This is a genomic window from Streptomyces sp. NPDC002784 (genome assembly GCF_053592135.1).
The window spans coordinates 20430-78100 of sequence record NZ_JBSFVD010000007.1 but is presented as its reverse complement, the minus strand read 5'-3'; the positions used below and the strand labels follow the sequence as shown (position 1 = coordinate 78100).

Sequence of the window (57671 nt, the reverse complement as noted above, 5' to 3'; positions counted from 1 at the left end):
GCAGTGCGGCCTTGGGCCCGATGTTGCCGAGGCCGAGCACCGCGGAGCCGTCGGTGACGACCGCGACGGAGTTGCGCTTGATGGTGAGCCGGCGGGCGTCCTCGGGGTTCTCGGCGATGGCCATGCAGACCCGGGCCACACCCGGCGTGTAGACCATGGACAGGTCGTCACGGTTGCGGATGGGATGCTTGGACTGCATCTCGATCTTGCCGCCGAGGTGCATCAGGAACGTACGGTCCGAGACCTTGCCGAGGGTGACGCCCTCGATGCCCCGGAGCTCCTCGACGATCTCGTCGGCGTGCGCGGTGGACGACGCCGCGATGGTGACGTCGATACGGAGCTTCTCGTGCCCGGACGCGGTGACGTCGAGGCCGGTGACCGAGCCTCCGGAGGACTCCACGGCGGTGGTGAGCTGCGAGACGGCCGTTCCGCTCGCGGGCACCTCCAACCGGATGGTCATCGAGTAGGAGACGCTGGGCGCCGTTGCCATGGCCGACTTCCTCTGCTTTCACCGTGTCGCGAAGTTGTGCCGTCCGATCGTCGCACCTACCGCTGAGTACGTGGTAGCCGCCCTGGATTGCGGACTTTTTGTTCATCGGTGGACGACGAGTTCGGAAAACATCTTCCACGATACGAGAATCGATCAGCCAGCGATACGGCAACGAAAGAGGCCCACGTCACATCGGACGTGGGCCTCTCGAACGTTCAGTGACACCGACCCGCCATGCTCGCCTCGCGGCAAGTGGTCGCTCGTAGCGACGAAGGTTGGGCCCGGGGGCTTGGATCGGGCCGGTGCCACACCCAGGCTAACAAACCCGGCCCGTAAGACCATTCCCGTCCCGCGAGTCAGTCCCGCAGAAGGTCCGGCACCCCCGTCGCGTCCGGCTCGTCCCGCTCGCCCGAGACCACCGTCAGCTGCTGGGTCGCGCGGGTGAGGGCGACGTAGAGCACGCGCAGGCCGGCCGGGGACTCGTCGGCGATCTCCGCGGGCGAGACGACGACCGTCGCGTCGTACTCCAGGCCCTTGGCCTCCAGGCTGCCGAGGGCCACCACCCGGTCGCCGAGTCCGGATAGCCAGCGGGCGGCCTCCTCGCGGCGCTGCATGGCGACGACGACACCGACGGTGCCGTCGACCCGGTCGAGCAGCCGGGCGGCCTCCTCGCGGACGGTCCGGCCGAGCGACTCCCGCACGACGGCGAACCGCGGCTCGACCCCCGTCGAGCGGACGGCGGACGGCGACTCGGAGCCGGGCATGGCCAGCGCCAGCACCTTCGCAGCCAGCTCGGCGATCTCCGCGGGGTTGCGGTAGTTCACGGTGAGCCGGAAGCGGCGGCGCGGACGGCTGCCGAGGGCCTCGTCGCGGGCCTCGGCGGCCTCGTCCGGGTCGGACCAGGAGGACTGCGCCGGGTCGCCGACGACCGTCCAGGTGGCGTGCCGGCCGCGGCGGCCGACCATGCGCCACTGCATCGGGGTGAGGTCCTGGGCCTCGTCGACGATGACATGGGCGTACTCGACGCGCTCCTGCGCGAGACGCTCGGCGCGTTCGCGCTGGGTCTCCTCGCGGACCGGCATCAGCTCCTCCAGCCCGGTGAGCTGGTCGAGCGGGTCCAGTTCGCGCCGCTTCCTGGGGCGGGCCGAGGTGCCGAGGATCGCCTGGAGCTCGTCGAGCAGGGCGATGTCGTGCACGGACCAGCCGTCCCGGCGCAGGGAGCGGGCGACCCGGCGGATCTCGCCCGGGTTGAGGACGCGCCGGGCCCAGCGGCCGAGGCGCTTCTCGTCGGCCATCGCCGCGAGCACGGCCCTCGGGGTCAGCTCGGGCCACCAGGCGTCGAGGAACTCGATGAAGGAGTCCTCGCCGGTCACGTCCTCGTCGAAGGAGGAGCGCAGCTCGGCCGCGAGCTCGGGGTCGGTGTGCCGGCCGGCGCTCCCGGAGCGCGACCACAGGGCGTCCAGCAGGAGCTTGCGGGCGCGCGGGCGCAGCAGGTTCACCGGCGCGGTGCCGCCGAGGGCGGTGCGGCGGATCTCCGCCAGTTCCCCGGCCTCCAGCTCGATGCGGCGGCCGAAGGCGACCACGCGGAGCCGGTCCGGAGAATCGTTCAGCTCCAGCGCTCCGCGCGCGGCCTTCCGCACCACCTTGAGCATGCGGTACGAGCCCTTGGCGCGGGCCGTGGCCGGGGAGTCGTACAGCGTGGCCTCGGCGCCGTCGACCAGCGAGCCGATCGACCGGATCGCGACCTGGCCCTCCTCGCCCAGCGAGGGGAGCACGCCCTCGGTGTACGCCACCAGCAGCGGGGTCGGCGAGACGATCAGGATGCCGCCCGCATACCGGCGCCGGTCCTGGTAGAGCAGGTAGGCGGCGCGGTGCAGGGCGACGGCCGTCTTCCCGGTCCCCGGGCCGCCCTCGACGTAGGTGACGGAGGCGGCGGGGGCGCGGATGACCAGGTCCTGCTCGGCCTGGATGGAGGCGACGATGTCCCGCATGGTGTGGGTGCGGGCCTGCCCGAGGGCGGCCATCAGGGCGCCGTCGCCGATCACGGGCAGCTCGTCGCCGCCCAGGAACGCCGTCAGCTCGGGTCTCATCAGGTCGTCCTCGACGCCGAGGACCCGGCGGCCCTTGGAGCGGATGACCCGGCGCCTGACGACCCGGCCGGGGTCGACCGGCGTGGAGCGGTAGAAGGGGGCGGCGGCGGGCGCCCGCCAGTCGATGACCAGCGGGGCGTAGTCGGTGTCGAGGACCCCGATCCGCCCGATGTGCAGGGTCTCGGCGATGTCGGCGGTGTTGTCGGAGCGGACCGCGCCGTCGGCGGGCTCCACGGCGGTGTAGGCGCCGTCCGGGCCCTTCTTGCCGTCCTTGCCGAGCAGCAGGTCGATCCGGCCGAAGAGGAAGTCCTCGTACTCGTTGTTCAGCCGGTTGAGGTGGACGCCGGCCCGGAAGACCTGGGCGTCCCGCTCGGCGAGCGCGCCGGGGGTGCCGACCTGGCCGCGCCTGGCCGCGTCGTGCATGAGGAACTCGGCCTCATGGATCTTTTCCTCGAGGCGCCGGTACACCCGGTCCAGGTGTTCCTGTTCGACGCTGATCTCACGGTCCCGGACCGAATCCGGGACCGCACCGACCGCGGTTTCCTGCTGAGCCTGTGCGGCCACCGGGCCCCCTTCTGACGTGCTGGGCAGCCGTCAACCGTACGCGAAGGGGGGCCCTGGAAGCTATGCGTCCGCCCGGAGCGGCCTCACGCGTCCACCTCGACCAGCCGCTTGCCGTCGAAGGTCAGCACCTCGAAGCGCTCGATCTCCTCGGGCGTGAAGGCCGCCCCGCCGTGCACGTACAGCGGCTGGCGGGCCTGCTCGGTCCGGGCGTTCGGGATGCCGTAGCCCCACTTCGGGACGGACCAGGAGGTGATCGTCTCGCGTTCGCCGTTCTTTCCCACGGCGATCAGGGAGCACTTCTCCGGCCCGGTGACGTTCTTCAGCTCCAGCACGGCGTGGGTGCCCCAGGCCTTCGTCTCCATGGCGACGGTCGCGGAGACCTTGGTGGAGGCGTCCCGGCCGGAGACCCGGTCCGGCATGACGTCGAAGGCGGCCTTGGCGGGGCTGGTGGCGTGCGCCTCGGTGGACGTGCCGCCCTCGTCGCCGGTGGTGGCGATGGCGGCGACCGGGCCGCCGACGATCAGCGCGGCCGCGGCGGCCACCATGTAGAAGCTGCGGCGGCGGGTCAGCGCGCGGCGCTCGGCGACCTCGTCGACCAGGTTGTGCACCAGGCGCGGGCTGGGCTTGGCCGACAGCGACTCGCCGATGGCGGGTGTGCCGGCGCCGGGCAGGTCCGCGAGCGCGGCCAGCATCGGCTCCATCCCGGCGAGCTCGTCGAGCTGCTGGGCGCACCACTCGCAGGTCGCGAGGTGCATCTCGAAAGCGGTTGCCTCGGCGTCGTCGAGGATCCCGAGGGCGTAGGCGCCGACGGTCTCGTGCTCGTTCGCGCCCGAAGATCCCTGCATGGGGCCAGTCATACCCGGACCCCCTGCTCCGTATCCCCCGTAGGTGTTCATCACGCCGTCACCCCCCGCTCCTCCAGTGCCAGCTTCATCGACCGCAGGGCGTAGAACACCCGGGAACGGACGGTGCCGCTGGGTATGCCGAGCGTCTCGGCCGCCTCGTTCACGGTACGTCCCTTGAAGTACGTCTCGACGAGCACCTCCCGGTGGGCCGGGGTCAGGTCGTCGAGCGCGTCCGACAGCGTCATCAACCACAGCGCCTTGTCGATCTCGTCCTCCGCGGGGATGACCTCCAGCGGCGACGGATCGACCTCCTGCGGCCGGGCCTGCCGGCTGCGGTGGCCGTCGATGACGATGCGCCGGGCGACCGTCACCAGCCAGGGGCGTACCGATCCGGTCGCTCGATTGAGCTGGCCGGCGTTCTTCCAGGCACGGATGAGCGTCTCCTGCACGACGTCCTCGGCGCGCTGCCGGTCGCCGGCGACCAGCCGGAGCACATACGCGAGCAGGGGTCCGGCGTGCTCTCTGTACAGAGCACGCATCAGCTCCTCGTCAGGTTCGACCGAGGGCTGGGACATGCGATGTCGGGCCCTCGATCCACGTTCCTTGGCCACGGCCGCATCCTTGCGCACGCCCACCTCCGGTGTCCCCGTTTCATCTGGGCTCCCCCAGTCGGTCGCTCCACCACGGGTACGCAGCGAGGCCGTCGGGTGTTCAAAGTGGGGTGACAGTTTTCTGCGGGGTGACATGACGGAGGGGACACCGGGGCACATTCCCCCCGCGATGTCTTCACCTTTCCGCCACCGGCGGACGAGGGAGTCGTCGTCGAACGGCCTGGCGAAGGTAAAAGGCATGTAATCGAAATCACTTCGACAGCCGTGTCACAGAAAGGGCATAACGCTTCATCAGGCGCGGGCGAGTGCCGCCCGCCGCCGGTGCCGGGCGACCCGCTCCCGGTTCCCGCACACCTCGCTGCTGCACCAGCGCCTGCGCCGCCCGCGCGAGGTGTCGAGGTAGACGATCGGGCAGTTGTCCCCCTCGCACTGCCGCAGCCCCGCCCGCGCGAGCGGATCCGTCAGCAGCTCCACGGCATCCCGCGCCACGGCGGCGAGCAGCGCGTCCCGCTCCGGCGGGCCCTCCAACTCCCGTACCAGCGTGCCGTCCTGGGCACGGATCGCGCGCGGGGCGGGGGGCGGGGTGCGGGCGGTGTCGTTGACGCGGACGAGGGCATGGCCGTACGACGACCAGGACCTGACCTCGGCGGACAGGGCGCCGCGCACCAACTGGTCGACCCGGCCGCGCAGTTCGCGGAAGCCGGTGAGCCAGGCGGGGTCGGCGTGCCCGAGCGGGGTGCCGGCCGGGACGAGTCCGGACCCGGTGATCCACGCGCACAGCACCGGGACGGAGTCGAGCCGTTCCACCGGGTGGGTCGTGGAGAGGAGATCGAGGCAGATCCGTCCCGCGTCGAAGCGCAGCTCGTACGGGACCGTGGCCGTACCCAGTGCCATGTGCCTGTCACCGCCTAGGGGTCATCCCGGGTCCGGCCCCGGACGAACCGTTCCCTCTAACAGTGCCTTCCCGCTTACGCGGCTGGAACCCCTAGTGGACGCGCGCTTATGCGGCCGCGCGTCGGGGCCATGTCCGGGTCGGGGGCCGGTGACTTGACTGGTCACATGACGACAAGGACAGCCACGCTCACGGCGGCCACGCTCACCACGGGGCTGCTCGCCGGCACGTTCTACGCCTTCGGCTGCGCGGTGCTGCCGGGGCTGGCCCGGAGCGAGGACGAGGTGTACGTCGAGGTGATGCGGAACATCAACGAGGCGATCCAGAACCCGGTGTTCCTGCTGGCCTTCTTCGGCGCACCGGCCCTGACGGGCTGGGCGGCGTGGCACCTGCGGGGCGCCCCCTGCCACCGCTGGGTCTGGGCGGCCCTGGCCGCGAACGTGCTCGCGCTGGCGGTGACGGTGACGGCGAACATCCCCCTGAACGACGCCTTGGCGAAGCCGGGCGATCCGACGGCGCTACGGGCCGAGTTCGAGGACCGGTGGGTGGCCTGGAACGCGATACGAGCAGCACTGCTGACGGCAGGCACAGCCTGCCTGACCACAGCCCTGGGGCGGCGGAGCCGCCAATAGGGGCGCGGGGAACTGCGCGACCAGCCCCCACCCCGCCGCAGGCGACCGACAACCGACGGCCAACCCACCTACACGTCCGCGTACTTGGAATCCGCCGCCGGATCCAGCGCCAGCCGATACCCCCGCTTCACCACCGTCTGGATCAACTTCGGCGTGCCGAGAGCCGACCGGAGCCGAGCCATCGCCGTCTCCACCGCATGCTCATCCCGCCCCGTACCCGGCAGCGCCCGCAGCAGTTCCGCCCGCGCCACCACCCACCCCGGCCGCCGAGCCAGCGCCCGCAGCAGCGACATCCCGGCCGGCGGAACCGGCCGCAACGCCCCGTCCACCAGCACCGCATGCCCCCGGATCTCCACGCGATGACCCGCCACCGGCAACGCCCGTGCCCGGGAGGGCAGTTCCTGGCACAGCAGCTGGACCAGCGGCCCGAGCCGGAACCGCTCGGGCTGCACCGTGTCGATGCCCCGGGCCTGCAACGGCAGCGCGGTCACCGGCCCCACGCACGCGGGCAGCACATCGTGGTTCAACGCCGCCAGCACCTCCGCCAACAGCCCCCGCTCCTCCGCCCGGTTCAGCAGCGACGCCGCCGCCGGCGCACTGGTGAAGGTCAGCGCGTCGAGACCGCGCGACACCGTGGCGTCCAGCAACCGGTCCACCGGAGAGAGGTCCTCCGGCGGCATCCACCGGTACACCGGCACCCCGACCACCTCCCCGCCCGCGGCCCGCAGCGACTCGACGAACCCGGGCAACGGCTCCCCGTGCAGCTGTACGGCGATCCGCCGCCCGTCGACACCCTCCTCCAGCAGCCGGTCGAGCACCTCCGCCATGGACTCGGACGACGGCGACCAGTCCTCGGTGAGCCCGGCGGCCCGGATCGCGCCCTTCACCTTCGGCCCGCGCGCCAGCAGTTCCACCCCCCGCAGCCGGTCCAGCAGGTCCTCGCCGAGCCCCCAGCCGTCGGCCGCCTCGACCCACCCCCGGAATCCGATCGCGGTCGTGGCGACGACGACATCCGGCGCCTGGTCCACGATCTCCTTGGTGGCGGCGAGGAGTTCACCGTCGTCGGAGAGCGGCACGATGCGCAGGGCAGGGGCGTGCAGGACGGCGGCGCCGCGGCGCTGGAGCAGCGCCCCGAGCTCGTCGGCCCGACGCGCGGCGGTCACACCGACGGTGAACCCCGCGAGGGGCCCGTGTTGCCCGTGACCGGGCTTGTGCTGTTCGTCGTACATAACTCTCGTCCCGCACTCGAGTCGTCACATATCGGGTACACCCGCATGCCGATCGAGGCTGTCAATGGTGCGTGACAGGCTCGGTTCGGCTTGATGTCCACGGTGTTACGTCACACCCGTCTCACACCTCGGCATAGCTGAGCTGCGGCTTCGTCTCGGATGCGGCGGCCGTGGCCCGCTGCTGCGCGGCCGGGCGGCGAAGGTATACGGCCCAGGTGACCACGAAGCACGCGCCGTAGAAGGCGAGGAAGGCGACGAAGGCGCCGGTGCCGGAGCCCACCGAGAGGAAGGACTGGCGGAAGGCGAGGTTGATGCCGAGTCCGCCGAGCGCGCCGACCGCACCGATCAGGCCCATGGAGGCGCCGGACAGGCGGCGGCCGTAGGCGGCGGCCTCCTCACCGGTGAGCCCCTTGGCGAGGGCCTTCGCGTGGAAGATGCCCGGGATCATCTTGAAGGTCGAGCCGTTGCCGAGGCCGCTCAGCACGAACAGGGCGATGAACGCGGTGGTGAACAGCGGCAGCGACTCCCGCATCGAGGCCACGATGATCACGGAGGTGGCGGCCGCCATGGCGACGTAGTTCCACAGCGTGATCTTCGCCCCGCCGAACCGGTCGGCCAGGGCGCCGCCGACGGGCCGGATCAGGGAGCCGAGCAGCGGGCCGATGAAGGTGACGTAGGCGGCCTGGAGCGGCGTCCGGCCGAACTGCGTCTGCAGGACGAGGCCGAAGGCGAAGCTGTAGCCGATGAACGAGCCGAACGTCCCGATGTAGAGGAATGCCATGATCCAGGTGTGCCCCTCCTTGACCGCGTCCTTGGCGGCGCCGGTGTCGTTCTTCACGGACGAGATGCTGTCCATGTAGAGCGCGGCGAGGACCGCGGCCACGACGATCAGCGGGATGTAGATACCGAGCAGCACGCGCGGCCCGCCACTGGCGCCGATCACCGCGAGGCCGATGAGCTGCACGACGGGCACGCCGATGTTGCCGCCGCCGGCGTTCAGGCCGAGCGCCCAGCCCTTCTTGCGCAGGGGGAAGAAGGCGTTGATGTTGGTCATGCTGGAGGCGAAGTTGCCACCGCCGACGCCGGCGAGCATCGCGCACACCAGGAACGTGGTGAAGGACGTCCCCGGCTCCATCACGCTGAACGCGGCGATCGTCGGCAGCAGCAGCATGCCGGCCGAGATGATCGTCCAGTTCCGCCCGCCGAAGATCGCCACGGCGAAGGTGTACGGGACCCGGACGACGGCGCCGACCAGTGTCGCCATGGACACGATGGTGAACTTGTCCGCCGGAGTGAGCCCGTACTCCGGGCCCATGAAGAGGACCATGACGGACCACAGGGTCCAGATCGAGAAGCCGATGTGCTCGGAGAGGACGGAGAAGTACAGGTTCCGGCGGGCGATCTTCTCGCCCTTCTCGTTCCAGAAGGTCTCGTCCTCCGGATCCCAGTGATCGATCCAGCGGCCTCCCCTGCTCGCGGCGGGGGCAGTACTCGGGGCTGTCATGACGCCTCCACGGGGCTCCGGGCTCAGGTCGTACTCCAGTGGCTGATCCCGAAGGTAGGGAGGGCGCGTTTCCTGCCTGTGCCACCGGGTGACCGGAAAGGAACGTTGCTCTCACCTTTGACGGAGGCGGGATGAGAGGTTCCCGTGACGCCGCCGCCCGCCCAGGCGCCGCTATCCTCTAGCGGACCCCACCGGAAGGGGAGGATCCATGTCCGCCGATTCCCGGGCCGAGCGGCCGGAGACCCAGCGCCCCCAGCGCTCCCTTGCCGGAAACATCCTCTTCGCCGGGGCGGCGGTCCTCGTGCTGGCGACGACGGTGCTCGGGGCGTTCGCCGCCGGAGCGCTCCTTCTGTCGCCGCTGTCCGCCGCGGTGCCGGAGGACGGGGAGCACGCTGTGGCCGTCGGCTGCATCGGCCTCGGCGGGATCACCGGACTGGTGCTGCCGCTGATCCTGTTCGGCATGGTGCGCGGCGACCAGGACACCCCGCGGCTGGGTGCGGGCGCGGCCTCGCGCAAGATCCTGGCGCTGCTGGTCTTCGCCGGCTACCTGCTGGCCGTGGCGGTCGTCGTCGCCCAGCTCGGACATCTCCTCCCCCGGGACATCACCACCACCGTCGCCGTCTTCGCCGTCGGTTTCGGCTGGATGCCGCTCGCGATGGTGCCCCGGGAGAAGCTGGGCCTGGGCGATGTGCTGCCCGCCTCGCGCAAGACCTCACGCAAGCCGGACTGAGTCCGCCGGCTCGTCGGCCACCTTCACCAGTTCCTCGCCGAGTCCGGGCGACGTCCACAGCAGCCGGCACCCCAGCGCCGTGGGGTGCTCGGTGGGCAGGGCGTAGTGGGCGACGCCCTCGACGACCACACCCCGGTCGGCTGCGGGGGCCGTGGGCTCCTGCCGGTGGATCCGCAGCGCCGGGCCCAGCGGCAGCGCGACCTCCGACAGACCCCGGACGCCACCGAAGTACGGCCCCTCCGCCCGCTCCGCCTCCGCGCGGAAGGCCGCCAGGCTCAAGGACTCCGGCGGGACCCGCAGTTCGCGGACCGTGCAGCTCGCGATGATCGCGTCACCGCGGGGGGCCAGCACCGCCGCGCACAGCGCGCCCTGCCGTACGGCCGCGCCCCCGTACCAGAGCAGGTCCTCGGCGAAGGCCGTACGCAGCCGGTCGTCGGCGTCGTCGCCGAGGTGCTGTCCGGCGAGGGCGAGCGCCCAGGGCTCGGGGTCGTCGGTGCGCAGGTCCAGCACCAGCCAGTTGTGCGCGGCGGGGAGGTCGACCCGGCACTCCCGCCAGGGTGTCAGGGAGGTCATGCCGGGGCTCACGCTCCGGCCGGCGACGCGTCGGAGCCGGTGACGTCGATCTCGGGGTCGCCGCCGAACAGACCGACGAAGCTCTTGGTGTCGGAGGCGGCGCCCGTTCCGGTGCCGCCGAGGCCGAGCGTGTTGTAGGCGACGGCCTGCTTGAAGGCGTCCGGCGTGCCGATGAAGCTCAGGTCGGCGGGGTCGATGTTCTTGATGCGGGTCAGCTCGTCCACCATGCCCGGGCCCGCGTACATGCTGGCGAGGCCGCGCGGGCCGGCGGCCCGGTAGGCGTCGCGGGCCGGAAGTTGTCGCCGACCTTGAAGAGGTCCCGCCAGGTGCCGCGGATGGTGCCGAGGTCGTCGACGAAGGAGGTGGGCAGGCCCCGGAAGGCCGCCGCCAACGACACATCGGGCAGCGCGACGCCGGGCCTCGCCCCGGCCCGGGCGCCGACCATGGACTCGACGAGTGCGCGGCGGGCGGCCGAGTTCATGTTCGGGTTCCAGCCGCGGACGTACTGCGTGGCCGCCGTCCAGCGGTCATCCCGCGGCGGAGCGCCTGCGGGATCCCCCGCGGCGCACACCGTTCGGCCACAGCCGCGGCCGCCGCTTCGCGGCGATGTCCTCGATCCAGCCCACCGCCGCGATCGTCAGCCCGATCAGCGGCCAGACCAGGAAGAACATCCAGATCAGATACGTCGAGTCCAGGGCCGCCACCGCTCGCTCCCCCTGCATGAAGGGGAGGTCGTAGAGGTGGTCCAGGATCGGGACGGTGGCCATGATCAGCATGTTGTGCCAGAGGTAGATCGTGACCGCGCGGTTGTTGGAGAGGGTGACCAGCCTGTCCCACTTCGCCAGGCGTCCGGGCAGCTCCTGCCAGGACGGGGAGTAGATCAGCAGGATCACCACGAAGCCGAAGGACCAGGTCGCCTGGGCGAGCGGGATGTCGTTCAGGTCCCAGCCGTCGGCGCCCAGGTGGCCCGAGGCCCACCACAGGCCGAAGGCCATCAGCAGCGAGGACCCGGACACGGCCACATAGCGCGGGATCTTCTTCAGCAGGCCCTCGTGATGGGCGAAGCCCAGCACCCAGCAGCCGCCGTAGACCGCGAAGTCGGTGACCGCGTTGCCGGTCTCGCCGGGGATCGTGACCACTCCGGTGCCGACCACCGCCGTCAGCGCCAGCGGTGCCAGCAGCGTCGGCCAGGGGGCGCGGCGGAACGCCCACAGCAGCAGCGGGGAGGCGACGACGAACCACAGGTAGGCGCGCAGGTACCACAGCGGTCCCGCCGCCTGCACCGCCCAGGTGTCCTCCAGCAGGCCCGTCTTGGAGCCGATGTGCCAGGGGAACGGCGGGGCGCCGATCGGCACGATGTAGTTGATCAGCTCCAGGAGAGCCCAGGTGGGGCTGTCCTCCGTGTTCTTCGTCGGGTTCCAGCCGCCCGCGAACATCAGCGCCAGCACCACCGCGCTGAACGCCCACAGCGGGGGCAGCAGCCGGCGCACCCTGCCCTTGATCACACCCCACGCGGGGCGGTTCAGCGACCGTGCCATCAGCGAGCCCGCCAGCGCGAACATCACGCCCATGGAGGGGAACAGCACGGTCAGCCAGGCCCAGCCGAAGAGGTGGTACACCACGACCCGGACCAGCGCGATCGAGCGCAGCAGGTCCAGGTAGCGGTCCCGGCCCGGCTTCTTCGGCTCGGGTGCGGGTGCGGGTGCCGGTACGGGCTCGTACTCGGGAGCGGCAGGAGCCTGCTGCTCCGGGATGCCGTACGGCTCGTAGCCGTACGACTGCTGCGGTATGCCCTGCGTCATCCGACCGGCCTCCGATCGCTCGCGTCGGCCGCCCGCTGTCGCGGGACCGGACCTCCCGGCGCCTCCACCACGCCCGTGCGGCGCAGCTTCTGCCAGCGCAGCCGGCCGCCGGTGAGGGCGGTGATCCAGGACTGGAGGAGGACCACGTACATGAGCTGGCGGTAGAGGATCTGTTGCAGGGGCAGCGAGATGAGGTGGGTCATGCGTTCCCGGTCGAGACGGAAGGCGTACGCGGCGCAGACGGCCTGGATGGCGAGGACGCCCAGCCAGGCGATGATCGTCTTCTGGGTGGGGCCGAAGATCAGGCCGTACAGGAGGAAGACGTCGATCAGGGGGGCCAGCAGCGGGGCCAGCACCATGAACAGGGAGACCAGCGGCAGTCCGACGCGGCCGAAGCGGCCCGAGGGACCGCTCTCCACCAGCGCCCTGCGGTGCTTCCAGATCGCCTGCATGGTGCCGTAGGACCAGCGGTAGCGCTGGGACCACAGCTGCTGGACCGTCTCCGGTGCCTCGGTCCAGGCGCGGGCCTTCTCGGCGTAGACGACCCGCCAGCCGTCCCGGTGCATCGCCATGGTGATGTCGGTGTCCTCGGCGAGCGTGTCCTCGCTCATGCCGCCGACCCGTTCGAGCGCCGTCCGGCGGAAGGCTCCCACCGCGCCGGGGATCGTCGGCATGCAGCGCAGCATGTCGTACATCCGGCGGTCCAGGTTGAAGCCCATCACGTACTCGATGTGCTGCCAGGCGCCGATGAGGGAGTCCCGGTTGCCGACCTTGGCGTTGCCCGCGACGGCGCCCACGCGCGGGTCGCCGAAGGGCTGCACCAGTTCACGGACCGTGGCCGGTTCGAAGACGGTGTCGCCGTCCATCATCACGACGATGTCGTACCGGGCGTTGGCCAGACCCCGGTTGAGCGCGGCGGGCTTGCCCGCGTTGAGCTGGCGGATCACCCGCACGTTCGGCAGGCCCATCGCCTCCACGATCCGCGCGGTGCCGTCGGTCGAGCCGTCGTCGATGACGAGGATCTCGATGGGATGCTCGCTCGCCATCAGGGACCGGACGGTGTTCTCGATGCACTTGGCCTCGTTGTACGCGGGCACCAGCACCGACACCGGTTCGGTCACCGGCGGGCCCCAGCTGAAGCCCTTCTTGCGCACCCGGCGGGCGTGCGCGGCGGACAGCACGAGCATCAGCACGAACCGGCTGATGACCAGGAACCCGATGATCGCGAGCCCGACCACCAGGACGGCGGTGATGTTGTCGGAGGCCTGGACCAGGAAGACCCACGCCTTGCCCTTCCACAGGTCGACGCCGGTGACCCGGCTGTGCGCGCTGGGGGCGTCGAGGGCCTCGGTGAGGTTGTCGAACTCGTAGCCCCGCTCCTGCATCTGCGGCAGGAAGCGGTCCAGCGCCTCGACGGTCTGGTGGCGGTCGCCGCCGGAGTCGTGCATCAGGACGATCGCGCCCTCGCGGCCCTTGGGAGTGGCCTTGCGGATGATCTCCTCGACGCCGGGCTTGCGCCAGTCCTCGCTGTCGTTGTTGTTGACGACCGTGATGTAGCCGCGGGAGCCGATGTACTCGGTCACCGGCCAGGACTCGTTGTCCATGGCGGCGGCGAAGGAGGAGTACGGCGGGCGGAAGAGGGAGGTGCGGATGCCGGCCGCGCCGGAGATCGCCAGCTGGTTCTGCGACAGCTCCCAGTCGATGCGCTTCTTCGACTGGTAGGACAGGTCGGGGTGGTTGAAGGTGTGCAGGCCGACCTCGTGGCCCTCCTCGACCATGCGCCGGACCAGGTCCGGGTGGCGCGAGGTCATGGTGCCGGTGACGAAGAAGACGGCGTGCGCGTCGTACTTCTTCAGTACGTCCAGGACCTTGGGCGTCCACTCGGGGTCGGGGCCGTCGTCGAAGGTGAGGACGAGCCGCTGGTCCGGCAGGTCCAGGCTCTGGGTACGGCCGCTGCGGGCGTCGATGACCGGCCCGCCCTTGAGGATCTGCTCCGGGACCTGGTCGGAGGCGGCGGCGGGGCGGACGCGGTGGTCGGCCAGGATCTCGCTGTGCACGTACCCGCGCAGCATCAGCATCGCCATCAGCGCGGCGAGGACGAGCGTGGGCAGGAGCAGGCGCATGGGCAGGCGGCGGCGCCGGGGACCGTCGGGGGCCTGGGGCACGGCGCCCCGACGGTTGGTGCGGGAAGCCATCAGAGGGTGTACTCCGGGGACGGGTCGTACGGGCTTGCGGGAGCGGCCGGTTCCGCGACGGGGCCCTGGGTGACCGGGCCGAGGTCGGCCGGAGGAGCGGCGACCGTGTCGGTTCCGGTGCCGGTGGTGTCGCCGGGGTCCTCGGTCGGAGTCGGGTCGGGCGTGGGTTCGCCGGTGTCCGTGTCGGTGGGCTCGGGGTCGGGCGTGGGAGCCGTGTCGGTGGGGTCCGGGTCCGGCGTCGGGTCGGCGCCCGGGCGCGTCGTCGGCTTGGTCGCCGTCGGCTCGGGGTCGGTGCTGGCGCCCGGCTCCTCGGTGCTGCCGGCGTCGTCCGGAGCGGTGGCGTCGGCGCCCGGGGAGGGCGTGACGCCGTCACTGACGGAGGGGGAGGCGCCCGGGGTGACGCCTTCGGGGCCGGCGGGCGGCGCCGACTCGGCGGGCACCGGCGAGGTGTCGACCTGGCCGGCCGGGGTGTCCTTCTTCGGGTCCTGGACCGGCAGCCAGGGGGCGTTGGAGTTGCCGGACAGCACGGTGGCGACGATGACGACGGCGTAGACCGCGCAGGCGATGGCGACCAGCATGCCCAGGCGCCGGAAGCGGCGGCTGCGGCGGCCGGATTCGTCGACGAAGACCGGGCCGTCGGAGCTCTCGGCACCGCCGCCGGGGGCGGCCTTGGCCGCCCGCAGCGAGCCGTCGAGCTGGAGGCCGATGCCGTCGAGCTGGATGGTGACCTCGTGCGGGTCATGGGTGTGGCCGGATTGCACCGGTTCGTCCCACGGGTCGTGCAGGGCGCCGCCTCGCGGAGCCCCGGGACTCGGGCCCGGAGCCGCAGCCGGTACCGACGCCGAAGCGGAGGCCGATGCCTGTTGCGGAATCGAAGGGGAGGCCGATGCCTGCTGCGGAATCGAAGCCGGAGCCGCAGCCTGGGCCGGAATCGAAGGCGAGGCCGATGCCTGCTGCGGAATCGAACCGGAGGCCACCGGAGTCTCGCGGACCCCGCCGACCCCTCCGCCGACCGGCGGGAACGGTTCCCGGGGCGCGGCGCCCGCGGCAGGCGTACGCACACCCCCGCGCGGGGTGAACACCTCGCCCCCGCTCCGCGCCCTGCGCGGCGTCTCCGTCGAGGTCGCGCCACCCGCTCCCGGAGGGGCATCCGGCCGGTCGAACCGGTCGAACGCCGAGAGCAGCTCGGTCAGATCCGCGCGGCCCGCCGCGCCGGAGCCGTCGGCGGGCGCGGCCTGCGGCAGCACCGTCGTCTCGTCGGCGTCCGTCGGGGCCACCCGCTGAGCGGCGGTCTCCGCGAACGCCTGGGTGTCACCCTCGGCAGCCGGAGTCGCTTTGGTCGCGGACGCCGCCTCCGGCCACTCCGGTTGGGCGTCTTCTCGCCAGTTCTTCACGCGCACACATCCCCCCAGGGACAGTTCCGGGTGCGCGCACGACACCGAGCACCCGTCGATCGAAACCAGGCCCCCACCTGGTTCGAGCGCCCCCTTTATCACACTGTGCTCAGGCGAAGAATGTAGCGCACGAGTGACTCCGGTGTTCGCGCTGTCTCAGTTGTGGAGCCGCATCGTGACTTTGTCACTGGCCGGAATCCATCCATCAGGGGGTGACCGAAGCCACTCCTCCCGCCCCGCCAGCTCGGCCGCGGCCCGCCGCAGCGCGACCAGTCCGGGGTGCACCAGCCCCTTGCGCCACACCAGCGACACCGGTGACAGGGGCACGGGGTCGATCAAGGGCCGCAGCACCGAGCCGGGCATGGCCGGAAAGTCCACCACGACGAGCACCGGCGTCCGCGTCTTGCTCATGATCCGCTGGAACTCCTCGTGCCCGACGGCGAGCGGCGCGGGCGCGGCGACCTCGATGCCGCGTCCCTCGAACAGCTGGTGCGCGAGGTCGGTCCACTCCGGGGTGCGCGGATTTCCCGCACCCGCGTACACGGTCTCCCCCGCCAGCGCGGCGCGCGGCACCTGCCGCAGACCGGTCAGCGGATGCTCCTCGGGCAGCAGGACCGCCATCGGCTCCAACCGCACGGGCTGCTGCTCCAGACCCGCCCGCAGCGCCGGGTCGAGACCGGCGAACCGCCCGAAGGAGGCGTCGAGCCGCCCGGCGAGCAGCTCGGCCGCCGCTCCGGTCAGCCCGCTCTCGTAGCGGGCCATCAGCTCATGGTCGGGGGCGAGTTCGCGGGCCCGCCCCAGCACCCGCCGCCCGGTGCCGAGCCCGGGTGAGTTCACATCGACCAGCAGGGGCCTGGCCTGCCCGAACGCGGGCGAGCAGGTCGTCCTGCGCGGCCAGTGCCCGCCGGGCGTGCGGCACCAGCCGCTCGCCGTCCGCGGTCAGCGTCACCTGCCGGGTGGTCCGTACGAACAGTTCGGCGCCCAGCTCCCGCTCCAGCCGCCGTACGTCCCGGCTGAGCGCCTGCTGGGCGACGTAGAGCCGGGCGGCGGCGCGGGTGAAGTGCAGTTCCTCGGCGACGGCGAGGAAGGCACGCAACAGACGGGGGTCGGGCATGACCGGAATTTACAACGTGGGTGCGTGAATCGGTACGGAGAAGGTGTTGGACCCCTTGATCGGCTCCGGGCGAGGGTTGCCCCATGCCGCAACCGACCTCCGGATACCGCAGACCGGCCTCCGGATACCGCAGCTTGTTCGTCATACCCGGCGCCCGCGCCTTCACCGCCGGGAACCTCCTGGCCCGCCTCCCCATGGGCATGTTCAGCGTGAGCGCGGTCATCATGATCGCCGGGACGCGGGACTCGTACGCCCTGGCCGGTGCCGTGGTCGCGACCGGCCTGGCCGCCACCGCGCTGGTCGCCCCCTGGATCGCGCGGCTGGTCGACCGGTACGGCCAGGCCCGGGTCGCCCTGCCCGCCACCCTCGTCGCGGCCCTCGGAGGGCTCGCGCTCGTGCTGTGCGTGCGCACCGGCGCCCCCGGCTGGACCCTCTTCGCCGCGTACGCCGCCACCGCGACCACCCCCAACACCGGCGGCATGGCCCGGGCCCGCTGGGCGTATCTGCTCAAGGGCGACCAGGCGGCGCTGCACCGCGCGAACTCCTTCGAGCAGGCGGCGGACGAGCTCTGCTTCATGCTGGGCCCGGTCCTCGCGGCCGTCCTGTGCGGGAGTCTCTTCCGGGAGGCGGGCACGCTGGTGGGGGTGCTGCTCCTGGTGGCGGGCATGGCGCTGTTCACCGCCCAGCGCTCGACCGAGCCGCCGCTCCGGCCTCCGGCGACCGCCACGCAACCGCCGTACCGCGCCCCGGGCATGCCCTCCCTGCTCGCCGTCTGCCTGGCGATGGGGGCCGTGTTCGGCGCCCTGGAGGTCGTCACGATCGCCTTCGCGGACGAACAGGGGCACGGCACGGCGGCCGGTGTGATCCTCGCGCTCCAGGCGGGCGGCTCCTGTGCGGCGGGACTGCTGTACGGGGCGCTGCAGCCGGGCGGTTCCGCCGAGCGCCGCTATCCGTGGTGCCTCGCCGCGATGGCCGCGCTGCTGACGCTGCCCCTGCTCGCCGCGTCGCTCACCGGCTCCCTCGTGGTCCTGGCGGGCGCCCTGCTGGTGTCCGGGATGGCCACCGCCCCCACGATGATCACCAACATGACGCTGGTCCAGCGGCGCACCCCCGAGGACCGCCTCAACGAGGGCATGACCCTCGCCGTGACCGGCCTGCTCGGCGGCATCGCCCTCGGCAGCGCGGCCGGCGGCTGGACCGCGGAACACGTGTCGCCGACGGCGGGGTACGGCGTGCCGGTGGCGGCGGCCGTCCTGGCGCTGACGCTCGCGGTCGCCCGAGGGGCGGGAGCCGGCGTGGGCAGGCGGGGGTTCGGCCGGGCGAACCGTAACCTCCAATCCCGTCCCACCCATTGACCCACCCCCGTCCCTCGCCTACCTTCCCCCGTCGAAGCGCTTCGACGTGTCGTCACGTGAGGGTGCCCGATGGTGAAGATCACTGATGTGGCCCGGCGCGCCGGGGTGTCCCCCAGTACGGTCAGCTACGCCCTCAGCGGCAAGCGCCCGATCTCCGCGGAGACCCGGCAACGCGTCGCCCGCGCGATCCGCGAACTCGGCTACCGCCCGCACGCCGGCGCCCGCGCCCTGGCGAGCGCCCGCTCGAAGGTCCTGGCGCTGGTGGTGCCCCTGCGGCCCGGCATGCACGTCCCGGTGGTGATGCAGTGCGCGGCGTCGGTGGTGACGGCGGCGCGACGCTACGACCATGACGTGCTGCTGCTGACCCAGGAGGAGGGCGTGCAGGGCCTGCGCCGCGTCGCCGACACGGCCCTGGCGGACGCGCTGATCGTGATGGACGTACAGCTGCACGACCCGCGCCTGCCGCTGCTCCGGGCCCTGGACCTGCCGTCGGTGATGATCGGCCTGCCCGCCGCCGCTCCGGGTCTGACCTGCGTAGACCTGGACTTCCGGGCGGCGGGCGAGGTCTGCGTGGACCATCTGGCGCGGCGCGGCCACCGGGTGGTGGCCCTGATCGGCTCCCCGCCGGAGGTGTACGCGCGCGGGACGGCGTTCGCCGAGCGGGTGGCGGAGGGCTTCACCACGGCGGCGGACCGCTCCGGCCTGACCTCCTCGGTCCACCCCTGCGAGCCGACCCCCGCGGCGGCCGGAGCGCTGGCGGAACGGCTGCTGCGGGAGCAGCCGGCCCTGACGGCCGTGGTGGTCCACAACGAACCCGTGCTGAATCCGCTGCTGGCGGCCTTCGAGCACCTCGGGTTGCGCGTCCCGGCCGACCTCTCGGTCACGGCCATCTGTCCGGCCGAAACGGCCACCGCGCTCCGGGTACCGATCACCTCCGTCGCCCTTCCCACCGCCGAACTGGGCGAGCGCGCGGTGCAGTTGCTGATGCGGAAGCTGACGGGCGCGGCCGTACCCGGGGCGACCCTGCTGCCGCCCCGGCTGACGGAACGGCAGAGCGTGGCGCCGCGCGGCTAACCGCCGAGCCCCCACACCTGCCCGAGCCGGTGCGCGGCACACAGGTCGACGTCGAGGAAGTAGGCACCGGCCGACCCGCACTGCGCGCTCCCGGTGCCGGGGTCGACGGGCTGGCCGTGGCCCATGCCGGTGATGCTGTACGTCTCGACGACGGGGTCGCCCGCGGGGCCCCGGAAGACCTGGTGGGGGTAGCCGGCGACGGTGTCTTGGACGTCGGCCGACTGGTCGGCGCCGTGCACGTCGGTCCACTGCTCCACCAGGTCCGTCATGTTGACGGGCTTCACCGTGTAGTCAGCGGTGCCGTGGAGGACGGTGAGGGTGGGCCAGGGCCCGGCGTATCCCGGCCGGGCGGCCCGCACCCGGTCGCCCCACTGGCGCGGGGTCTGGGTGGCACCGACGTACATGCACACGTACGGCGACCCGGCGGCCTGGGCGCACCCGTGCGGCAGCCCGGCGACGACACCGCCGGCCCGGAACTTCTCCGGGTACGCCGCCATCATCACGGCGGTCATGCCGCCCCCGGCGGAGAGCCCCGTGACGTACACCCGCGAGGCGTCCCCGCCGGCATCGGCGAGCTGCCGGTCCACCATCTGCGCGAGGGAGGCGGCCTCGCCCTGGCCGCGCTGGATGTCGCCGCTCTGGAACCAGTTGAAGCAGCCGGAGGCGTTGTTGACGCTCTGCTGCTGCGGCAGGACGACGGAGAAGCCCCAGCGGTCGGCGAGCCGGAGCCAGCCGGTGCCGGTGGCGTACCCGGAGGCGCTCTGGGTGCACCCGTGCACGGCGAGGACCACGGGCCGCCCGGCGGGGAGCCCGTCGGGGACGTACCGGAACATCCGCAGGGCTCCGGGGTTGCTCCCGAACCCGGTGACCTCCTGGAGGGAGGCGGCGGACGCGGGCGCCGGGGTGATCAGGACGGCGAGAAGGGCCGTCAGGACGGTGAGAAGGGTCGCGGCTCTGGTGTGCGTCATGGGGAGGGACCGTAGAACCGTGAACCACCCGCCGGTATGGCGCCGGACAACACAACGAGGGCCCGGCGGGTGTGTGGCCGCCGGGCCCTCGTGTACATGGGAATTGTGGAGATGGCGGGAATCGAACCCGCGTCCAACGGTGCAGAATCAGGGCTTCTCCGTGTGCAGTCTGGTACGAGTTTCTCAGCCCTCCGGATCACCCAGACAAGTCCGGAACGGGCTCAGTCACTGTTTGATTTCCCTCTTCACCCCGTGACCGGGATCAAGGTTTAGTTCCCTAGCTGATGCCAGGATCCGGGTCGGGAACAGCCCCGGGCTGACACTTCGCAAGTCGCTACTTAGGCAGCGAGGGCGAAGGAATCGCGCTTGGTGTTGGCGATTATTGTTTGCGACATATGGTTTACGAGATCATTGCCGCTTCCTCGACACGCTTCCCCTGCTTCGACATCCGCTGTCGAAACCGATCATCCCCATGTTGATTTTTCAAACCGCGCACCCTCGGTGAGGTGCAGGTGCCATCGTACGTGACCAACGCACCGGCGTGCCACCGTATTCCTACTGGCCCCGCTGCCTCCGCTTCGCCGCCGCGATCGCCCGGTCCGACTCCCGCCGGTCCTGCTTCTCCCGCAGGGTCTGGCGCTTGTCGTACTCCTTCTTGCCCCGCGCGAGCGCGATCTCGGCCTTCGCCCGGCCGTCCTTGAAGTACAGCGCGAGCGGCACGATCGTGTGGCCCGTCTCGTCGGCCTTGACCGCCAGCTTGTCGATCTCCTCGCGGTGCAGCAGCAGCTTGCGCTTGCGGCGCGCGGAGTGGTTGGTCCAGGTGCCCTGGGCGTACTCCGGGATGTGGGCGTTGTGCAGCCACGCCTCACCGCCGTCGATGTGGACGAACCCGTCGACCAGCGACGCCCGGCCCTGGCGCAGCGACTTCACCTCGGTACCGCTGAGCACCAGCCCGGCCTCGTAGGTGTCGATGATCGCGTAGTCGTGCCGGGCCTTCTTGTTCTGCGCGACGATCTTGCGCTTGCCGCCCTTCTCGCCGTCCCTGGCCTTGGCGGCCGCCCCGCCCTGCTTGGGCTGGGCCTCCTTCGGTACGTACATTCCCTTGCTCATAGTGCCGCCATTTTCGCACTAGAGAGGGGGCCCGGTACCAGTGCTTATCGGCGGGGGGCGCGGACTACCGGTCGCCCGGCCCGCCGAGCACGGTCCGCGCCCGCTCCAGGGCCTGATCGTCGGTCTCCAGGTCGGGCGTGATGCCCCGCCCGTCGACCTCCCGCCCGGACGGCGTCCGGTAATGCCCCACGGTCAGCTCGGCGACCGACCCGTCCGGCAGCCGGCTGGGCATCTGCACCGAGCCCTTGCCGAAGGTGCGGGAGCCCACCACGACCGCCCTGCCGCGGTCCTGGAGGGCGCCGGTGAGCAGCTCGGCCGCGCTCATCGTGCCGCCGTCGACCAGCGTGACCAGGGGGCGGGTGGTGTCGCCGCCGGGCTCGGCGTGCAGGGCGCGCTGCTCGCCGTCCACGTCGTAGGTGGCGACCAGGCCGCCGTCGAGGACGGCGGAGGCGGCGGTGACGGCCTCGGTGACCAGGCCGCCGGAGTTCCCGCGCAGGTCGAGGATGATCCCGCCGCCGCCCGGGGCCTGCCGTACGGCGGTGCGCACCGCGGTGCCGGAGCCCTTGGTGAAGGAGTCGATGCGGATGACCGTGACGCCGCCGGCGATCCGGCGGGCGGTGACGGAGTCCGTGGACAGCTCCGCGCGGCGCACGGTGAGGCTCCACGCGCGCGTGCCGCGCTCCATGCCGAGCCGGACCGTCGTACCGGCGGGGGCGTCGGTGGCGTCGCCGCGCAGTAAGGAGACGACCTCGGTGACGGGGCGCCCGTCGACCTTCTCGCCGTCGACGCTGCGCAGCCGGTCACCGGCCCGGATCCCGGCGGTGGCGGCGGGCGACCCGGCGCGCACCTTGGTCACTTCGATACGGCCGTCCCGCTCGCGCCGCGCCCGCAGCCCGACGCCGGTGTAGCGGCCGTCGAGGGCTTCCTCGAACTCCTCGTACTCGCCCGGGGAGTACACGGCGGCCCAGCGGTCCCCGCTGCGGCTGACGGCGCGCTCGGCGGCCTCCATGGGCGACTTGCCGTCGGCCATGGCCTCGGCGGCGGCCTCGGCGACCTGCTCGTGGCGGGCCGCGGTGGTCGAACGGGCCGCTGCGGGGGCCGACTTCCGGTCGGGTCCGGGCAGCGATCCGGTGGCCGCTCCGGCGACCAGCACGCTGGTGAACACCAATGTCAGGGCGGCCCCGCGGCGCATGCGGCGGGGCTGACAGAACAGGTCACGGCCTGACATGCCGGTGAGTCTAGGACAACGCAAGGGGCCGTACGGCCGGTTGACCGGACGGCCCCTCTTGGCAAGAGTCACACCTTCAGGTACTTGCGCAACGCGAAGAACGCGGCCAACGCCGGCATCACGAAGCTCGTCGCGAGGATGAGCGGCAGGTACTTCAGCACCGCGTCCCAGCCGATGAAGTTGATCAGATTCAGCTTCTCGGAGAGCGCGAGTCCGTGATCGATGATGAAGTACCGCGCCACCACCAGGAATCCGCAGGCGACCGCGCCACCGATCAGCCCGGCGACCGCGGCCTCCATGATGAACGGCGCCTGGATGTAGAAGCCCGAGGCACCGACCAGGCGCATGATCCCGGTCTCGCGCCGCCGGCTGAACGCCGAGACGCGCACGGTGTTGACGATCAGCATCAGCGCGACCACCAGCATCAACGCCATCACCGCGCGGGCGGCCCAGTTCATGCCGTTGAGCAGTTCGAAGAGGTTGTCGAGGATCCCCTTCTGGTCCTGCACCGACTGCACCCCGTCGCGCCCGTCGAAGGCGGTGGCGATGACCTGGTACTTCTCCGGGTCGGTGAGCTTGATCCGGTACGACTCCTGCATCTGGTCCGGCGTGAGGGAGCTGGCCAGCGGGGAGTCGCCGAACTGCTCCTTGTAGTGCTTGTACGCCTGGTCCTGGGACTCGTACGTCACCGTGTCGACGACCGTCATCTTCTTCAGGTCGGCGAGGATCTCCTTCTTCTGGTCCGAGGTCACCGCGCCCTTGGCGCAGTTGGGGTCGGACTCGGCGTCGCTCTTGTTGCAGAGGAAGACCGAGACGTTGACCTTGTCGTACCAGTAGCCCTTCATGGTGCTGACCTGGTCGCTCATCAGGAGCGACCCGCCGAACAGGGCGAGCGACAGGGCGACGGAGACGATGACGGCGAACGTCATCGTCAGATTGCGGCGGAGACCGACACCGATCTCGGACAGTACGAACTGGGCGCGCATGGCGTCTGCTTCAAGCCTTTCCGTGGAACTCGCTGCGGTCTCAGTGCTGGTAGCCGTAGACGCCGCGGGCCTGGTCGCGGACGAGGCGGCCCTTCTCCAGCTCGATGACGCGCTTGCGCATCTGGTCCACGATGTTCTGGTCGTGCGTCGCCATCACCACGGTCGTGCCGGTCCGGTTGATCCGGTCCAGCAGCTTCATGATGCCGACGGAGGTCTGCGGGTCGAGGTTGCCGGTGGGCTCGTCGGCGATCAGCAGCTTGGGCCGGTTGACGAAGGCCCGCGCGATGGCGACGCGCTGCTGCTCACCGCCGGACAGCTCGCCCGGCATGCGCTCCTCCTTGCCGCCGAGCCCGACGAGGTCGAGCACCTGCGGCACGGACTTGCGGATCTCCCCGCGTGACTTGCCGATCACCTCCTGCGCGAAGGCGACGTTCTCGGCGACCGTCTTGTTGGGCAGCAGCCGGAAGTCCTGGAACACCGTGCCCAGCTGGCGCCGCATCTGCGGGACCTTCCAGTTGGACAGGCGCGCGAGGTCCTTGCCGAGAACGTGCACCTGGCCGTGGCTGCACCGCTCCTCGCGGAGGACCAGCCGCAGGAAGGTGGACTTTCCGGAGCCGGAGGACCCCACGAGGAACACGAACTCGCCCTTCTCCACTTCCAGGGAGACATCCCTGAGTGCGGGGCGGGTCTGCTTGGGGTAGACCTTGGATACGTTGTCGAATCGGATCACGGATGCACCACGGGTCGCCGGGGGTAGATGAGCGTGACCATACGCGAGTCGGGTGCGGGGGCGCAGGCGCCGGTCGGGGTTGCACCACGGATGTGCGTATTTGTACCGGGCTCCGGCCGCCCCCTTTCCCGGCGCCCAGGCAGCCTCCGGAGGAACCTGGCACAGTAGGTGGGGGAACGTTCTGCGCCCCTGAGACGTTCTCCCCCTGGAACCACTCACAAGAAGGGCGAGGCGCATGACGTACGACCGGCTGGTGTGCGCGAACTGCGCGGCGCCCGTGAACGAGGGCCGCTGCCCGGTCTGCCGGGCGAACCGCGAACGGCTGCAGCAGGAGAACCCGCTCGGGAACCTGACCCCGATGACGCTGATCGCACTGCTGGCGGTGCTGATCGCGGCGCTGGCGCTGCTGGCGCACCAGACCGCGTAGAGCGGCCTCGCGAGACCTGCGCGAAGACATACGAAGGGCCCGGAGCGTCACTGCGCTCCGGGCCCTTCGTCACACACGGTGTGCGCGGGCGGCTACCGTCAGGCAGCCGCACCGCCCCGGCCGCCCACCAGGCGCGGAAGCACCCGGAAGCCGACGCCACCGGCGATCATCGTGGCGGCGCCGATGATCAGGAAGGTGGTCTGCGCGGCACCGGTCTCGGCCAGCTCCTCACCGCTGCCCTGGGCGGAGGTGTCGGAGGCGGTCTCCTCACCGGTGTCGGTCAGGGAGGAGGAGCCCTCCTGCTGGGCGGAGTCACCGGAGCCGCCGTCGGGGTCGGTGTTGTCGCCGCCGCCGTTGCCGCCGCCGTTTCCGTTGCCCGGGTCTTCGGTCGGCTCGTCGGTGGGCTCCGGGTCCTCGGTGGGCTCCGGGTCCTCGGTCGGCTCCGTCGGCTCCACGGTGGGCTCCGGCGGGTCGGTCGGCTCCGGCTCCCCGGTGGGCTCGGTCGGGATGACGGTCGGCTCGGTCGGCTCCGGCTCCGGCTCCTCGGTGGTGGGCTCCGGGTCCGGCTCCGGCGTGACACAGATGCCGAGCAGGCCGCAGTCCTCGCCCGTGTCTGCGGCAGCGACGCCGGCGGCAGTGAGCGAAGCGCCGGCCGCGATCACGGCACCGGCCGCGATCCGCGCGACACGGATCCGCGTCTTCTTGGTCATGTGGTTGCTACCCCCAGTAGCTCATCGTCAGTGAGGCGGCGCTCGGGGGCGGTGATCGACGAAGGAGCTGAACTCGAGCCCCCCGGTTCACATGCGCCCCGGAGATACGCATGCCACGCTGCACCCTTCCGATTTTTCAAAGCAACGTCAAGGCCGTTGCGTACGCGATGTCCTGGTACGGGTTCTTTGCCGGAGGAGAACGCCTGTGAGTGTGATGTAAAACCCAGACATCGGGCGCAGAAAAGGCAACTGCCGCCCCGAAGGCGGCAGTTGCCTTGTCGACAAAGCGCTCCGCTTACTTCTCCTGCTGCTTGCGCCAGCGAATTCCGGCCTCCAGGAAGCCGTCGATCTCACCGTCGAGCACGGCCTGCGGGTTGCCGACCTCGAACTCCGTCCGCAGGTCCTTGACCATCTGGTACGGGTGCAGGACGTACGAACGCATCTGGTTGCCCCAGGAGTTGCCGCCGTCGCCCTTGAGGGCGTTCATCTTGGCCTGTTCCTCCTGGCGGCGCCGCTCCAGCAGCTTGGCCTGGAGGACGTTCATGGCGGTGGCCTTGTTCTGGATCTGCGACCGCTCGTTCTGGCAGGAGACGACGATGCCGGTGGGGAGGTGGGTGAGGCGCACCGCGGAGTCGGTGGTGTTCACGCCCTGGCCGCCGGGACCGGACGAGCGGTACACGTCGATGCGCAGCTCGGACTCGTCGATCTCGATGTGGTCGGTCTGCTCGACCACGGGAAGCACCTCGACGCCCGCGAAGGAGGTCTGGCGGCGGCCCTGGTTGTCGAAGGGCGAGATCCGCACGAGGCGGTGCGTGCCCTGCTCGACGGAGAGCGTGCCGTAGGCGTACGGCACCTGCACGGAGAAGGTGGTCGACTTGATGCCGGCCTCTTCCGCGTACGAGGTCTCGATCAGCTCGGTCTTGTAGCCGTGCCGCTCCGCCCAGCGCAGGTACATGCGCTGCAGCTGCTCGGCGAAGTCGGCGGCGTCGACGCCACCGGCCTCGGCGCGGATGTTCACCAGCGCCTCGCGGGAGTCGTACTCCCCGCTGAGCAGGGTCCGGACCTCCATCTCGTCCAGCGCCTTCTTGACGGAGGTCAGCTCGGACTCGGCCTCGGCGCGGGTGTCCGGGTCGTCCTCCTCCTCGGCCATCTCGAAGAGCACGGCGAGATCGTCGATGCGACCGCGCAGGGTCTCGGCCTTCCGCACCTCGGCCTGGAGGTGGGAGAGCTTGCTGGTGATCTTCTGCGCCTCGTCCGGGTTGTCCCACAGGGACGGCGCGGCCGCCTGCTCCTCGAGCACGGCGATGTCTGCCCTCAGCTTGTCGAGGTCCAGAACGGCCTCGATCGACTCCATGGTCGAGGAGAGGGACTTGAGCTCTTCGGATACATCGACGACTGCCACGCTCCCAGCGTAACGGCTCCGTCGAGCGCCGAGGGCCGGTGGCCGCCCGGCGCCCGTGCGACCGGCTCCCACGGGCCGCCGCGGGCCGCCGCCTCGCGGCCAGAAAGCCTCCGATGCCGCGCTCCCACGGGCCGTCGCCTCGCGGTCAAGAAGTCCCGGGCGCCGAATGCCCGCGAGCCACCGCAGGCCGTCGCCTCGCGGTCAAGAAGTCTCCGGTGCCGAGTTCCCGCAGGCCGTCGCCTCGCGGTCAGGGAGTCTCCGGTGCCGAGTTCTCCATGTCGTCGCGCGGAGTGGCCCCCGAGTCGTCCCCCGACGTCGCCAGCCAGGTACCGGCGCCCGCCGCGGCCACCAGGGCCACCGCCGCCGCCCCCAGGGCCAGCCGGCGCCGCCGGGTGGCCGCGCGGTGCCGGGCCGAGCCCGGGCGGGGGGCGCCCGCGGCGCGGGGCACCCGGGCCGTGCCGCGGGCGCCGCCCGCCAGCTCGTCCGGGCCCGGCACCCTCATCGACGTATGGGTGTCGCGGTTGGAGTCGGCCGGCTTCGCGCCCGGCACCAGGGGCACCGCGCCCCGGCGTACCGGAGCCGAGGGCACCGGGGCCTCCGGGGCCGTCTCCGCCTCGACCGGCTCGGTGTCCGGCTCGTCCACGTCCAGCGGCGGCATGCCCGTCAGCATCGGCAGCAGCTCGCGCAGCCGCGCCCCCAGCTCCGAAGCGCGCAGCCGGGAGGCCGGCGCCTTCGCCAGGCACTGCACGATCAGCTGCCACAGCTCGTCCGGGATGCCGGGCAGCGGGGCGACCGTCTCCGTCACATGGCGGCGCAGCACCGCCCCGGGGTGGCCGCCGCCGAACGGCGTGAAGCCCGCCAGCAGCTCGTACAGCACCGTGGCCAGGGCGTAGATGTCCACCGACGCCCGCGGCGGCAGCCCCTCCACGATCTCCGGCGCCAGGTAGTCCGGCGTACCGATGATCTTCGTGGCCCGGGTCCGCTTCGGGGAGTCGATCAGCTTCGCGACGCCGAAGTCGGTCAGCAGCGCGGGGTGCGCGCCGCCGGGGCCCAGCGGGCCCTGCATGTCCAGCAGGACGTTCTCCGGCTTCACGTCGCGGTGCACGACCCCGGCCGCGTGCGCCGCCGCGAGACCGTCCGCCACGTCCGCCACGATCGCCACCGCGGCCTCCGGCGCGAGCCGCTTGTCCCGGTCCAGGCGGGTGCGCAGATCGGTGCCCCGGACCAGGTCCATGACCAGCGCGAGGTCGTTGCCGTCGACGACCAGGTCACGCACGGAGACGACCCGCGGGTGCTCGAGACCGAGCAGCGCCGTGCGCTCCTGCACGAAGCGTCCGACGAGTTCCTGGTCGGACGCGAGATCCTCGCGCAGCAGCTTGATGGCGACGGGACCCTCGGGTCCCTCGCCCAGCCACACCGTGCCGGCGCTGCCCCGGCCCAGGATCTGGTGGGCGGTGTACCGGCTGCCGATCTTCCGTGCCAAGGCTGCTCCTACAGACGCGTGTTGCCGACAAAACTACGCGTCCGGAGAGCCGGCCTTCACCGCGGAGGCGGAAATCACCCGCCGGGTGTCGACAAATCCACAGAGTCGCTACCGACCTCGCTACTGACCGGAGGATCCGCCGCTCAGGTCGCCGATCCATCCCGTCACCGTGGTGAACCAGTCCGTGAGCTGCTCCCAGTACCCCTTGCCCGTACCGATCCAGTCCTGCAGCGGGCTCAGCTCCCACACCAGCCATCCGGCCACGAACAGGATGACGAACGTGAACAGGCAGCCCTTGAGGCAGCCGAGACCGGGGATCCGCATCGGGTTGGCGCTGCGCTGGCGCGGCTGACGCGGCTCCCGCTGCGGCCGCTGGGGCTCGGGGGCGGGCGGTGGCGCGTACCGCTGCGGCTGCTGGGGGCGGGGCTGCTGCTGGGGCCGGCGCTGTGGCTGCTGCTGCGGGGCGTACTGCTGCGGCTGTTGCCCCTGCTGCGGATAGCCGTAACCGGGCTGCTGCTGCTGAGGACGGCGCTGCGGCGGCTGCTGCGGGCGCGCGACCTGGCGCTGGGGGCGGCGGCGCAGCGGGTCCTGGCCGGGGTCGAGGTACTGGACCTGCGTCTGCTCGTTACGGTCGCGCGCGGCCCGCAGCTGGTTCTGCCAGGGGTGCGGCTCCTCGGGCGAGGCTCCCCCGGGCCCGTTCTGCGGCACGGGCGGCAGGACGGCGGTGGGGTCGGCGGCGCCGGACGGTCCCCCGGTGTGCGGCAGGACGCTGGTGGCGGCGTTCGGGTCGTAGCCCCCGGCGCCGTGCGGCAGCACCTGGGTGGGGTCGGCCGAGCCCGGGACCGGGGCGGGCGCCGGGTCGGGCGCGAGCAGCGCGGCGACACCGTCGGCGGCGGCGATCTGCGCGGAGTTCGCGTGCACCCCGATGCCCTCGGCGACCACGCGCAGGCCGCGTGCGAGGTTCTCGGCGCTGGGGCGCCGGTCGGGGTCCTTGGACAGACAGCGCTCGATCACCGTCCACAGCGGGTCGGGGACCGTGGAGGGGCGGCGCGGCTCGGCGCTCAGGTGCTGGTGCAGGACTTCCAGGGCCGAGCCGCCGGAGAACGGGGGCCGGCCGGTGACCAGCTCGTACAGCAGGATGCCGGCGCCGTAGATGTCGACGGCGGAGGTCTGCGGGCGGCCCTCGGCGGACTCGGGCGCGACGTACGCGGGCGTGCCGACGAACTCGTGGGTGCGGGTCAGGCCCGGGGAGTCGGCGAGGCGGGCGATGCCGAAGTCGGTGAGCATCGGGTGCATCTGGCCGCCGTCCTGCTTCAGCAGGACGTTCGCCGGCTTCAGGTCGCGGTGCACTACGCCGTCGGCGTGGCTCGCGGCGAGGGCGTCGGCGATCTGGGCGGTGAGCAGGGCGGCGGCGACCGGGCTGAAGGGGCCGTTCTCGCGCAGGTAGCGGTGCAGGTCGGGGCCGTCGACGAGGTCCATGACCAGCGCCAGCAGCTCGCCCTCGACGACCAGGTCACGGACCCGGACGATGTTCGGGTGGGTCAGCCGGAGCAGGACGGACCGCTCCCGGAGGAAACGCATGACGATGTCCGCGTCGCTGGCCAGCTCCTCCTTGAGGACCTTGATCGCGACGGTCTCCCCGGGCTGGCCCGGCACGGCCGCCTCGGCGCCCGCGGTCTCACGCTGGCGGGCTCGCCAGACGGTGCCCGTGGCGCCGCGTCCGAGCGGCTCCTCGAGCAGGTACTTGCTGCCGACTGGCCGCACGTCACGCGCTCCCTGCTGATTGCCTGAAAGTGTTGCGATGTTCCGACCCACTGTAGTGCCGGGCGGATCGAAGCAAAGGTTCGCAGGAAAGACGCTCGGGCCGTTCTGTTTGGTTGCCCGAGCCGTGCGTGACCGATCTCAAGTGATCGTGAGCGCGTCAGGTATCAGGCATTTTTACGGGCAGAGCCGACCAATCAAGATCACTTGTCAGCGGGCGGCGGGCGCGTTGTCAGTGGCAGGTGCGAGGATGCCTTCCGTACTGGCCGATGTGCTCGTGTGGCGGTGGGGGAAGTCCGCGGTGGGGGACCGCGGGGCGTCGTCCCCGTTCGCGGGTGCCCGCGCAGAAGGGACCGCTGACGGCGATGCAGATCCGGCTGACCGTCGTAGACCCGCTGGGCCCGCCCCCCGCCGCCGCGCGGGGCCGCGCCGCGAGCTGCGACGTGCTGGTCACGGCGCCCGCCGGCACCGCCCTGGCCGCGGTGGCGTCGGCGCTCGCCTCGGCGGTCTCGGCGGGCGAGGGCCCCGTGGTGGTGTACGCGGGCGCGGAGCGGCTCGACAGCGCGCGCAGCACCCTGGGCGAGCCCCCGCTGATCGACGGCGCGGTCCTCTCCCTGGGCGCCCCCGCCGAGCCCGAGGCCCATCCCGAGTTCGACGACGCCCCGACCCAGCTCCATGTGGTGGCGGGCCCCGACGCGGGCGGCGTCCACCTCCTGCACGGCGGCCGGATCGAGGTCGGCCGCTCCGCCGACGCCGACGTCCCTCTCGACGATCCGGACGTCTCCCGGCTGCACTGCGCGGTCACGGTCGCCGCCGACGGCCACGTCTCGGTCGCCGACCTCGGCTCCACCAACGGCACCACCCTGGACGGCGCCCGCGTGGGCACCCGCCCGGTCCGCCTCGCGCCGGGCGCGCTGCTGCGCATCGGCGAGTCGGCCCTGCGGCTCGCCCCGGCGGGCGGACCGGGGGCCCGGGTGGCGACGGTGCCGGACGGCGAGGGGCACATCCGCCTGTCCGGCGCCCACCTGGGCGGGGAGTCGGCGCCGGGCGCCTCCGAACCCACCGGGGAAACCCGGCACGGCTACGGCTCGGCCGCCTGGGGGGCGTCCTCGGCCACGCCGGGGGCGCAGCAACACGGTCCGGTCGTGCCCGCGCAGGGCGGCACGGCCGGGCAGGGCAGCGCGGCGGCCGGGCAGGGCAGCACGCACGGGCAGGGCGGCGCGGCCGGACAGGGCAGCGCGCATGGGCAGGGCAGCACGCATGGGCAAGGCCGCACGCATGGGCAGGGCAGCACGCATGGGCAGGGCAGCGCGGCCGGACAGGGCAGCACGCACGGGCAGGGCAGCGCGCCCCGCACCGAGGACCGCGGGTCACGTGTCCCGGCTCCGCGCGGGGGCGACACCCACGGTGCCGGCTTCCCGGCGGGCGGGGCGCCTCGCGGGGGCACTCCGGCGGACGCGCGGCCTCGCGTAGGCGCTCCGGCGGACGGTCACCCTCGCGGGGGCGCTCCAGCTGACGGTCACGCTCACGGGGGCACTCCGGCGGACCGTCACCCTCGCGGGGGCACTCCGGCGGACAGGCAGCCGCGCGGGGGCGCTCCGGCCCCGGGTGGCCGTCCGGCGGGCGGGCCCGGGCTCGGGGGGACGTACGCGTCCGGCGGCCGTACCTCCGCGGACAGCCACCGCGTGGGCCGCGAGGCATCCGGCTCCGCGTACAGCGACCGCGCGGGCCTTCCGGCGGACGGCCACCCGCGCGGGGGCTCTCCGGCGGACGCCCGCGGCGAGACGTACGCACCCGGCAGCCGCACCTCCGCAGACAGCCACCGCGCAGGCCGCGAGACCTCCGGCTCCGCGCACAGCGACCGCGCGGGCCTTCCGGCAGACAGCCACCCCCGCGAGGCCCCCGGGGACGCGCTCGGCGGGACCTACACATCCGGCGGCCGTACCTCCCCGGACAGCCACCGCCCGGGCCTCCCCGCGGACGGCCACCCGCGCGGGGGCTCTCCGGCGGACGCGCGCGGCGAGACGTACGCACCCGGCAGCCGCACCTCCGCAGACAGCCGCCGCCCGGGCCTCCCCGCCGATGCCCACCCGCGCGGGAGCGCTCCGGCGGACGCGCGCGGCGAGACGTACGCACCCGGCAGCCGCACCTCCCCGGACAGCCACCGCGCAGGCCGCGAGACCTCCGGCTCCGCGTACAACGACCGCGCGGGCCTCCCCGCCGACGGCCACCCCCGCGGGGGCGCTCCGGCGGACGCGCCCGACGGCCGTGGCCCCGCGGACAGCCACCGCGCGGGGCTCCCGGCCGACACCGACGCGCTCGGAAGCCGTACCTCCGCGGACAGCGACCACGCGGACCGTCGGGGCGGTGGCCGGAAAGGCAGTCCGGCGCGCGGCACCGAGGGCCCGCAGGGCGGGCGCAGGCGCGGCGGTCTCGGCGCCTGGGCCCGACGGCTGACCGGCGGACGCGGCGAACCGGCCCCGCCCGAAGCGGAGTCCTACGACGATCAGGGCCCCGAAGCGACCGAGCACCCCTCCGTCGCCGCCGCCCGGCTCCCGGAGACCTGGCCGGACCCCGCCGCCCTGCTGCTCACCGCCCTCGGCCCCGGCCCCCGCCTGTGGGAGCGCGGGCCGGACCACCCCGAGGCGCTCACCGTCCGCCTCGGCACCGCCGACCGCCCGGCCCCCGACGGCCCCGGACTGCTGCCCGCCGTACCGGTGACCGCCGATCTGCGCGAGACCGGCGCCCTGGGCCTGGCCGGCCCGCGCGCCCGGCTCACCGGGCTGGCCCGCGCGGTGGTGGCCCAGCTCGCCGCGCTGCACTCGCCGGACGCCCTGGAGATCGTGCTGATCAGCGCGGACCGCTCCCGCCCGCTGGAGGAGCGCGCCGCCGACTGGTCCTGGCTGGGCTGGCTCCCGCATCTGCGCCCGTCCCACGGCCAGGACTGCCGCCTGCTGCTGGCCCACGACCGCGAACAGGCCACGGCCCGCACGGACGAGTTGCTGCGCCGGCTCGACGACCACCTGAACCACGGCGAGCGGCCCTCCGCGCGCCCCGCGCACCGGCCCTCCTGGGCCCAGGACGACCCGGCCGCCCCCTTCCCCGGCCCGTACACCGTGGTCGTGGTGGACGGAGACCCCGGCGCCGCCGACGTCCGGGACGCCGTCGCCCGGCTGGCGTCGGACGGCCCGCGGGCCGGGATCCATGTGGTGTGCCTCTCTGAGACACCCCCCGCCTCGCCCGCCTCTCCGGTCACCGAGACCTACCGGGCGGCCTGCGCGGTGGCACCGGCGTTCCGGGAGTGCGGCGCGGTCGCCCTGCTGAGCGGCGACGTGGCGACCGCGCTGCGGCTGATGCGGGTCGCCCGCGCAGCCGGGGCGGACGGCCACGCCGACCCGGCCCCCGTCGCCCCCGGCACCGTGGCCACCGTGGACGCCGTCTCGCTCGCCTGGGCCGAGCGGTTCGCCCGGGCCCTGGCACCGCTGCGGCCGGACGGCACCGTGGGAGAGCGGCAGCCGCGGGTCTCCGCACCGTTGCCCCAAGCAGCGCGGCTGCTGGACGAGTTGGGCCTGGCCCGGGCCACCCCGGCCTCCCTGATGGCCCGTTGGGCGGACGCGGCCGACGACACCGAGGCGCTCGGCGGACGCGCGTGCGCCGTGCTGGGCGCCGGTCCGCGCGGCCCGGTCTCCGCGGACCTCGCGGCCGACGGACCGCACCTGCTGATCGAGGGCCCCGCGGGCAGCGGCCGTACGGAGCTGCTGCGGGCGCTCATCGCCTCGCTCGCCGCCGCCGAGCGGCCCGACCGGCTCACCATGGTCCTGATGGACGGCCGGGACAGCGCGGGCGGCAGCGGCGCCGACGGACTGCGCGTGTGCACCGACGTCCCGCATGTCACCACCCACCTCGCCGCCAACGACCCGGTCCGGATGCGGGAGTTCGCCCAGTCCCTGAGCGCCGAGCTGAAGCGGCGGGCCGAGCTGCTGGGCCGTTCCCACTTCACGGAGTGGCACGCGGGCCGGATGGTCTCGGGCCGGATGGTCGCCCAGCGCACGGGCACCGGCGCCGGCGGAGCCGCCGACCTGGACTCCCCGCCCAGTTCCACCCTGCGGCTGCGCCCGGCGGCGGCCCGCCGGCAGACGGAGGCGGCACCGCCGCTGCCCCGCCTGGTCGTGGTCGTGGACGACCTCGACGCCCTGGTCTCCCCGGCCCTCGGCTCCCCCGGCCGGCCCGCCGCGGGCTCGGTCGTGCGCGCCCTGGAGGCGGTGGCCCGGGAGGGCGAGCGGCTCGGCGTCCACCTGCTGGCCGCGACGGGCGCGGACGGCCGTACGGCCGAGTCGGAGCCGGCGCGCCGGGCCACCCTGCGGGTCACCCTCGACGCCCCGGCCACCGGTCCGGACGAACCGGCGCCCGGCCGCGGCCGGTTGGCCTGGGCGGACGGTCGTGTGACCGCCTTCCAGGGCGGCCGGGTCACCGGCCGCATCCCCCGCACCGCGACCCTGCGCCCCACCGTCGTCCCCCTGGAGTGGCACCGCATGGGCGACCCCCCGGCCCGCCGCCCGGTCCGCGAACTGGGCAACGGCCCGACCGACCTCGCCCTTCTGGCCAGCGCGCTGGAGCGAGCGGCGAAGGAGGTCTCGGCCGCCGAGGTGCCGTCGCTGCTCTAGGAGGAGTGGAGCCTCAGTCACGACGCGGTCACGATCGCCTGCTTGACACCGCAGGCACTCTTGCCGACCTCCGGGACCCGGCGTAGACCAAACGAGAACAAGACAGCGCTCGAACGTGCGACGAGGCAACGAGGCACGAAGAACGGGGCAGTGATGCGCACGAATCGCACCATCCGGATCGCCATGGCCACCGTCGGCGCGCTCGCGCTGGCCCTCACCGGCTGCGGCGGAGACGACGACAACGGCGACGGAGGCGGCGGCGGCGGAAAGGAGACCGGCGCCGGTTCCACCGTCCGACTCCCCAAGCTCGACGGACAGACGCTCGAGGTCGCGGCCGTCTGGACCGGCCCCGAGCAGGACAACTTCACCAAGGTGCTGGACGAGTTCGAGAAGCGCACCGGCGCCACGGTGAACTTCGTGCCCACCGGCAACAACACCTCCACCTTCCTCGGTACCAAGATCCAGGGCGGCCAGCCACCGGACGTGGCGTTCCTGCCACAGGTCGGCGTGTTGCACCAGTTCGCCCAGAAGGGCTGGGCCAAGCCCCTCGGCAGCGAGACCCAGGCCCAGCTGGACAAGAACTTCTCCACGGGCTGGAAGGAGCTGGGGGCCTACGAGGGCAAGCAGTACGGCGTCTACATGAAGGCCGCCAACAAGTCCCTCATCTGGTACAACACCGCCGCCTTCGAGGCCGCCGGCATCACCGAGGAGCCGAAGACCTGGAAGGACTTCCTGGCCACCGCCCAGACGCTCTCCGACGCCGGCTCCCCCGCCGTGTCCATCGGCGGCGCGGACGGCTGGACGCTGACCGACTGGTTCGAGAACATCTATCTCTCGCAGGCCGGCCCGGACAAGTACGACCAGCTGGCCAAGCACGAGATCAAGTGGACCGACCCCTCGGTCAAGGAGGCCCTGACCACGCTCGCCGAGCTGTGGGGCAAGGACGAGCTGATCGCGGGCGGCCGCTCGGGCGCGCTGCAGACGGAGTTCCCGAAGTCGGTCACCCAGACGTTCTCCGGTGACACCCCGGCCGCGATGGTCTTCGAGGGTGACTTCGTCGCCGCGACCATCAACGCCGACACCGACGCGAAGATCGGCACGGACGCCAAGGTGTTCCCGTTCCCGGCGGTCGGCGACGAGTCGCCGGTGGTCAGCGGCGGTGACGTGGCCGTGGCGCTGAAGGACGGCAAGGGCGCGCAGGCGCTGATGACGTTCCTGGCCTCGACCGACGCGGCCGAGATCTGGGCGGCGCAGGGCGGCTTCATCTCGCCCAACAAGGAGATGGACCAGGGGGCGTACAAGGACGACGTCACCCGGGACATCGCCAAGGCGCTGACCGCGGCGGGCGACGACTTCCGCTTCGACATGTCCGACCAGGCGCCGGCGGCGTTCGGCGGCACCCAGGGCATCGGCGAGTGGAAGCGGCTGCAGGACTTCCTGAAGAACCCCGGCGATGTGGCGGGCGCCCAGCAAAAGCTGGAGGCGGACGCCGCCAAGGCGTACAAGACCGGCTGACGGATGTCGGCCGTCGCGAACGGGAGTGCCGGCACCGCGCCGGCACCGCGCAAGGGCGTGACGGGCACCAAGGTGTGGGTGGCGGTGCTGTTCCTGCTGCCCGCCCTGGTGCTGCTCGGCGCGCTCGTGGTCTACCCGATCGGGTACTCGGTCTGGCGCAGCCTGTACGACGCGGGCGGGGACGGCTTCGTCGGCCTGGACAACTACGTCGACGTCTTCACGGACGACGCGACCTTGACCGCCGTACGCAACACGGCGATCTGGATGGCGGTCGCGCCCGCCGTGGTCACCGTGCTGGGACTGATCTTCGCCGTGCTCACCGAACGGGTGCGCTGGGGCACGGCGTTCAAGCTGATCATCTTCATGCCGATGGCGATCTCCATGCTCGCGGCCGGCATCATCTTCCGGCTGGTGTACCAGGCGGACCCGGACCAGGGCGTGGCGAACGCGATCGTGACCTCGGTGCACGACACCTTCGCCGACTCCTCCGTCTATCCGAAGGCCCGCCCGAACGCCCAGGTGAGCGATCTGAAGCCGTCCGGCGGCGGTGCGTTCACCACGACGGGCACGGTCGAGGCGGGCACCCCGGCGCTGCTCCCCCTCGTCGGTATCGCGCCGAACAAGGTGCCGGGCTCCCCCGAGGACGCCAGGGCGGCGACCGGTGACGGCGTCACCGGCACGGTCTGGCTGGACTTCAAGCTGGGTGGCGGCGGCGAGAAGGGCCAGGTCGACGCGGGCGAGAAGGCGCTGGAGGGCGTGAAGGTCGAAGCCGTCAAGGACGGCGAGGTGGTGGCCTCGGCGACCAGCGGCGCGGACGGCACCTTCACCCTGCCCGACTCCGCCGACGGCGCCCAACTACGCCTGCCGGGTTCGAACTTCGCGGCGGCCTACAACGGCGTCGACTGGCTCGGCCCGGCCCTGGTGACCCCGGCGATCATCGGGGCGTACGTCTGGATGTGGGCGGGCTTCGCGATGGTGCTCATCGCGGCGGGGCTCGCCGGAGTCGACCGCAACCTGCTGGAGGCGGCGCGGGTCGACGGCGCCAACGAGTGGCAGGTGTTCCGCAGGATCACGGTGCCGATGCTGGCACCGGTCCTGGTCGTCGTCCTGATCACGCTGATGATCAACGTGATGAAGATCTTCGACCTGGTCTACATCATCGTCCCGCAGCCCACCCAGGACGAGGCCAACGTGCTGGCGCTGCAGCTGTTCCTGTCGTCGTTCGGCGGCGGGGGCAACTACGGCATGGGCAGCGCGATCGGCATCATCCTGCTGCTGCTCGTGATCCCGGTGATGATCGTCAACATCCGCCGGCTCAGGAAGGAGCGCGAGCGGTGACCGCACTCGATTCCCCCGTGCGCGGCAAGCGGTCGTGGGCCTCCCGGGTGGCGAGCGGCGCCGCCGGCGGGGCGCTGCGCGCGTTCCTGCTGCTGGTGGCGCTGTTCTGGCTGGTGCCGACCTTCGGGCTGCTGGTGTCCTCGTTCCGGGAGCCGACCGACATCGCCTCCTCGGGCTGGTGGCGGGTCTTCACGGCACCGGCCGAGCTCACCGCCGAGAGCTACAGCACCCTGCTGGAGAACGACGACATCACCAGCGCGCTGTTCAACACCGTGTGGATCACCGTCCCGGCGACCCTGCTCGTGGTGATCATCGGCGCGATGGCCGGGTACGCCTTCGCGTGGATGGACTTCAAGGGCCGCGACTGGTGGTTCATGGTGGTGATCGCGCTGCTGGTGGTGCCGGTGCAGGTGGCGCTGATCCCGCTGTCCGAACTCTTCGGCGAGCTGGGGATCTTCGGCTCGATCACCGGTGTGGTGCTGTTCCACGTGGCGTTCGGACTCCCGTTCGCGATCTTCCTGTTGCGCAACTTCTTCGCGGAGATCCCCAAGGAGCTGCTGGAGGCGGCGCGGCTGGACGGCGCCGGTGAGGCCCGGCTGTTCACGACGGTGGTGCTGCCGCTGGGTGCCCCGGCCATCGCGTCGCTGGGCATCTTCCAGTTCCTGTGGGTGTGGAACGACATGCTGGTGGCGCTGGTGTTCTCCGACTCCGGCTCCCAGCCGCTGACGGTCGCGCTGCAGCAGCAGGTACGGCAGTTCGGCAGCAATATCGAGGTGCTGGCGCCCGGCGCGTTCATCTCGATGGTGATCCCGCTGGCGGTGTTCTTCGCGTTCCAGCGGCAGTTCGTGTCCGGGGTCATGGCGGGCGCGGTGAAGTAGCCCGCGGCACAGGCGGATTTGAGGGGCCGGCCGGGATGCACCGGGCGGCCCCTTCCCGTGCGGCCGGGCGTCCCCCGTATGCCGCAACGCCGCGTAACCAACTCACTCCATCGGCCGTTCCCGGGCCAGGCGTCGCGGGGCAGGCGGGAACGGTCAGGCAGGCCCTGGGGCCCACCCCCCTCACCGCCCGCACCGACCGATGGATGTCCCCCGTGCCCAGGTTCAGTGTCATCGTCCCCGCGTACAAGGTTCAGGCGCATCTCCACGCGTGCCTGGAATCGGTGCTCTCCCAGTCGTGTGCCGATCTGGAGCTGATCGCGGTGGACGACGCCTCGCCGGACGCCTGCGGTGCGATCATCGGGGAGTTCGCCGCCCGTGATCCCCGGGTGCGGCCGGTGCGCCTGGCCCGCCGTCAGGGCCCGGGCCCCGCCCGCAACGCCGGGATGAGCGAGGCGACCGGCGACTACCTGCTGTTCCTCGACGGCGCCGACACCCTGACCCCCGGCGCCCTCCAGGCCGTCGCCGACCGCCTGAAGGAGACCGGCGAACCGGACGTCCTGGTCCACGACCACGCCCGCGTCCTGCGGACCGGCGAGACGGTCCGCGACGCGGCCTGGGTCCAGCTCACCGAGCAGGGCCCGGCGCCCTTCCGGCTCGAGGACCGCCCGAGCCTGCTGCGCCTGCCGGCGGTCGCCTGGAACAAGGTGTGCCGCCGGGAGTTCGTCGAGCGCGAGGGCCTGTCCTTCCCGCCCGGCTCCCACGAGGGCACCCCCTGGGCGTACCCGGTGCTGATGACGGCGGAGTCGGTCGCGACCCTCGACCGGGTGTGCGTGCACCACCGCCGGCGCCGCGAGGACGGCGCGAGCCGCCGCCCCTTCGACGTGTTCGAGCAGTACGACCGGCTCTTCGCGTTCCTCGACGGCAGGCCCCGGCTCGCCCGGTGGCGGCCGGTGCTGTTCCGCGGCATGGTCGACCACCTGGCCGCCGTGTCCGCCCGCGTCGGCCGCCTCCCGCGCGGCAGCCGCGCCGAGTTCCTGCGGCTGGCCCGCGCCCACTGCCGCCGCCACCGCGCCCCGGGCGCCCCCGTCCCGCTGCGCGACCGCCCGCGGCACGCCCTGGTCCGGCTGGGCCTGCACCGCACCTTCCGCCTCCTGCGCCTGGCCGCCGCCGGGCACCACCGGGCGGTCAAGTTCACCGCGAAGACCGCGGGCGCCCTGCGCTCCGCCGCCCTGCGCCTGCACTACCGCGTCCAGCTCCGCCTGCCCCTGCGCCGGGACCGGGCCGTGTTCTGCGCGTACGGCGGCCAGGGCCACGGCTGCAACCCGGGCGCCCTGGAGCGGGCGTTCCGCACCCACGCCCCGCACATCCGCACGGCCTGGATCGCGCACCCCGCGCACCACCACACCGTCCCGGCCGCCACCCGCCGGATCACTCCCGGCACGGCCGCCTACTGGACGGCGCTGGCCCGCTCCGCGTACCTGATCGACAACGTCGGCCTCGACCACCGGCTGGTCAAACGCCCCGGCCAGACCGTCGTCCAGACCCAGCACGGCACCCCGCTCAAGCACCTGGGCCTGGATCTGCGCGAACGCCCCGCGGCCGGTGCCGGCACGGACTTCGGTGCCCTCCTCGACACCGTGGACACCTGGGACTACGTCGTCTCCGCCAACCGCCACTCCACCCTCGTCCAGGAACGCGTCCACCCCGGCGCGTACAAGACGCTGGAGTACGGCCAGCCGCGCAACGACGTGTTCCAGCAGGCCACTTCGGCGGACGTGACCCGGCTGCGCGAGTCGCTCGGCGTCCCCGAGAACGCGGTGGCGGTCCTGTACGCCCCGACGCACCGCGACTACCGCCGCACCCAGCGCGCCCCGTTGGACCTGGACCGGCTCGCGAGCCGCCTCGGCCCGCGCTTCGTGATCCTGGCCCGCGGCCACCGCCGCCACGGCGGCCCGCTCGCCCCCGAGGCGACCTCGCCGCGGGTCATCGACGTCACCGCCCACCCGAGCGTGGAGTCCCTCTGCCTCGCCTCGGACGCCCTGCTCACCGACTACTCGTCGATCATGTTCGACTACGCCGGCCTGGACCGCCCGATCGTCCTGCACACCGAGGATCTGGAGGCGTACGAGGCCGCCCGCGGCACCTACTTCGACCTGCGCTCCTTCCCCCCGGGCGCCCTCGCGCGCAGCGAGGACGAGCTGATCGACATCTTCACCACCGGCCACTGGCGCGGCTCCCGCTCCGCCCAGCTGCGCGCGGCGTTCCGCAGGCGTTTCTGCCCCTACGACGACGGCCGCGCCGCCGAGCGGGTCGTACGGCATGTGGTGTTCGGCGAGAAGGGCCTGCCGCCGGTCGTGCCGCTGGACGAGCGGCATCCGGTGCCGTCGGCGGCCGCGTCCCTCACCCGCTCCCCGCTCATCGCGTCACCGCGGCCCGAGTCACCCCTGACCCTCACCGACCGTCTCTGAACGCCGTTCTCATCCAGGGGAGTTCCCATGCCCTCCAGCCCGTCGCGGCCCACCCCGAGCCGGCCGCACACCTGGCGTCCGGCCGGGCGGCCCGGTGGCCGGCGCGTGTCCTCATGAGGCCGCGCAGTTGGGTGCTGCTCCTGGCCGCCCTCTTCGCCGTCCTGCAGCTGGCGAACGTCTCCGGGCGGGACACCCCCGACTCCAGGAACTACCTCTCCTACGCCCTCGGCCTGCGCGGCGACAGCAAGCGGGAGGCGGCCATGGCGACGATCGAGCACTACTGCGCGGGCAAGGCCGCGCTCGCGCACCGCGACCAGAACGTGCACGTGGTCCGCTTCCACCGCCCCGACCCCGCCCCGGCCGTGCTGGCCAGGTGCCGGGCGAAGGAGTGGTCCGAGGTCGAGCAGCGGCTGGCGGCGGGCCACACGGCCGGTCGCACCGTCCCCTTCGCCTCGGAACGCTTCATGCGGATCTTCGAGGCGCGGCCCGGCTACCCGGTCTTCCTGGTGCCGTTCGTGACGGTGCTCGGCGCGACCTGGGGGCTGTGGGCGGCCGGGGTCACGGTGGCGGCGGGGGGCGGGGTGCTGGTGTTCCTGATCCTGCGCACCCTGTCGGTACCGCTCCCCCTCGCGCTGACCGGTCAGGCGCTGTACTACGTCCTGCCGTGCGGGGCGATCGCCATGCGGCCCATGACGGAGGGCCTGCTGATGGCCCTGACGCTGGCGGCGGTGTGGGGCTGTGCGCTGGTGCTGCAAGGGCGGCGGGCGGGACTGGCGCTGATCGCGGGGGCGCTGGCCGCGCAGTTCACGGTGAAGCACTCGCAGGCACTGTTCCTGGGGGTGTGCCTGGCGGGGGCGGGCGCGCTGGTCGCCGTGGCGCGCCGGCGGGCGGGGCGGGCGCCGGGCCGGGGCGTCGCGGCGATCGCGGGGCTCGGTCTGGGCGCGGCGGTGGGCACGGTCGCCCTGGCGAAGCTGCTGGGCCACCCGTCGGCGTCCGAGAGCGTGCAGGATCTGCTGGCCGACCACTTCACCCGCCCCGACCGGGCCGACCCCTGGCCGGAGTTCCTCCAGCTGTCGCTGAACTTCTGGGCGGAGTGGCTGCGCCGGCAGTTCTGGGAGCCGCTGTTCCTGGCGGCGCTGGGCGCGGGGCTGTGGGGCGCGCTGCGCAGGCCGACGTTCGGCGCCTTCCTGATCGCGGCGGCGGCCACCGGCGTCCTGACCCAGGCCGGGCACCCGGACATCAACATCTGGGGCGGCCGGCTGATCGCCCTGGCCTGGCTGCTCCCGGTGGTCGGCGTGCCGCTGCTGCTGGAGCACCTGCTGCGCGCCCAGGTGTCGCTGCCGGCCCAGGGGCACGCCGACCGGGCTCACTCCTTGCGGTGACGCGCCTACTCGATGACGAGGTCGACGTCTATGTTGCCGCGGGTGGCGTTGGAGTAGGGGCAGACCTGGTGGGCCTGCTCGACGAGCTTCCGGCCGGTCTCCTCGTCCACGGTGTCGGGCAGTTCGACGCGCAGGGTGACCTTCAGGCCGAACCCCTCGCCCTGCTTGCCGATGCCGACCTCGCCGGTGACGGCGGCGTCGGCGACGTCCACCTTGGCGCGACGGCCGACCAGGCCGAGGGCGCTGGCGAAACAGGCGGCGTACCCGGCGGCGAAGAGCTGCTCGGGGTTGGTGCCCTGGCCGTTGCCCCCGAGCTCCACCGGCGGCGCCAGCTGGAGGTCGAGCGTGCCGTCGGAGCTGATGGCACGGCCCTCGCGGCCGTGGGTGGCGGTGGCGACGGCGGTGTAGATCGCGTCCATGGATGAACCATCCCTGTTCGAGAAGTCGGGGCTCGCTGACGGGCTCAAGTAGAGCACACAATTAAATTGTGCACAACTAAATGGCGGGCGCGAGCTACCCTGGACCCATGAACCGGACCGGGACACCCGCCACCGCGCCCCAGGAGGAATGGCTCCGCCTGGACCGCCAGATCTGCTTCTCCCTGCACGCGGCCGCTCGCGCCTTCAACGGCGTCTACCGCGTGATCCTCAAGGACCTCGGGCTGACCTATCCGCAGTACCTGGTGCTGCTGGTGCTGTGGGAGCACGGCGATCTGCCCGTCAAGAAACTGGGCGAGCACCTGCGGCTGGACTCCGGCACGCTCTCCCCGCTGCTGAAGCGGCTGGAGGGCGCGGGCCTGGTCCGCCGGGAGCGCAGCGCGCGCGACGAGCGCTCGGTGCAGGTGCGGCTGACCGAGGAGGGCTCGGCCCTGCGCGAGCAGGCGCTCCAGGTGCCGCGCCGGATCGCCGCGGCCACCGGCTTCGACGTCGACGAGATCAACGCCCTGCGCTCCCGCCTGGACGACCTCACCAGCGCTCTCGACGAGGCGGCCCGGTCAGCGGCAGCACCGTAGCCGGGCGCCGCTCGTAGAGCCGCAGGGTCACGCCCCCGCGTACGTACTGCTCGCACGGGACGAAGTCCTCCCACATCGCCGTGATCTTGGCGCGCTCCCTGGGATTGCGCGGGCGCCAGTCCGAGCGCAGCGTGTACGGCTCGGCCACCACCCACACCCGGTCCACCCCCGCGAGCCTGCGGCGCAGTTCGTCGGCGTCGGTCTCCCGGCCGTACAGCGTCCCGGACGCGGGTCCCGGCTGGCTGAGCGCGATGTCCCGGGCCTGCCGGAACCCCTCCGGGTAGGCCACCGCGGCCCGCCGGCCGATGGAGGGCACGAACAGCACCGCGTCGCCGCGGCGGATCTGGCCCGCGGCGAGGGCGGAGACGGCGGCGAGGTTGTCGGGCCGCCGCTCGGGGGCGCGGTCCTGGCGGTGCAGGGGCAGGTGGTGCACGAAGGCGACGAGGACGGCGAGCGCGCCGGCCAGCGGCACGTACGGCATCCGGCCCACGATCCAGTCGGCCAGCCGGTCGGCGCCGGCCGCGATCAGCAGCGGCGCCCCGGCCAGCGCGTACAGGACGTACCGGTCGTCGTACATCGGCCGGACCTGCGAGACCAGCATCAGCAGGGCCGGCGGCACCGCCATCAGCGGCACGGCCACGGCGGCCACCCGGCGGGCCGCGAGTCCCACGAGCATCAGCACCACGCCGGTCTCGAACACCACCCCCTTGGGCGCGATGACGAAACCGCGCAGCACCCGCTCCACGCTGCCCCAGCCCGGCTCCGGCAGCCACTCCACCTGCCCCGACTGCGCCTGTGAGACCAGCACCAGCGGCAGCAGGACGAGTGCGGTGCCGGCCACCGCTCCGCCCCAGCGGGCCCAGGTCCGCCGGTCCACTCCCGACACCGCCAGCGTCACGGCGTGCGCGCACAGCACCAGGACGGCGAACTCGTGCAGCAGGCAGGTCACGCCGACGACTCCGGTGTACGCGAGCCAGGTCCGCCCGCCGTCCAGCGCCCGCACCAGCAGCAGCGTCGCGCCCGCCACTCCGGCGCCGACGAGGGCGTACGAGCGTCCCTCCTGCGCGTAGTGGCCGGTCAGGGGCGTGACGGCGTACATCAGACCCGCCCACAGCCCGATCCGCGGACCGGCCAGGCGCATCCCGAGCGCCGCGACCAGGCCCGCCGCGGCGGCGGCCCCGCAGACGGAGGGGAGCCGGAGGACGGCCTCGTCGGGGCGCAGGGCGAGAACGGCGTGCATCAGGAGGTAGTACAGGCCGTGCACCGCGTCCACGCCGTGCACGAGCCGCCAGATCTCCGGCACCGACCTGCGCGCCACCTGGAAGGTGACCGCCTCGTCGCGCCATATGCCGCCGCGGTCGATGCCCCACAGTCCGAGGGCCAGCACCAGGGCGGCAGGCAGGCCGACCGCCCAGGCCCGGAATCGGCCGTCCGTTTCCGTCTCCCGACTCACCACATCTCAGATCTTGTGCTATTAACCCATGATTCCTGTTCATTGGCGGCGAATCGGAGTGGTTATGCTCCACGCACGGGCCAACTGACGAGGGGACGGCCACCTATGACCTGGCTGATCACGGGCGGTGCCGGATACATCGGGGCGCATGTCGTACGGGCGATGTCCGAGGCGGGCGAGCGGACGGTGGTCTACGACGATCTGTCCACCGGTCTGTCCGAGCGCGTGCCCGACGGTGTCCCCCTGGTCGTGGGCTCCACCCTGGACGCCGAGCACGTGTCCCGCGCCCTGGCGGACCACCGGATCACCGGGGTCGTGCACCTGGCGGCGAAGAAGCAGGTCGGCGAGTCGGTGGAGCAGCCGCTGCGCTACTACCGGGAGAACGTGGAGGGCCTGCGCGTCCTGCTGGAGGCGGTGACGCGGGCCGGCGTTCCCTCGTTCGTGTTCTCCTCCTCGGCCGCGGTCTACGGCATGCCGGACGTGGACCTGGTCACCGAGGAGACGCCGTGCGCCCCGATGTCGCCGTACGGCGAGACCAAGCTGGCCGGCGAATGGCTGGTACGGGCCACGGCGCGGGCGACGGGCCTGTCGACGGCATGCCTGCGCTACTTCAACGTGGCGGGCGCGGCGTCCCCGGAACTGGCCGACGTAGGCGTCCACAACCTCATCCCGATGGTCTTCGAGAAGCTCACCGGGAACGAACCCCCGCGCATCTTCGGCGACGACTACCCGACCCCGGACGGCACCTGCGTCCGGGACTACATCCACGTCGTCGACCTGGCCGAGGCCCATGTGGCGGCGGCCCGGACGCTGCGGTCCTCCCCCGGCCGCGACCTCACCCTCAACATCGGCCGCGGCGAGGGCGTCTCGGTCCGCGAGATGATCGACCGCGTCAACGCCCTCACCGGCCACGACCGCCCCCCGACGATCACCCCTCGCCGCCCCGGCGACCCGGCCCGCGTGGTCGCCTCCGCCGACCGGGCGGCCACCGAACTCGGCTGGAAGGCCAAGCACGACGTCCAGGACATGATCACCTCAGCCTGGGAGGGCTGGGTACGCCTCCACCCCTCAGCGGCACGCGACTAACGGGCGGGGCCCGCAACGCCTGCACCCGCCAGCGCCACACGACTAACGGGCGGGGCGCGCAACGCCTGCACTCGTCAGCGGCACACGGCTAACGGGCGGGGCCCGCAGCACCTGCCCCATCAGCAGCACGCGGCTAGCGGGCGGGGGCCGCAACGCCTGCACCCGTCAGCGGCACACGACTAACGGGCGGGGCCCGCAGCACCTGCCCCATCAGCAGCACGCGGCTAGCGGGCGGGGGCCGCAACGCCTGCACCCGTCAGCGGCACACGACTAGCTTGCCGGGGGCGACAGCACCCGCACCCGTCAACCGCACGCCACCAGCCCGCGGGGCCTCAGCGCCCGCACCGCAGCGGCACGCGACTGGCCCGCGAGAGCGTCAGCACCTGCACCGTCAGCGGCACGCCACCCGCCCGCGGGGCCCGCGCCGCAGCACCACACGACTAACCCCGGCGGGATCACAGCCCTGTGCTCGCCAGCCGCACGACCTCACCGTGCTGAAGCCCGGCCGCCACGCGCTGCGCGACCGGCTCCAGCCCTCCGGGGCCGCAGCACCAGCACCCCGTCAGCAGCACGCCACCAAGCCGCCAGGGCCGCAGGCGGCGGGGGCTGGGGGCCGACACCCCGCACCCGTACGGCGGGTGCAAAGCGCCGCCCCGCCCCCGGCGGCGGGGCGTCAGCCCGCTGGGGCCTCAGCGCCCGCACCGCAGCAGCACACAACTGGCCCGCCGCGGGCCGCAGCACCTTCACCGCCAGCCGCACACGACCAACCCGCCACGGGGCCGCGGCACCCGCACCGCCAGCCGCACATCACTAGCCCGCTGCGGGGCCGCAACACCCGCATCCGTCAACCGCACGCCACCAGCCCGCCAAGGCCGCAGGCGGCGGGCCGTAAGGGCTGGGGGCCGATACCCCGCGCCCGTACGGGTGCGGGACAGGTGCCGGGCCCGCCCCCGACGGCGGGACGTCCGCGCCCGCTCACAGCGCCCGCAGTGCCCCCGCCGTGGCCCGTGCCAGTGATGCCAGGTATCCCTTCGGCAGTTTCGGACTCCTGATCACCACCGCGCGCCAGTACAGCGGCCCGGAGATCAGGTCCAGGGCCAGCTCGTGGTCGACCCCCTCGCGGAGCTCCCCGCGCCGCTCCGCCGCCGCCACGATCCCGCTGGCGACCCCGTCCTGCCCCTCCCGCAGCGCCTTCTGCATCGCCTCGGCGATCTCGGGATTGCGCGCGGCCTCCGCCTGCAGGTCCGGGATGATCTGGGAGGCGACCGGGTGGCGCAGCGCGCGTGAGGTGACCTCGTACAGGAGCCGGAGGTCACCCTCCAGCGACCCCGTGTCCGGCGCCGGCAGCCCCTGCACCGCCAAGGCCGACACGACGTCGAGCACGAGGTGCAGCTTCGACCGCCACCGTCGGTACACCGCCGTCTTGCCGACGCCCGCCCGCCGGGCGATCCCCTCGATCGACATCCGGGCGTAGCCGACCGCCGCGAGCTCCTCGAACACGGCCGCCCGGATGGCTTCCGTCACGTCCGCCCGCAGCACGGCCGCCCCCGCGGGGGCCCGGCGGCGCGGACGCGGCTGGGGTCCGTCGGCGTTCGTCGTCATGCGAACCAGCATAGGGCGTTACGACGAAACGGTTGCGTTCCGACGTCCGCTCGGCCTACGCTCGCGTTGCGACGATACGGTCCCGTCCCGACGTAAGCGAACAGGAAGAGTCCGGTGGGCGAACGCCGGGCACCGGACCGCGCACCCCCACCCCCCGAGCGAAAGCAGCGGATGTGAGCCAGGTCCTCGACACACCGCCCCCGACGACGGCCCCGACGACTCCCGCCGACGTCGACCTCGCGGCCCTCGCCGCCCGCCACGGCCTCTCGGTCAGCGGTGCCCGCCCCACCCTCCCCGAGTACGTCCGCCAGCTGTGGGACCGGCGTCACTTCATCGCCGCGTTCTCCACGGCCAAGCTGACCGCCCAGTACAGCCAGGCCAAGCTCGGGCAGCTCTGGCAGGTGATGAACCCGCTGCTGAACGCCGCCGTCTACTTCCTGATCTTCGGCGTGCTGCTGGGCACCAGGAACGGCGTGCCGGACTACGTCCCGTTCCTGGTCACCGGCGTGTTCATCTGGACCTTCACCCAGAGCTCGATCCTCGCGGGCACCCGCGCCATCTCCGGCAACCTCGGACTCGTCCGCGCCCTGCACTTCCCGCGGGCCGCGCTGCCGATCTCCTTCTGCCTCCAGCAGCTGCAGCAGCTGCTGTTCTCCATGGGCGCCCTGGTCGTCATCCTGCTGGCCTTCGGCGTGCCGGTCGCCGCCTCCTGGCTGCTCGCCCTGCCGGTCCTGGTGCTCCAGTTCACCTTCAACGCCGGCGTCTCGCTGATCATGGCCCGGGTGGGCGCGAAGACCCCGGACATCGCCCAGCTGATGCCGTTCGTGCTGCGCACCTGGATGTACACCTCGGGCGTGATGTGGAGCATCGACCATCTGCTGGCCAAGCACGGTGACTGGCCGGCCTGGGTCGGCCCGGTGCTCCAGGCCAACCCGCCCGCCGTCTACATCGACCTGATGCGCTTCGCCCTGATCGACAGCTTCCACGCAAGCCAGCTCCCGCCGCACGTGTGGGCGCTCGCCACCGGCTGGGCCCTGCTCGCCGGCATCGGCGGTTTCATCTACTTCTGGAAGGCTGAGGAGACGTACGGCCGTGGCTGAGAACCCGAACGAACCCACCCCCACCGTCATCGCCGACCGCGTCGACATCGTCTACCGCGTCAACGGCACCGGCACGGGCCGCGGCTCCGCCACCGCCGCCCTCAACCGCATCGTGCGGCGGAAGCAGACCGAGAAGGCGTCCGGCGTGCGCACGGTGCACGCCGTGCGGAACGTGTCCTTCGTCGCCCGCAAGGGCGAGGCCATCGGACTCATCGGCACCAACGGCTCCGGCAAGTCCACCCTGCTCAAGGCGGTCGCGGGCCTGCTGCCGGTGGAGAACGGCGCCATCTACACCGACGGCCAGCCCTCCCTGCTCGGCGTGAACGCGGCCCTGATGGGCGACCTGACCGGCGAGCGCAACGTCTACCTCGGCGGCCTCGCCATGGGCATGTCCCGCGAGCAGATCAAGGAGCGCTACCAGGAGATCGTCGACTTCTCCGGCATCAACGAGAAGGGCGACTTCATCACCCTGCCGATGCGCACCTACTCCTCCGGCATGGGCGCCCGGCTCCGCTTCTCCATCGCCGCCGCCAAGGACCACGACGTCCTCCTCATCGACGAGGCCCTCGCCACCGGCGACCGCTCCTTCCAGAAGCGCTCCGAGGCCCGGATCCGCGAACTGCGCAAGCACGCGGGCACGGTGTTCCTGGTCAGCCACAACAACAAGTCCATCCGCGACACCTGCGACCGGGTGCTGTGGCTGGAGCGCGGCGAACTGCGCATGGACGGCCCGACGGAGGACGTCCTCAAGGAGTACGAGGCCTTCACCGGCGACAAGAAGCCCAAGGCCAAGCCGAAGCCGAAGGTCGCCGTGTAGCTGCCGCGACGCGCAGGGCGCCCCGTGCCTTCCCGGCCCGGGGCGCCCTGTCCGTCGTACCGCCTACGAACTCGTACGGCTTACGAACTCGTACCGCTTACGAACTCGTACCGTTCACGAATGCGTCCGCAGGAGCGTGCGCATCGTCCGCATGGCCACCGACAGGTTGGCGAGGTCGAACGTCTCCGAGCCCTGGATCTCCTCCAGGGTGGTGCGCGCCCGGCCCAGGATCGCCGCGTTCTTCTCCTCCCACCGCTCGAAGCGCTGCTCAGGGGTGGAGGAGCCGTTGCCGACCGCGAGGACGTCCGAGGTCAGCGCCGCGTGGGCCGCGTAGAGGTCCTCGCGGATGGAGGCGCGGGCCATGGACTGCCAGCGGTCGTTGCGGGGCAGCTCGATGATGCGGTCCATGAGCTGGGTGATCCGCAGCCGGTCGGCGAGGTCGTAGTAGACCTCGGCGACGTCCAGCGGCTCCTTGCCCATGCGGTCGGCCACCGAGACGATGTCGAGCGCCGGGAAGGCGGACGAGAAGCCGGCCACGCGCGTGGCGAGTTCGCCGGTGACACCGGCGGCGGTCAGCTCGTCGTGGATCCGCTGGTACCACTCCAGGTCCGCGCCGCGCAGCAGCTTCGGCAGCTGCTGCCACACCTGCTCGACCCGCTCCCCGAAGAACTCGACGTTCTCGGTGAGCTGGATCGGCTGCGGACGGTTGTTGAGCAGCCAGCGCGTGCCGCGCTCGACCAGCCGGCGCGAGTGCAGCCGGATCCGGGTGAGCACGGCGGCCTCGACCCGGTTGTCCAGGGCCTCGACCGCGTCCCACACCGGCTCCGAGCGGAAGATCGCGCGGGCCGCGGTCTGCGCCCGGACGATCTCCTCCAGCGAGGCACCGGTCTCCTCGCGCAGCCGGTGCAGATAGGTCGTACCGCCGGTGTTGACCGTGTCGTTGACCAGGACGGTCGTGGTGATCTCCCGGCGCAGCGGGTGGCTGTCGATGTGCTCGGGGAACCGCTCGCGCAGCGCGCTCGGGAAGTACGAGTCCAGCAGCCCGCGCAGATAGGGGTCGTCGGGGAGGGAGGTGTGCAGCAGCTCCTCGGCGACCGTGATCTTCGTGTACGCCATCAGCACGGCCGTCTCCGGGCCGGTCAGGCCGGCTTCGGCGCCGAGCCGCTCACGGATCTGGCGGTCGGTGGGCAGGAACTCCAGGGCGCGGTCCAGGTGACCCTCGCGGACCAGGTGGCGCAGGTACCGCTGCTGGGCGTGGAGCATGTCCTTGGACTGGGCCAGCGCGTTGGCGATCGCCGTGTTCTGCGCGTAGTTGTTGCGCAGGACCAGCCGGCCGACCTCGTCGGTCATCTCCGCGAGCAGCTTGTTGCGCTGCTTCACGGTCATGTCGCCGTCCGTCACCAGGCCGTTGAGCAGGATCTTGATGTTCACCTCGTGGTCGGAGGTGTCCACGCCCGCGCTGTTGTCGATGGCATCGGTGTTGATCTTGCCGCCGTGCCGGGCGAACTCGATCCGGCCGAGCTGGGTCAGCCCCAGGTTGCCGCCCTCGCCGACGACCTTCACCCGCAGGTCGGCGCCGTCCACCCGGATCGGGTCGTTGGCCTTGTCGCCGGCCTCGGCGTTCGACTCGGTGGATGCCTTGACGTACGTCCCGATGCCGCCGTTCCACAGCAGGTCCACCGGCGCCAGGAGGATCGCCTTCATCAGGTCGGCCGGCGTCATCTTCGACACCTTGCCCTCGATGCCGAGCGCCTCACGGATGTGCGCGTTGACCGGGATCGCCTTGGCGGTACGCGGGAAGACGCCGCCACCGGCCGAGATCAGCCCGGTGTCGTAGTCGGCCCAGCTGGAGCGCGGCAGTTCGAACAGGCGGCGGCGCTCGGCGTAGGAGGTCGCCGCGTCCGGGGTGGGGTCGATGAAGATGTGCCGGTGGTCGAAGGCGGCCACCAGCCGGATGTGCTCGCTGAGCAGCATGCCGTTGCCGAACACGTCACCAGACATGTCGCCGATGCCGACGACCGTGAAGTCCTCGCTCTGGGTGTCCAGGTCCAGCTCCCGGAAGTGCCGCTTGACGGACTCCCAGGCGCCGCGGGCGGTGATGCCCATGCCCTTGTGGTCGTAGCCGGCCGAGCCACCGGAGGCGAAGGCGTCACCGAGCCAGAAGTTGTACTGCTCGGCGACCTCGTTGGCGATGTCGGAGAAGGTCGCGGTGCCCTTGTCGGCGGCGACCACGAGGTAGGTGTCGTCCTCGTCGTGGCGGACCACGTCGGCGGGCGGCACGACCTCGCCGGCGACCATGTTGTCGGTGATGTCGAGCAGCGCCGAGATGAACGTCTTGTAGCTGGCGATGCCCTCGGCCAGCCACGCGTCCCGGTCCACCGACGGGTCCGGCAGCTGCTTGGCGACGAACCCGCCCTTCGCGCCGACCGGCACGATGACGGTGTTCTTCACCATCTGCGCCTTCACCAGACCGAGGATCTCGGTCCGGAAGTCCTCCCGCCGGTCGGACCAGCGCAGCCCGCCGCGCGCGACCTTGCCGAAGCGCAGGTGCACACCCTCGACCCGCGGCGAGTACACCCAGATCTCGTACGCCGGACGCGGCGCCGGCAGGTCCGGGATGGCCTGCGGGTCGAACTTCATGGAGACGTAGTCGTGCGGGCGCCCGCCCGCGGCCTCCTGGAAGAAGTTGGTGCGCAGCGTCGCCTTGATGACCGTGAGGAAGGACCGCAGGATGCGGTCCTCGTCCAGGCTCGCCACCTGGTCGAGGGCCGCGTCCACCTCTTCCAGCAGGGCGTCCACGATCTCGTGTCCGGCACGCTGGCGGTCCGGGGACATCCGCGCCTCGAACAGGGAGACCAGCAGCCGGGTGGTGTGGACGTTGTTGCGGAGGGTGTCCTCCATGTAGTCCTGGCTGAAGGTGGAACCGGCCTGGCGCAGGTACTTGGCGTACGCGCGCAGCACCATCGCCTGCCGCCAGGTCAGCCCGGCGCTCAGCACCAGGGCGTTGAAGCCGTCGTTCTCGGCCTGTCCGGTCCAGGTGGCGGCGAAGGCCTCCTGGACCCGCTCCCGGGCGTCGTCACCGAGGTAGTCGGTGCCGCCGCCGGCGAACTGCGGCATGCGCAGGCCGAAGTCGTAGATCCAGGCGACCGAGCGGTCCGAGGAGCGCAGCTCGTAGGGGCGCTCGTCGACGACCTCGACGCCGAGCCGGCTGAGCACCGGCAGGACGGCGGACAGGGAGATGGCCGCGCCCTTGCGGTAGATCTTGAAGCGGCGCTCCTCGGGGGCGGCGCCGACCGGCTCGTAGAGGCTGAGCTCGAAGTTCTTCTGCTCGCCGAGCTCTTCGAGGTTGACGAGGTCGGCGACCGCGGCACGCGGGGTGTGGTCGGCCTTGTAGCCCTCGGGGAAGGCGTTGCCGTAGCGGCGCAGCAGCTCCGCGGCCCGCTCCTCGCCGAGTTCGGCGTTGAGCGCCTCGGCGAAGCCGTCGGCCCAGGACCGCGCGGCCTCGACCAGACGGCCCTCGATGCGCTCCTTGTCGGCGTCGCTGAGCTGCGCCAGCTCGGTGCCCTGCGGGACCCGGACCACGAAATGCAGCCGGGACAGGATCGACTCGGTGTTCCAGGCGGTGAAGTCGACGCTGGTGCCGCCGAGTTCCTCCTTCAGGATGTCGATGATCCGCAGCCGGACGCCGGTGGTGTAGCGGTCGCGGGGCAGGTAGACGAGGGCCGAGTAGTAGCGGCCGTACTCGTCCTGGCGCAGGTAGAGGCGCAGGCGCCGGCGCTCCTGGAGGTACAGGACGCTGGTGACGATCGACTGGAGCTCGGCGACGGGCGTCTGGAAGAGCTCGTCGCGCGGGTAGGTCTCCAGGATCTGGAGCAGGTCGCGGCCGTCGTGGCTGTTGGGCGAGAACCCGGCGCGCTTGAGCACGTCGGCGACCTTGCGGCGGATGACGGGGACGCGGCGGACGGACTCGGTGTAGGCGGCGGAGGAGAACAGTCCGAGGAAGCGGCGCTCGCCGACGACATTGCCCTCGGCGTCGAACTTCTTGACGCCGATGTAGTCCAGGTACGACGGCCGGTGCACGGTGGCGCGGCTGTTGGCCTTGGTCAGCACCAGCAGCTTGTGCTCGCGGGCCTTGGCGCGGGCGTCGGCGGGCAGCCGCTCGAAGGAGGGGCTGACGGGGTGGGCCTCCTCACCGGCGTGGTGCGGGTCGGAGCGCAGGATGCCCAGGCCGGTGCCGGGGACGGCGGCGAGCGAGTCGTCGGCGCGCAGTTCGTACTCGCGGTAGCCGAGGAACGTGAAGTGATCGGCGGCGAGCCACTGGAGCAGCTCGCGGGCCTCCTCGACCTCCGGTCCGGGCAGATCGCCGGGGACGTGCTCCTCGGCCAGGCTCTCGGAGAGCCGGATCGAGGCGTCCCGCATCTTCTCCCAGTCCTCGACGGCCTCGCGGACGTCGGACAGGACGCGCAGCAGGTCGGCGGTGATCTGCTTCAGGTCGGCGCGGTCGGTCTCGCGGTCGATCTCGACGTGGATCCAGGACTCGGTGTGCGCGTCGTGCGGGCGCTCGCCGGGGGCCGGGGGAACGGTGAGTACCTCGACGAGCTTGCCGGTGACATCGCGGCGGACGACGACCTGGGGGTGGATGACGACGTGGATGCCCCGCCCCTGGCGGGTCAGCTCATTGGTGACGGAGTCGACGAGGAAGGGCATGTCGTCGGTGACGACCTCGACCACGGAGTGGCTGCATGTCCACCCGTTCTCTTCCACCGTCGGTGTGTGGACCCGCACATTGGCCGTACCCTGCGGTCGGGTCTCGGCCAGCCGGTAGTGCGAGAAGGCGGCTCCGAAGACATCGACCGGATCGCGGTCGGTGAGGTCCTCCGGGGCGGTGTGCAGGTAGTAACGCTGGAGGAACGAGAGCACGGTGTCCCGGTCCGGGGTGGCCTCGCCCGTGGTCCCAGTCGGTAGGTGCCCCCCGGCCGGGCTGTTCTCAGCTACCCGGGCGGCCCTCTCGAGCAGCTCGGCCTTTGCTTCGTCCAGCTTGGTCTGCATTGTCCTCTGGCTCCTGTCGCGCGCCGTTGCGTGACGTAGAAGGAAGTACGGTCTCGTGCCCTCCGGCGTAACGTCGCGACGCGGGGTGTCCGGTCTGCTTCGACGCTATGCCGCGAGGTGAGAAGAGCGGGGGGATATCAGCCAAAATCGGCCCGGCCGTCGGGTGTGACACTGCTCTCCGCACTGCCGTCACCGAGGGATTGCGCGCCGTCGTCCGCCCGCGAGGATCAGCGACCGCCGCCCGGCCACGGATGTCATCCGTGGCCGGGCGCAGGGCAGGGGCGGCTTTGCCCCCGCGAGCTATCGCGCTGATCACGCCACCAGGCTATCGCTGATTACCGGGGGCCCGTCATGAGCCGTATGTGTACAAAACCGGGGGTGGAAGTTTGACGTTCTGCACAGTGCGGGCGCCCGCCGGGTCCGGTGCGTGACGCGCCGGTGCGGCACGGCCACGCCGTGGTCGCGGCCCGGCTCACGACGCCAGGCGTTCCGCCTCGGCGACCGCCTCGTCCAGGGTGTCCACCACCGGCACGCCGACCCCCTCCAGGCTGGCCCGGCTGTGCGATCCCCCGGTGTACAGCACCGCCCGCGCCCCCACGTGCAGGGCCGCCACGGCGTCGTCGGCCGCGTCCCCGATCACCACGGTCCGCGCCGGGTCCACCCCGGCCAGCGCCCCCAGGTGCCGCACCATGTGCTCGGCCTTGCTCCCGCCGGACGGCCCGGTGCGCCCGTCCACCCGTATGAAGTACGCGTCGATCCCGAACCCCCGCACCAGGGGCAGCAGGTCGTCATGCCCGTACATGCTGAGGATCGACTGGCTGCGCCCGCCCGCTCCCCAGCCTGCGAGCAGCTCGGTCACCCCCGGGGTCAGCCCGCACCCCACCCGGTGCTCGGTGTAGTACCGGTGGAAGGTCGCGTCCATGACCTCCCACTCGGCGTCGGTCGGCAGTCTTCCCAGCAGCCGCTCGTAGAACTTCGGCACCGGCACGCAGTACAGCGACCGGTACTGCTCGATCGTGATCGGCTCGAGCCCCAGCTCGCCGAAGGCCGCGTTCGTGGCCCCGATGATCGCGTCGTTGTCGTGGAACAGCGTCCCGTTCCAGTCCCAGACGATGTGCGCCCCTGTTCGCATCCCCATGCCCAAAAACGTACCCGCCCGCACTGACAATCAAGAGAACCGCAGGTCAAGAAGAGGAAGCCGCAAGCGGCGGTCCTCCTCTATCCCGCGAGCCCCACCAGGTTCGGGATCTCCTGCGTCGCGAACCACAGCAGCTCGTGGTCCTCGGCCCCGTCCACCACGAACTGGGCGTCGTCGTCCCCGGCGTCCGCCGCCTCCAGCGCCTGGACCGCGGCGGCCACGTCCGCCTCCGCGTCGCCGCCGTCGACATGCACGGAGGCCGCCTTCTTCAGCGGCACCGCTCCCGCGACCCGCACCTCGCCGAGCGCCGCCGGGTCGAGGCCCCGGTCGGGATCGGCCGTCGCCGTGCCGTCGGGCACGTCGACCGCGACCACCACGCGCCGCCGCACCGCCCCGGAATCCGCCGCCAGCAACCGCAGCGAGGCGACCGCGGCCCGGTTCAGCGCCGCGTACTCCAGCTCCTCGATGTCGTCCGAGAGATACCACTCGCGCAGCGCGGGCGTGACGGCGTAGGCGAGCAGCGGCCCGCTGCCCAGTTCGCCCGTCTTGTACGCCTCGGCGAGACCGGGAAGGGTCAGGGGGACGTAGACGCGCATGGCTGGCCGCTTTCGTGGTCGGAGGCTTCCGCAACAGTCCCGGAGAGGGCGTTCCCGCACCTCCCGAAGGGGCCTTCAGGATACGTGCGGCCGTCCCCTTTCGAGCCCCCGCCCGCACCTGAGGGGCCGTCCACCCGCGTCCGGCAACTCACCCGGCACACCCCCGTGCCCACGGGCCCGAGCACCCCGGAGTCATCCGGATAGGTGAACATTCCGGCCCCCCCGACAGACCCCCGCAGCCGCTTGATGCCACGGCCGACACCCCGTACAAGATCCCCAACCACAAAGTTACCGCTCGGTAATTCCGGGCCGACCCAACGGGGGCACCCATGAACAAGGTCATGACACGGGCGAGGAACCACCCCGGCGCCCGCCCGCCGGCCCGCCGCGACTCCCGCCGCCCCGGCGGCACCCCGGCCCACCGTTCCCCTTCCGGCGCGCGCGGCACCGAGCAGGCGGTCCCCGTCGTACCGCCCCAGACTCCGCGCCGCCCCGTCACCCAGCCCCGGCCCACCGATGTCTTCGCCGACCGCCTGCTCGCCGTCCTGAGCGGCCAGCGCCCGGTCCACTGCATGCTCCGGCACACGGCCGGCCGCGCCTACGACGATCTGGCCTGGCTCGCCGAATTCGGCCCCCTGCGCACCTCTCGCGGTACGCCCGGCAGCCGCCCGGTGATCCGCGACATCGGCTACTACGTGCCCTCCCCGGGCGCCATCGAGGCCTTCGCCCGCATCGGCGCCGGCGACCGCCTGCGCGCCATGGCCTTCCGCCTGGAACAGGGCCGCGACCTGCGCTGGCGCTGCACGGCAGTGGAACTCGGCGGCCCGTCCCGCCCACGCACGGACGACGACTGAACCGACCACAGCGAACAGCGCCCCACCCATGCCTCAAACAAGACCACCCCCACCACACGACACCGCCCACCAACGACACCGAAGGCGGACCCCGCAGACCCGCGCCGGCCCACGAGGCCAGAACCACAAGACCAGCAGTCCCCCAGGCCACAGGCCGCAGGGCCGCAGGCCGCTGGCCGCAGGGCGGCAGGGCGGCGGCCACAGGTCACAGGGCCGCTGGCCGCAGGGCCGCAGGCCGCAGGGCCGCTGGCCGCAGGGCCGCTGGCCGCAGGGCCGCAGGGCCGCAGGGCCGCAGGCCGCAGGGCCGCAGGGCCGCAGGGCCGCAGGGCCGCAGGCCGCAGGGCCGCAGGGCCGCAGGGCCGCAGGGCCGCAGGCTACAGGCCGCAGGGCGGCGGCCACAGGTCACAGGGCCGCAGGCTACAGGCCGCAGGGCGGCGGCCACAGGTCACAGGGCCGCTGGCTGCTGGCCGCTGGGCCACACGCCGCCAGGCCGCAGGGGCTAACCGAAGGGGCCAGGACCACAAGGCCAGCAGGCCCCCTGACCCTGGCCCGGGCCCCTGGCCACAAGGCTGGCAGGCGGCCGCAGGCCGCAAGGCCGCACGCCGCAGGGCCATAAGGCCGCTGAGCGGCACGCCGCCAGGCCGAAGGGTCACAGGGCCGCCAGGCCGAAGGCGGCCAGGACCACAAGGCCCGCAGGCCGCCTGGCTGGCAGGCGGCCGCAAGGCCGCAAGGCCGCAAGGCCGCAAGGCCGCAAGGCCGCAAGGCCGCAAGGCCGCAAGGCCGCAAGGCCGCAAGGCCGCAAGGCCGCAAGGCCGCAAGG

General features: G+C 72.4%; 44 protein-coding genes, 1 other RNA gene and 1 pseudogene (1 of these 46 only partly in view). 16 read left to right on the top strand and 30 right to left on the bottom strand.

What is annotated here, in order from left to right:
• From ACWD1Z_RS15810 to ACWD1Z_RS15790, 5 genes are all read right to left on the bottom strand, one after another.
• On the bottom strand, positions 1–490 hold the beginning of the coding sequence (locus tag ACWD1Z_RS15810; RefSeq protein ID WP_451119026.1) for a malic enzyme-like NAD(P)-binding protein. 947 nt of this gene lie to the left of the window's left edge; the window shows 490 of its 1437 coding nt (coding positions 1–490); it begins with the start codon at positions 488–490; its stop codon lies beyond the left edge, outside the window.
• 356 nt (positions 491–846) lie between these two features.
• On the bottom strand, positions 847–3144 hold the full coding sequence (locus ACWD1Z_RS15805) for a HelD family protein (protein ID WP_451119024.1): 2298 nt from the start codon (positions 3142–3144) through the stop codon (positions 847–849).
• An 83-nt stretch (positions 3145–3227) separates the two neighbouring features.
• A complete protein-coding gene (locus ACWD1Z_RS15800) occupies positions 3228–3989 on the bottom strand; it encodes a zf-HC2 domain-containing protein (protein ID WP_389415708.1) in 762 nt (253 codons plus the stop codon).
• Between the two features lie 50 nt (positions 3990–4039).
• Positions 4040–4624 carry a sigma-70 family RNA polymerase sigma factor gene (locus ACWD1Z_RS15795; RefSeq protein WP_186287205.1) on the bottom strand — a complete coding sequence of 195 codons (585 nt, stop codon included), beginning with the start codon at positions 4622–4624 and terminating at the stop codon, positions 4040–4042.
• Positions 4625–4891: 267 nt separating this feature from the next.
• The gene (locus tag ACWD1Z_RS15790; protein ID WP_451119022.1) at positions 4892–5494 is read right to left on the bottom strand and encodes a CGNR zinc finger domain-containing protein; all 603 of its coding nucleotides are present in this window, start codon (positions 5492–5494) and stop codon (positions 4892–4894) included.
• Between the two features lie 165 nt (positions 5495–5659).
• On the opposite strand from ACWD1Z_RS15790, the gene ACWD1Z_RS15785 reads away from it, so the two are divergent.
• Complete coding sequence (locus ACWD1Z_RS15785; RefSeq protein ID WP_451119021.1) at positions 5660–6124, top strand: anthrone oxygenase family protein; 465 nt, start codon at positions 5660–5662, stop codon at positions 6122–6124.
• A 68-nt stretch (positions 6125–6192) separates the two neighbouring features.
• Here the strand turns inward: ACWD1Z_RS15785 and ACWD1Z_RS15780 are convergent, their stop codons facing one another.
• Positions 6193–7353, bottom strand: a complete 1161-nt coding sequence (locus ACWD1Z_RS15780) for a uroporphyrinogen-III synthase (protein WP_451119019.1) — start codon at positions 7351–7353, stop codon at positions 6193–6195.
• A 121-nt stretch (positions 7354–7474) separates the two neighbouring features.
• A complete protein-coding gene (locus ACWD1Z_RS15775; RefSeq protein ID WP_451119017.1) occupies positions 7475–8857 on the bottom strand; it encodes a nitrate/nitrite transporter in 1383 nt (460 codons plus the stop codon).
• A gap of 208 nt (positions 8858–9065) precedes the next feature.
• Here ACWD1Z_RS15775 and ACWD1Z_RS15770 point away from each other — a divergent pair, with 208 nt between their 5' ends.
• Entirely contained in the window at positions 9066–9587 is a 522-nt protein-coding gene (locus ACWD1Z_RS15770; protein ID WP_451119015.1) for a hypothetical protein, read from the top strand.
• Here ACWD1Z_RS15770 and ACWD1Z_RS15765 read toward each other — a convergent pair.
• The 7 genes and pseudogenes from ACWD1Z_RS15765 to ACWD1Z_RS15735 form a co-directional block, all read right to left on the bottom strand.
• A complete protein-coding gene (locus ACWD1Z_RS15765) occupies positions 9570–10160 on the bottom strand; it encodes a hypothetical protein (RefSeq protein WP_451119014.1) in 591 nt (196 codons plus the stop codon). The two genes, ACWD1Z_RS15770 and ACWD1Z_RS15765, sit on opposite strands and share 18 nt — an antisense overlap.
• A gap of 8 nt (positions 10161–10168) precedes the next feature.
• Positions 10169–10387 carry a hypothetical protein gene (locus ACWD1Z_RS15760; protein WP_451119012.1) on the bottom strand — a complete coding sequence of 73 codons (219 nt, stop codon included), beginning with the start codon at positions 10385–10387 and terminating at the stop codon, positions 10169–10171.
• Positions 10372–10641, bottom strand: coding sequence for a hypothetical protein (locus tag ACWD1Z_RS15755; protein ID WP_451119010.1), 270 nt, complete (start codon positions 10639–10641; stop codon positions 10372–10374). Before ACWD1Z_RS15755 ends, ACWD1Z_RS15760 begins: the two co-directional genes overlap by 16 nt.
• 46 nt (positions 10642–10687) lie before the next feature.
• A complete protein-coding gene (locus ACWD1Z_RS15750) occupies positions 10688–11962 on the bottom strand; it encodes an acyltransferase family protein (protein WP_451119008.1) in 1275 nt (424 codons plus the stop codon).
• Positions 11959–14157: a glycosyltransferase gene (locus ACWD1Z_RS15745; RefSeq protein ID WP_451119007.1), complete on the bottom strand. Its 2199-nt coding sequence runs from the start codon at positions 14155–14157 to the stop codon at positions 11959–11961. The genes ACWD1Z_RS15750 and ACWD1Z_RS15745 overlap by 4 nt, the downstream gene beginning before the upstream one ends.
• On the bottom strand, positions 14157–15551 hold the full coding sequence (locus ACWD1Z_RS15740; RefSeq protein WP_451119005.1) for a hypothetical protein: 1395 nt from the start codon (positions 15549–15551) through the stop codon (positions 14157–14159). The genes ACWD1Z_RS15745 and ACWD1Z_RS15740 overlap by 1 nt, the downstream gene beginning before the upstream one ends.
• 156 nt (positions 15552–15707) lie before the next feature.
• Positions 15708–16665: pseudogene (locus ACWD1Z_RS15735) on the bottom strand (LysR family transcriptional regulator).
• 83 nt (positions 16666–16748) lie between these two features.
• On the opposite strand from ACWD1Z_RS15735, the gene ACWD1Z_RS15730 reads away from it, so the two are divergent.
• Together ACWD1Z_RS15730 and ACWD1Z_RS15725 are read left to right on the top strand one after the other, a co-directional pair.
• The gene (locus tag ACWD1Z_RS15730) at positions 16749–18020 is read left to right on the top strand and encodes an MFS transporter (RefSeq protein ID WP_451119003.1); all 1272 of its coding nucleotides are present in this window, start codon (positions 16749–16751) and stop codon (positions 18018–18020) included.
• 69 nt (positions 18021–18089) lie between these two features.
• Entirely contained in the window at positions 18090–19094 is a 1005-nt protein-coding gene (locus tag ACWD1Z_RS15725; protein ID WP_451119001.1) for a LacI family DNA-binding transcriptional regulator, read from the top strand.
• Here ACWD1Z_RS15725 and ACWD1Z_RS15720 read toward each other — a convergent pair.
• From ACWD1Z_RS15720 to ftsE, 6 genes are all read right to left on the bottom strand, one after another.
• Positions 19091–20062, bottom strand: coding sequence for an extracellular catalytic domain type 1 short-chain-length polyhydroxyalkanoate depolymerase (locus ACWD1Z_RS15720; RefSeq protein WP_451119000.1), 972 nt, complete (start codon positions 20060–20062; stop codon positions 19091–19093). The genes ACWD1Z_RS15725 and ACWD1Z_RS15720 overlap by 4 nt on opposite strands.
• Before the next feature lie 103 nt (positions 20063–20165).
• Positions 20166–20534, bottom strand: a transfer-messenger RNA (tmRNA) gene (gene ssrA / locus ACWD1Z_RS15715).
• A gap of 83 nt (positions 20535–20617) precedes the next feature.
• Positions 20618–21160, bottom strand: a complete 543-nt coding sequence (gene smpB / locus ACWD1Z_RS15710) for an SsrA-binding protein SmpB (protein WP_451119332.1) — start codon at positions 21158–21160, stop codon at positions 20618–20620.
• A 76-nt stretch (positions 21161–21236) separates the two neighbouring features.
• On the bottom strand, positions 21237–22400 hold the full coding sequence (locus ACWD1Z_RS15705) for a S41 family peptidase (protein ID WP_451118998.1): 1164 nt from the start codon (positions 22398–22400) through the stop codon (positions 21237–21239).
• 68 nt (positions 22401–22468) lie between these two features.
• Positions 22469–23386: a permease-like cell division protein FtsX gene (gene ftsX, locus ACWD1Z_RS15700; RefSeq protein WP_389415691.1), complete on the bottom strand. Its 918-nt coding sequence runs from the start codon at positions 23384–23386 to the stop codon at positions 22469–22471.
• A 40-nt stretch (positions 23387–23426) separates the two neighbouring features.
• Positions 23427–24116 (bottom strand): cell division ATP-binding protein FtsE, encoded by a 690-nt coding sequence (gene ftsE, locus ACWD1Z_RS15695; RefSeq protein WP_130436517.1) that lies wholly within the window; start codon positions 24114–24116, stop codon positions 23427–23429.
• 235 nt (positions 24117–24351) lie between these two features.
• On the opposite strand from ftsE, the gene ACWD1Z_RS15690 reads away from it, so the two are divergent.
• Positions 24352–24543 (top strand): hypothetical protein, encoded by a 192-nt coding sequence (locus tag ACWD1Z_RS15690; RefSeq protein ID WP_451118996.1) that lies wholly within the window; start codon positions 24352–24354, stop codon positions 24541–24543.
• A 98-nt stretch (positions 24544–24641) separates the two neighbouring features.
• Here the strand turns inward: ACWD1Z_RS15690 and ACWD1Z_RS15685 are convergent, their stop codons facing one another.
• The 4 genes from ACWD1Z_RS15685 to ACWD1Z_RS15670 form a co-directional block, all read right to left on the bottom strand.
• Positions 24642–25253 (bottom strand): hypothetical protein, encoded by a 612-nt coding sequence (locus ACWD1Z_RS15685; RefSeq protein WP_451118994.1) that lies wholly within the window; start codon positions 25251–25253, stop codon positions 24642–24644.
• A gap of 295 nt (positions 25254–25548) precedes the next feature.
• A complete protein-coding gene (gene prfB / locus ACWD1Z_RS15680; RefSeq protein WP_451118993.1) occupies positions 25549–26655 on the bottom strand; it encodes a peptide chain release factor 2 in 1107 nt (368 codons plus the stop codon).
• Between the two features lie 247 nt (positions 26656–26902).
• Positions 26903–28138 carry a serine/threonine-protein kinase gene (locus ACWD1Z_RS15675; protein ID WP_451118991.1) on the bottom strand — a complete coding sequence of 412 codons (1236 nt, stop codon included), beginning with the start codon at positions 28136–28138 and terminating at the stop codon, positions 26903–26905.
• Positions 28139–28258: 120 nt separating this feature from the next.
• Complete coding sequence (locus ACWD1Z_RS15670) at positions 28259–29902, bottom strand: serine/threonine-protein kinase (protein ID WP_451118990.1); 1644 nt, start codon at positions 29900–29902, stop codon at positions 28259–28261.
• Positions 29903–30264: 362 nt separating this feature from the next.
• On the opposite strand from ACWD1Z_RS15670, the gene ACWD1Z_RS15665 reads away from it, so the two are divergent.
• The 6 genes from ACWD1Z_RS15665 (at position 30265) to ACWD1Z_RS15640 (ending at position 42144) form a co-directional block, all read left to right on the top strand.
• Positions 30265–34563 (top strand): FtsK/SpoIIIE domain-containing protein, encoded by a 4299-nt coding sequence (locus ACWD1Z_RS15665; protein ID WP_451119330.1) that lies wholly within the window; start codon positions 30265–30267, stop codon positions 34561–34563.
• A 153-nt stretch (positions 34564–34716) separates the two neighbouring features.
• Entirely contained in the window at positions 34717–36078 is a 1362-nt protein-coding gene (locus ACWD1Z_RS15660; protein WP_451118988.1) for an ABC transporter substrate-binding protein, read from the top strand.
• Between the two features lie 3 nt (positions 36079–36081).
• Positions 36082–37416 (top strand): ABC transporter permease subunit, encoded by a 1335-nt coding sequence (locus ACWD1Z_RS15655; RefSeq protein ID WP_451118986.1) that lies wholly within the window; start codon positions 36082–36084, stop codon positions 37414–37416.
• The gene (locus ACWD1Z_RS15650; RefSeq protein WP_451118984.1) at positions 37413–38294 is read left to right on the top strand and encodes a carbohydrate ABC transporter permease; all 882 of its coding nucleotides are present in this window, start codon (positions 37413–37415) and stop codon (positions 38292–38294) included. The genes ACWD1Z_RS15655 and ACWD1Z_RS15650 overlap by 4 nt, the downstream gene beginning before the upstream one ends.
• 212 nt (positions 38295–38506) lie before the next feature.
• On the top strand, positions 38507–40762 hold the full coding sequence (locus tag ACWD1Z_RS15645; RefSeq protein WP_451118982.1) for a bifunctional glycosyltransferase/CDP-glycerol:glycerophosphate glycerophosphotransferase: 2256 nt from the start codon (positions 38507–38509) through the stop codon (positions 40760–40762).
• Between the two features lie 113 nt (positions 40763–40875).
• The gene (locus ACWD1Z_RS15640) at positions 40876–42144 is read left to right on the top strand and encodes a hypothetical protein (protein WP_451118980.1); all 1269 of its coding nucleotides are present in this window, start codon (positions 40876–40878) and stop codon (positions 42142–42144) included.
• A gap of 5 nt (positions 42145–42149) precedes the next feature.
• Here the strand turns inward: ACWD1Z_RS15640 and ACWD1Z_RS15635 are convergent, their stop codons facing one another.
• Positions 42150–42563: an organic hydroperoxide resistance protein gene (locus tag ACWD1Z_RS15635; protein WP_451118978.1), complete on the bottom strand. Its 414-nt coding sequence runs from the start codon at positions 42561–42563 to the stop codon at positions 42150–42152.
• A gap of 107 nt (positions 42564–42670) precedes the next feature.
• Here ACWD1Z_RS15635 and ACWD1Z_RS15630 point away from each other — a divergent pair, with 107 nt between their 5' ends.
• Positions 42671–43156: a MarR family winged helix-turn-helix transcriptional regulator gene (locus ACWD1Z_RS15630; protein WP_451118976.1), complete on the top strand. Its 486-nt coding sequence runs from the start codon at positions 42671–42673 to the stop codon at positions 43154–43156.
• Here the strand turns inward: ACWD1Z_RS15630 and ACWD1Z_RS15625 are convergent.
• Complete coding sequence (locus ACWD1Z_RS15625) at positions 43110–44612, bottom strand: glycosyltransferase family 39 protein (protein WP_451118974.1); 1503 nt, start codon at positions 44610–44612, stop codon at positions 43110–43112. The two genes, ACWD1Z_RS15630 and ACWD1Z_RS15625, sit on opposite strands and share 47 nt — an antisense overlap.
• 102 nt (positions 44613–44714) lie before the next feature.
• Here ACWD1Z_RS15625 and galE point away from each other — a divergent pair, with 102 nt between their 5' ends.
• Positions 44715–45695 carry a UDP-glucose 4-epimerase GalE gene (galE, locus tag ACWD1Z_RS15620; RefSeq protein WP_451118973.1) on the top strand — a complete coding sequence of 327 codons (981 nt, stop codon included), beginning with the start codon at positions 44715–44717 and terminating at the stop codon, positions 45693–45695.
• A 975-nt stretch (positions 45696–46670) separates the two neighbouring features.
• Here the strand turns inward: galE and ACWD1Z_RS15615 are convergent.
• Complete coding sequence (locus ACWD1Z_RS15615; RefSeq protein ID WP_389415677.1) at positions 46671–47297, bottom strand: TetR/AcrR family transcriptional regulator; 627 nt, start codon at positions 47295–47297, stop codon at positions 46671–46673.
• 173 nt (positions 47298–47470) lie between these two features.
• Between ACWD1Z_RS15615 and ACWD1Z_RS15610 the strand changes: the two genes are divergently transcribed.
• Positions 47471–48397, top strand: coding sequence for an ABC transporter permease (locus tag ACWD1Z_RS15610; protein WP_451118971.1), 927 nt, complete (start codon positions 47471–47473; stop codon positions 48395–48397).
• On the top strand, positions 48390–49214 hold the full coding sequence (locus ACWD1Z_RS15605; protein ID WP_451118970.1) for an ABC transporter ATP-binding protein: 825 nt from the start codon (positions 48390–48392) through the stop codon (positions 49212–49214). The genes ACWD1Z_RS15610 and ACWD1Z_RS15605 overlap by 8 nt, the downstream gene beginning before the upstream one ends.
• Before the next feature lie 114 nt (positions 49215–49328).
• Here ACWD1Z_RS15605 and ACWD1Z_RS15600 read toward each other — a convergent pair whose 3' ends face one another.
• The 3 genes from ACWD1Z_RS15600 to ACWD1Z_RS15590 all read right to left on the bottom strand — a co-directional run bounded on the left by ACWD1Z_RS15600 (position 49329) and on the right by ACWD1Z_RS15590 (position 55997).
• A complete protein-coding gene (locus ACWD1Z_RS15600) occupies positions 49329–54263 on the bottom strand; it encodes an NAD-glutamate dehydrogenase (protein WP_451118968.1) in 4935 nt (1644 codons plus the stop codon).
• A 472-nt stretch (positions 54264–54735) separates the two neighbouring features.
• Positions 54736–55401, bottom strand: a complete 666-nt coding sequence (locus ACWD1Z_RS15595) for an HAD family hydrolase (protein WP_383308353.1) — start codon at positions 55399–55401, stop codon at positions 54736–54738.
• A gap of 80 nt (positions 55402–55481) precedes the next feature.
• The gene (locus ACWD1Z_RS15590) at positions 55482–55997 is read right to left on the bottom strand and encodes a DUF6912 family protein (protein WP_451118966.1); all 516 of its coding nucleotides are present in this window, start codon (positions 55995–55997) and stop codon (positions 55482–55484) included.
• 329 nt (positions 55998–56326) lie between these two features.
• Between ACWD1Z_RS15590 and ACWD1Z_RS15585 the strand changes: the two genes are divergently transcribed.
• Complete coding sequence (locus ACWD1Z_RS15585) at positions 56327–56851, top strand: Rv3235 family protein (RefSeq protein ID WP_451118964.1); 525 nt, start codon at positions 56327–56329, stop codon at positions 56849–56851.
• The last annotated feature ends 820 nt before the right edge of the window (positions 56852–57671 follow it).

What these genes read in the sequence shown, in the direction of transcription:
- smpB (WP_451119332.1), bottom strand. Translation starts at nt 21,160, where the DNA reads ATGTACGTACCGAAGGAGGCCCAGCCCAAGCAGGGCGGGGCGGCCGCC.
- ACWD1Z_RS15585 (WP_451118964.1), top strand. Translation starts at nt 56,327, where the DNA reads ATGAACAAGGTCATGACACGGGCGAGGAACCACCCCGGCGCCCGCCCG.
- ACWD1Z_RS15615 (WP_389415677.1), bottom strand. Translation starts at nt 47,297, where the DNA reads ATGACGACGAACGCCGACGGACCCCAGCCGCGTCCGCGCCGCCGGGCC.
- ACWD1Z_RS15800 (WP_389415708.1), bottom strand. Translation starts at nt 3,989, where the DNA reads ATGCAGGGATCTTCGGGCGCGAACGAGCACGAGACCGTCGGCGCCTAC.
- ACWD1Z_RS15790 (WP_451119022.1), bottom strand. Translation starts at nt 5,494, where the DNA reads ATGGCACTGGGTACGGCCACGGTCCCGTACGAGCTGCGCTTCGACGCG.
- ACWD1Z_RS15705 (WP_451118998.1), bottom strand. Translation starts at nt 22,400, where the DNA reads ATGTCAGGCCGTGACCTGTTCTGTCAGCCCCGCCGCATGCGCCGCGGG.
- ACWD1Z_RS15640 (WP_451118980.1), top strand. Translation starts at nt 40,876, where the DNA reads ATGAGGCCGCGCAGTTGGGTGCTGCTCCTGGCCGCCCTCTTCGCCGTC.
- ACWD1Z_RS15685 (WP_451118994.1), bottom strand. Translation starts at nt 25,253, where the DNA reads ATGACCAAGAAGACGCGGATCCGTGTCGCGCGGATCGCGGCCGGTGCC.
- ACWD1Z_RS15785 (WP_451119021.1), top strand. Translation starts at nt 5,660, where the DNA reads ATGACGACAAGGACAGCCACGCTCACGGCGGCCACGCTCACCACGGGG.
- ACWD1Z_RS15780 (WP_451119019.1), bottom strand. Translation starts at nt 7,353, where the DNA reads ATGTACGACGAACAGCACAAGCCCGGTCACGGGCAACACGGGCCCCTC.
- ACWD1Z_RS15755 (WP_451119010.1), bottom strand. Translation starts at nt 10,641, where the DNA reads ATGAACTCGGCCGCCCGCCGCGCACTCGTCGAGTCCATGGTCGGCGCC.
- ACWD1Z_RS15655 (WP_451118986.1), top strand. Translation starts at nt 36,082, where the DNA reads ATGTCGGCCGTCGCGAACGGGAGTGCCGGCACCGCGCCGGCACCGCGC.
- ACWD1Z_RS15775 (WP_451119017.1), bottom strand. Translation starts at nt 8,857, where the DNA reads ATGACAGCCCCGAGTACTGCCCCCGCCGCGAGCAGGGGAGGCCGCTGG.
- ftsX (WP_389415691.1), bottom strand. Translation starts at nt 23,386, where the DNA reads ATGCGCGCCCAGTTCGTACTGTCCGAGATCGGTGTCGGTCTCCGCCGC.
- ACWD1Z_RS15635 (WP_451118978.1), bottom strand. Translation starts at nt 42,563, where the DNA reads ATGGACGCGATCTACACCGCCGTCGCCACCGCCACCCACGGCCGCGAG.
- ACWD1Z_RS15600 (WP_451118968.1), bottom strand. Translation starts at nt 54,263, where the DNA reads ATGCAGACCAAGCTGGACGAAGCAAAGGCCGAGCTGCTCGAGAGGGCC.
- ACWD1Z_RS15730 (WP_451119003.1), top strand. Translation starts at nt 16,749, where the DNA reads ATGCCGCAACCGACCTCCGGATACCGCAGACCGGCCTCCGGATACCGC.
- ACWD1Z_RS15745 (WP_451119007.1), bottom strand. Translation starts at nt 14,157, where the DNA reads ATGGCTTCCCGCACCAACCGTCGGGGCGCCGTGCCCCAGGCCCCCGAC.
- ACWD1Z_RS15720 (WP_451119000.1), bottom strand. Translation starts at nt 20,062, where the DNA reads ATGACGCACACCAGAGCCGCGACCCTTCTCACCGTCCTGACGGCCCTT.
- ACWD1Z_RS15770 (WP_451119015.1), top strand. Translation starts at nt 9,066, where the DNA reads ATGTCCGCCGATTCCCGGGCCGAGCGGCCGGAGACCCAGCGCCCCCAG.
- ACWD1Z_RS15590 (WP_451118966.1), bottom strand. Translation starts at nt 55,997, where the DNA reads ATGCGCGTCTACGTCCCCCTGACCCTTCCCGGTCTCGCCGAGGCGTAC.
- ACWD1Z_RS15765 (WP_451119014.1), bottom strand. Translation starts at nt 10,160, where the DNA reads ATGACCTCCCTGACACCCTGGCGGGAGTGCCGGGTCGACCTCCCCGCC.
- ACWD1Z_RS15630 (WP_451118976.1), top strand. Translation starts at nt 42,671, where the DNA reads ATGAACCGGACCGGGACACCCGCCACCGCGCCCCAGGAGGAATGGCTC.
- ACWD1Z_RS15690 (WP_451118996.1), top strand. Translation starts at nt 24,352, where the DNA reads ATGACGTACGACCGGCTGGTGTGCGCGAACTGCGCGGCGCCCGTGAAC.
- ACWD1Z_RS15660 (WP_451118988.1), top strand. Translation starts at nt 34,717, where the DNA reads ATGCGCACGAATCGCACCATCCGGATCGCCATGGCCACCGTCGGCGCG.
- ACWD1Z_RS15750 (WP_451119008.1), bottom strand. Translation starts at nt 11,962, where the DNA reads ATGACGCAGGGCATACCGCAGCAGTCGTACGGCTACGAGCCGTACGGC.
- ACWD1Z_RS15665 (WP_451119330.1), top strand. Translation starts at nt 30,265, where the DNA reads ATGCAGATCCGGCTGACCGTCGTAGACCCGCTGGGCCCGCCCCCCGCC.
- ACWD1Z_RS15725 (WP_451119001.1), top strand. Translation starts at nt 18,090, where the DNA reads ATGGTGAAGATCACTGATGTGGCCCGGCGCGCCGGGGTGTCCCCCAGT.
- ACWD1Z_RS15760 (WP_451119012.1), bottom strand. Translation starts at nt 10,387, where the DNA reads ATGGTGGACGAGCTGACCCGCATCAAGAACATCGACCCCGCCGACCTG.
- ACWD1Z_RS15595 (WP_383308353.1), bottom strand. Translation starts at nt 55,401, where the DNA reads ATGGGGATGCGAACAGGGGCGCACATCGTCTGGGACTGGAACGGGACG.
- galE (WP_451118973.1), top strand. Translation starts at nt 44,715, where the DNA reads ATGACCTGGCTGATCACGGGCGGTGCCGGATACATCGGGGCGCATGTC.